This window comes from Pseudomonas sp. 6D_7.1_Bac1 (genome assembly GCF_025465945.1).
In the GTDB taxonomy this organism is placed as follows: domain Bacteria; phylum Pseudomonadota; class Gammaproteobacteria; order Pseudomonadales; family Pseudomonadaceae; genus Aquipseudomonas.
Genome location: NZ_JANLNW010000011.1, coordinates 57321 through 114991, shown reverse-complemented (window position 1 = coordinate 114991; position 57671 = coordinate 57321). Strand labels below are relative to the sequence as shown.

Sequence of the window (57671 nt, the reverse complement as noted above, 5' to 3'; positions counted from 1 at the left end):
TTCCGTTCCCGATTCCCGGCAATGGTGTGGAGGCGTTGTGGAACCACATCACCCGTTATCGCGGCACCTACGTGGTACGCCGGGCGTCGGAGGCGCCGATCCAGCGCAACGGCAGTTTTGCCCTGGTGACGTCACAGCAGGAAGGGCTGTTCAATTACTACCGCAAGGACGGCCAGTTCGCGGACCTGAAAAACATCCTTTTTTACTACCTGGCCTTCGTCAAAAGTCCTGCCCGTCTGGCCGGTGGCGCGGCCCTGGTGCACGAGACCCTGGACCAGATCAAGGATGCCCGCGAGGCCTGGATCTACGACGCCGGGCAGCGACGCGTGCGGCGTGCGCCGAACCTGGCGTACGACACGCCGATCGCTGCCGCCGATGGCCTGCGCACCGCCGATGACACCGACATGTTCAATGGTGCCCCGGATCGCTACGACTGGAAGTTGCTCGGCAAGAAGGAAATCTACATCCCTTACAACAACTACAAAGTCGCCAGCCCAGAGGTGAAGTACGCGGACCTGCTCAAGGTCGGGCATCTGAACCCGCAATACACCCGCTATGAACTGCACCGGGTATGGGTGGTAGAAGGCACCTTGAAACCCACGGCGCGGCACATCTACTCCAAGCGGGTACTGTTTCTCGACGAAGACAGTTGGGGGGCGGCGGTGGTCGATCAGTACGATAGCCATGGCGAGCTGTGGCGGGTATCGATGGCGTACCTGAAAAACTTCTACGACTTGCCGACCACCTGGAGCGCGCTCGATGTGTTCCACGATCTGCAGGCTCGCCGCTACTACGTGCAGAACCTCGACAACGAAGAAGCGCAAACCGTCGATTTCACCCAGCCGATTCCCGAGGACGCGTACTTCATGCCATCGGCCCTGCGCCTGCGTGGTACGCGTTGACTTTAGGTCGACCTGGTGAGATGGAGTTCAGCCTGACGGCAGGCCGTTACCGGCCTGCACAAAAAAAACCTGACACTCTCCGCAAATCAGGGCTCTTGGTTTCAATGGGTATGCTTCAAAGCACTTCTTTTGGAAAATACCGACTGGGCACCTCGCCCAGTACTCGACGGAAAACACTGGTAAAGGCACTTGGGCTGCTATAGCCCAGGTCAGTCGCCACCCGCGTAATTGCCTCCCCGTTACCCAAGCGCACCACGGCCGCCAACAGGCATGCCTGCTGGCGCCATTCGACAAAGCTGACACCGGTTTGCTGGCGAAACAGACGAGTGAATGTGCGGCGGCTCATCCCGACCTGCCGGGTCATATCATCAATTCCGGTTTCCAGCGACGGTTGCTCCAGCAGGTTGCGGCAGGCGTGCGCCAGCCTTGGCTCGCTCGGAAGAGGTGCATTGAGCGATAGGGGCGACATGTCGGCTATTTCGTGAAGCAGCAAGGTCATCAGATGGCCGTCCAGATGGTCCTTGGCATACAGCGCCGGAACGTCCATGGCCCGGATCAGCAACTGCCGAAGCAGTGCCGACACGCCGAAGACCTGGCAGTGCGCAGGCAGGTTGAGCCGAGCGGCGGCGCGGTTACGGATGTAGGTATTGAGCATGGTCACCGGTCCGCTCATGCTCATTTCATGGGGCATTCCCGCCGGTACCCAGATGGCCCTTTGTGGGGGCACGACCCAGTTACCCTGGCGAGTGAATACCGTGATGACACCGCAGGCGGCATAGGCGAACTGCCCACGTCGATGGGTATGCAGCGCAAAGCGCTGGCCATCCAGATAGTTATTGGCCGTGACTACTGCGTCGCGGGGTGTGTTTTCGTAGGGATCTATTTCAGTTTCGCGCATGGCCCGAATTTAATGATCTATGACCTGATAGTGCAAGCGAGCCATTGCCCCTATTGCGCATAGTGGGGCCGTGGTTGGGGCATACAGCCGCCGGCCCCGCTTTCTGGAAATAGAACCTCATGCAGAAAAAACACCTGACCCTGGCCGTGTTGGTAACGGCTGTCTGGGGTCTGAACTTTCCCATCACCAAACTGGGCCTGGCCGCTATTGATCCGCTGTTGCTAACGGCTCTTCGCTTTACGCTGGCGGCGTTGCCGTGGGTGTTTTTTGTCAGGCGTCCGCCAATCGCCGTGGGTTGGTTGGCCGCCTATGGATTGATTTTCGGGGTCGCGATGTGGGCGTTGATCAACCTGGGCATCGAACTGGGTGTGCCACCAGGGACTGCTGCCCTGTTAATCCAGTTCAGTGCGTTTTTTACTTTGGGTTGGGGGGTGTTGCTGTTTCGCGAGCATCTGAGCCTTGGACAGACTCTTGGCGTGGGGCTCGCAGCGCTGGGCTTGATCAGCATCATTTTCAACAGCCCGGGTCATGCGACGACAGTGGGTTATGGCTTGTTGCTGGTGAGCGCCTTTAGCTGGAGTGTCGGCAACGTCATCATCAAACAGTCAAAGGTCCGGGAGATGTTTGCCTTTGTGGTGTGGGCCAGCCTGTTTCCGCCGATTCCCTTATTGGTACTCACCTGGCTGGCGCACGGCAGCGCCCCGTTTACCTCCCTGGTAACGCACCTTGAATGGGTGTCGGTGTTCTCGCTGTTGTTTCAGGTCTACGCAGCGACGCACTTCTGTTATTGGGGCTGGAATCTATTACTGCGAGAGTACCCGGTTTCCAGGGTGGCACCGCTGTCTTTGCTGATTCCAGTATTTGGGGTCGCAGGTTCGATACTGATGCTTGGGCATAGGGTTGATTTTAATGAAGGGATTTCGATTGCGTTGATTCTGTCGGCACTTGTGGTGGGGTTGATGAAGGGGCGTGAGCGGGTGCGGATTGCATAGGCTGGTGAGTAGAGGCGGGGGGCGATGTTGAGGTCGGATTGCGGGGGAAGAAAAGTCTTTTACTCGAATCCCAGATGCAACAAAGCCCGCACTGGGCGGGCTTTGTTGATGCTTCGTTTGGTGGGCCGGGGTAATTTGAACCTATTGCCTAAGCTAATGATTTTAAATGAAATTATTGGTTTGTTTTTTCTTATGGAATACCATTTGGAATACCGTTCTTCCTAGCATTGCTCTGTCAGTACCGTCGCGGCTAAATTGGTTTGATTTTGACTCATGCTTTGAAAGTGGGATTAGAACCTGCGACCAGTTGGGTGGCCTGGATCTTCCCCCCTTGCCAGCGGCACCAACTCTCCGTGAATTGGTGCCGCTGGCAAGGGCTTAAACTCCCTAGGTGAGCGGTATTTCAGTGCGCTGTACGGACACTCCTTGTTGTAGTGCTCGAGCGCAATCTCCGGGTTGCGTAGCGCTGTTTCTCAGTCAGACTTAGATATACGCGTGATGTTGAGTGGGATGGCAGCGCGTCGTGAAGGTAAGCTCGCGGAGGGGGGGCGTTCAGTCGGAAAATAATCTCGCCCGAAGTGATAGCGAATGAGAAGCTTATCGTGATCAGGAAAACACTACTATCCCGATAAGCGGTGCGCGGCGATTCTGAATCAGCACATGTGATGGTGGGGGAAGTAATAAGCGAAGGATTGCAGTTTTTAATAGGGCTGAGAGATATCCAAGTAGAGTGTAGCGCTTTGCAAGTGTAAAAATATCAGAGCCCTGCAATATAGCGGGGCTTTTCTTGATATGTGAAATAGCTGTGGTGATAAATATTCAGAGCTCTTAATTCGGATGGCAGAAAGTGTTAAATTTCTGACGAGAATCTCTTTTTTTCCTTTATGTAGAGCTCTTTCTCCTCTTCCATCTGTAGCAATATTTCTAGAACCTCTGTGCGCTTCAAGTCATGTTTGTCTGCCAGCTTGTCAAGGCGTCTGATCGTCTTGTCTGAAAGGATAAAATTATACTGTTTTTTTCCTGTTTGCTTTTCTCTATACCTGTTTTGACTCCAGCGTTTCTTGACTGCTTCTATCGTTAGTATTTTTTCGGGTAGGCTAAAATAAGGGCCGTCAAAGAAAATAATTAAATCTTGAAGATTTTTTATAGGTGGGTTATTTACGAATAGCGGAGATTTTTTTTGAATTATTTCCCAGGCTAGAGATGTCTTTTTGAATTCATCTTGGTCGTCAAACCATTTGAATATTTTGTCTGATTGGGTGTGCAGGCCCCATGCGCGCTCTATTTCGGAAACGGTCGTTTCTTTTTGATACTTGTCTATGGCCCAGGTGTCAATCAATGCAATTGTGAAATCTCGCCCCATTAAATTTGGGGGTGAGTTTAAATGGGTGAGATTTCTTTTTTCAAGTATTCGTGGATTAAGCCACTTTTGCTGCCTTTCGTCGTTTGTTATCCAATTTGTTTTTTGATCTGGTATTAGCCACAAATCTTTTGAATGCTTGATGTCTGTTTTTAAATTTGGGGTTGTGTTAATTAAGTCGGCCATGCGGTCCTTCATTCCGTGGCTTTTATATTCTCCGATATTTGCTGTTGGGTAGTTATGCTGGATATAAAACCATAGCCAGTTTATTAGTCGGTTATCTACATAGGTTCCAGGAAGTGCTTTTGTGACTGGGTCGTTATGATTGACTGCCATAGAGGGCTCTCAAGTGCGTCGAGGTAAAACTACTATTCCTTTATTTTCTCTTTTTCTCTAGTAGAAATCTATGGGTAAAATAGATTTATTTAAGGGCTGTTCGTGTGGTTTTTTAGTGTATTTTTTGTTGATGGAAATGGCATAAAAGTCACGAAAATTCGGTCTCCATCGGCATCCTCACTGGCTCACTGGCTCACTGGCTCACTGGCTCACTGACGTGATGGCTGAGCATCTGATTCGCATCAAAGGTAGGCTCAGCGTATTCATGATTGCTTTTGCTGCCTTAATCGTAGGTATATGCGTCCGATCGTAGATGGTCAATGATTCCGATCCTGGTTCGGCGATATGGTCGTGTTTCTTTGGGCTGCAAGGTGTTTGTTTTTGTGGCGGGCTTGTTGTACTTGGTCGTTTTCGTAAAAAGATACGTGACTCCCGTATCTATTGAATAGATATGAGGAGTCTGTCATGAAAATAATTCGTCTGAAAGACGTAGTTGGTACTACTGGCCTTGGTCGCTCTACGATCTACAAGTACGTTGCGGAAGGATCTTTTCCAAAGCCGGTCTCCTTGGGGGATCGTTGTGTAGGTTGGCTAGAGGGTGAGGTTCAGGGTTGGATTTTAGATAGAGTTAAAGAACGTGATTTGCAAGGAGTCGGGCCTATTTGAATTTGTTGTTTTATGATGGGGTACTATTTAAAGCGATATGTTGGATTTTTAGTGGTAAGTAGAAACCTCGTGAGGGGAGATGCTTGTAATGATTTTTTGTCAGAGTTGAAGTTGTTGCTTGCGTGATTGTTTTATGTCGTATTTGTGGATGGTTTTTAAGTCGTTTTGTAAAAGTACTTCTCGGTATTGGTAGTATGCTTTTGTAGCTTTGAGTGCTTGTAGTTGTAACTGTTTATAGCTATACCTTTGTATAGATGTGTCTATATCTAGATATCACTGATTATGGATGGCTGGCCATAAAGCCAGCATGTCAGAGAGTTGTCTTGAGTGCTCAGTAGAAAATTACTCAATGTGTTTAGAGTATGAACTAAACCATGGAGTAATAACATGCTGCGTCATCCCGTCAATGCTAACCTATCTCTTCATTATGGAAATAGGTATGAAGCCTTCCCCATTCAGGAGGACAAAGGTCCTTTTGTCAGTCAATACTTGAGTCGTCTTTATCAGACGCTCAAGAGTGCCCTTGGTCAGTACTCGCGTGTGTTTGCATTTAGGATTGATCTACGGCTTCCTGCCGAGATTGAATTACCCGACAGCGCTTACACGAATGAAGTGATTGGTCGTTTCATTGAGTCGTTCAAAGCCAAAATTAAACATAACCGCCATAAAGCTCGACAGTTAAACGCGTATGTCCATGACAGCAATGTTCGATTCGTCTGGGCGCGTGAGCAGGGGCAGCATGGAAAGCCTCACCACCACTTGGTAATCCTGTTGAATTACGATGCCTTCAATGCACTGGGTAAGTTCGAGCCGGGTCGGGACAACATGTTCAATCGTCTGGTGGAGGCTTGGGCCAGTGCCTTGGGCTTGCCAGTAGAGGCGGTCAGCGGCTTGGTCGAGATCCCCAGTAACCCGTACTATCATCTGCATCGTGACGACTCGGTTGGACAGGCTGAGTTCTTTTATAGAGCTAGCTATCTCTGTAAGTCGGCAACCAAGGCTTTTGGGGATGGTCATCATGGCTTTGGGGCTAGCCGGATCTGATACTACTCGTTTGCCTTTACATGTAGTCACAGGCTAGCGACGGGTTTTCTCAATCGTCGCGAGCTGTCAGGATGGATGAGCAAGGTAGGTGCGGAATGGACTGGTTTGTCTGGCTTGGTGGAGCTGTGCAGCCTATGGATGACGGTCCTTAACATCGAGGAAGTCATGTTTATTGCTCATCAGGTGGCCGATCAGCCTGATCGGCTGAAGCATATCCTTGTAGGGCCGGAGGCTGAGCCAGGCAGCGACCGAAGACTTCCATAGATTCAAGTCCCCTGCCGCTTCGGCTTCAGGGGGACGTTGTGGCCTGGATCAGTCATGTAGCCAAGACTTCAATTCCTTCAAGCGCCCCGCCACAATCTGCTGCGTCTCCGGCTTGTGGGCGGCGTTATTTTTGAGTTGTGGCCTTATTTTGCTGGATGAATTGGCTTTTAAAATTTCTGTCCACCCATTTGTCCCCCCACTTAGGGGTTGAGTGAATTCTAGGCGTTGAGGCCCATTGACCGATACTAGCAAGTGCCATCGTGTGCAGTGGCTCAGTATTGGCGATGGTTACGTTTGCCGGCGTACTCGGCATCGGCGAAGGACATCTGTTTCATCGGGGCTCAACCGTTTGGTTCGTGTGAGGCGGGTACTTCACCAGAGATGGAAGTTTTTTTCAGCGTTTTCCTAGAGCCTGTAAGGGACGCTAGCCATATTGGCCGAGGAACACAGGCAGTGAGGCGTTTTTACGGCCCACAGATGATTATCCCGCGCTGCTAGGGCGGGGGGCGTGCAGGGCTTTCATTGCTGAAATGCCCCGATAGCGGAGTCGAAGGTGGTCAGTGGGGTGGTTGATTGGTAGGACCAATGTCTTGGGGGATGTTGAGGTCTCGACCTACCGGCGCTGAAACCTCAACGGCACTGAAGCTGGACTGAATACCCAGTCTTAAATTCAGAGCCGGAACAGCACGCTGGCGTTGACCCCGCCGAAACCGAAGCCATTGGACAGTGCATATTCCATGGGCAGGTGCTGGGCCCGGCCGCGAATCAGGTTAAGGCCTTCGGCGGCGGTATCCGGGGTTTCCAGATTGAGTGCTGAGGGTAATCTGAACTGAATGTATAAAATGTTGATTTGTAACGATATTATAAGTTTAAATTTTCATTTGGAATACCATTTTCCCTGGCATGGTCTCCCAAGCATGTGGCGATGCTGGACTGAACACACAGGACCTGTAGGAGCCCGGCTTGCCGGCGATGGCGTTTTTGAGGACGCTCTCGTCGGCAAGCCGCGAGGTCGCCGTTAGCCGGTAAAAATTCCATTTGTGGGACCTGCAAATGGGAAATTCATGCCTTTTAAGCAATTTGAGGCAAAAAGCACCATCTGTTTCTGGGACTATGTGGGTAATTTATATATGCACTAAAATTACTCCATGCGGGAACGTTATGCTGCCACTTAATTATTTATGTTGGTTGCCGGATCGTATTTCATTAGAATCATTGAGCACGCTTGAGCAATCGCATAATTTAAAGTCGGGTGCTTGCAAGGTACTGCGGCGCTATTATTCTTTACACTCAGTTGGTATGTCTTCCAGGACGCATGTTGAGATGCTGGTGGAGACTCTTTGCGCGCTGATTATTGCAAATCCTCATGTGAAAGAAGTCAAAGGATGCCTGGTGTATGCCAAAACACAAACACATAACACGTTCTTTGATAATCATTGGCTGGAGGACGTTGCCGAGGCGTGTGGGATAGGTCATTGGGAAGTACTTGCCGTCAGTTTGAACCATTGTGCGTCTGCCTTATCGGCCATTCATTTATTAAAGAACAGATTGATTAAAAACGGCGAGCCAATGCTTCTTCTTACGGGGGAGAAGGCTTTTCATAGCGATATTAATCGACTGGATAACGGCGTAATGGCCGAAGTGCCCGCGGCGGTGCTACTCAACGCGGGACCTGCGCAGTGGAGTTTGAAGCATACCGCCGTAAGGCACTTGTCCTCCTTTTATGATAATCACCGGCATGTGCCTGCAGTGCGCCGGCGCGAGTTATATTCGTCGCTGGAGCAGGACTATTATGATTTTTATCTATACGTGCTGGATAAATTCAACGTTTCAATTGAAAGCATCGATGCAATTGTTCCATGCAACCTGGATCTGCCGATGCTGAAAAGAGTGGCAGCCAAACTGAATTTCAAAGGCATTATGTTTACCGATCATATTGCCGAGTATGGGCATGCTTATTGTTCGGATGTTTTATTTAATTTATCTGTCTTGTTGAAAGATTTTACAGGGAAAAAAATTCTCTGCCTGACTATGGGCATGGGCATTACGCTTTCATGCGTCTTAATTGAAAAAAACGAAAGCAGCGAGGTTTTACATGTCACGTCTTCTATTGGCGGTTAATGAAGCTCTCAACGATATTATGTCTTCGGCCGTGTCGGTCAGTCTGGAAACGGATTTTAACGAAGACCTGGATTTGGATTCGGTGTTGTTTGTGCAGTTCTTATTGACACTGGAAGAAAAAGTACCCGGCTTAATGTTTGAGCCTGATCAAATCAATCAGGACGCATTCACCACGGTCGGTAAATTGATCAACTGGATTGAGCAGCACCTGCAGTCGGAGAGCTCATATGCCTGACGGTCCGTTTAACAGAGTTTATCAGCTGTTTGCGGGTAATGAGCCCGCAGAAGCCGTGCGGCTATGGCGTCTCGAATTGGCCAATCAGACCAGGCGCGCGTTTAGCCAAGGTTATCAACTCGTGCCGGACGAGCGAAAGGTGACGGCCTGCCACCCACCGCAGGTGGATAGAGTGCTTGCCTCTCTCGGCCTGGATCTTCAATACCTGGGAGGGGAGCGGACGATAGCAGCCGATGACACCCAACTCATTGCCTCTATCGCCGCCCGTTTGGGGCTGTTGATGCGCATGTTGGGCATGAGCTGGACGCATTTGTCCGCACGCAGGAGCTTTGGTATGAAAACCACCCGGCATCAGCTGATTAAAGCCGAGTTTGCGGATGTGAACAGTCAGTGCAGCCTGCTGGTGTCGCAATGGGAAATGCGCACCGCGGCGGGGGATTTTCAAGATGCTGAAGAAGACCATTGGCAGATCACCCTGCTGACTAACAGAGCGGAAAAATTGATGGGCGGTCATGGCTATCTGCTTGGCGCGACGCACACGCTTTCTTATCTCTCAATGATGTTTTATAGCCTGTATGGCAAAACGACGTGTCATTACGCCATGCCACGGCGCGATAGCCTGGGGGAGGTCGTATGAACACATCACCAGGCATGGTTCTGTCGCAACGCCAAGGGGTGGGCCGGGATATTTCGGATCTACTGAAGCTTGCCTGGCCAATGATTGTTGTTGCCATCGCGGTCTCGTTTTCACAAAACATTCAGACAGCTATTTTGGGCCATGGCGCGGAGACAACGTCGATTTATTGGCTGTCGATGATCCAGCCGTTCAGCTTTTTATTTCTGGCGATTCTCGAATGCCTGGCCATCAGTAATCAGGTGTTCAGCGCCAGGTCTTTGAATCTTTGGTCAAAACAGAAAGTGCTGACGGCGACGTCAGTTTTATCCGTGCTGGGTATCCTGATTGTGGCCTTACTCAGTGGGACGATTGCGCTATCTTCGCCTTGGCTGGAGAAGCTACTTCCTATATCAGGGGGTAACTTTTATCAGACAGCACTTCCCCTCTACTTCCTTTCCATGTTGCCGTTCATTCAACTGGAGATGTGTAACAGCGCCCTGCGAGGGCAGGGCAAGAGCGCGTTGAGCATGCTTCTTGTGATTGCTTATATCGTCCTGAACGCCGGTATTTGCTACACCAGCTACAAGGTCTACGGTTTGGGCTTCTATTCCATTGTCGTGGCAAATGCCTTGGCGTCCGGCCTATTGATCCCGGTCGCGATGTGGCTGGTATGGCGTGTTGGTCGCCAGGAGCAGGACGACCGACCTGAAGCGTTTATTCCTCGATTAAAAGGTCTGCTTCAGCAGGTTGGGTTGCCGATTTTTGCGTCTTTTATCGTTGTTTTTTTCAGTTCGCTGCTGGTGTTTCCACTGATTGGCTCGTTGGGTGAACAGTATGTCGCCGCGTTCCTGATCATTACCAAGATTAGAATGTTTATTGTTATTCCCGCCGTGGCGTGTGGCTCTGCACTGGCGATATTGATAAATCAACGTTTGGCGATCAGTAGCGGTGAGGGACTGAAACGACTCCTGCATCGTGGGCTGATATTTATTGGTGTGCTTTATCTTTTGCTCACCGTCGGGGTCTATTTTAGTGAAAAAACGCTGATAGGCATTCTTTCAGGTGATGGGGCGATCAGGGAAGCCAGTAGCCAGATGATGCTGATTTTATTACCTACGTTCTTCCTCACAGCGTTTGTGGCGTCTTTACAAGCGTTACTTGAGCAACTTGATCAGGCTCGTCGTGTATTAATTTTGACGATGGTTATAGAGTTGCTCATGGTGATCGTTTTATTGGCCGGTTGGGATCGTTTCTCAAACTTGAATGCGATTATGAGTCTAATCATTATGTTCAGTACGATTTACTTTTTGGCATTTGTCAACGAGTACTGGCGGCTCGCGAATAAAATTGGGAATGAGAATGTTCTATAGCGTTATCTATCCTCTATTGTTGATATTCTCGCTGATCCACCAAAATTACCTTCGGGTGTTGGTGGTGATGCGGCTTCGCCCTTCATTGTTAATGAAGGCCAGAGTCAGGCCAATGACTCACTATACCCGCGCGTGTCGTTTAATAAGGATGTTCGACCTTTATTCATTGGACATGATGTCTTCCTATCTTTCAGCGCTGTATGCATTACACCTGTTTGAAAAAACCCGGCCTTTGCCCTATAAGCCCGCAGAGATGATGCTGCTCAGCCAGTGCCGGCAGGAAAATTTCACCTGGCGGCACGCTTTCGTGAAGATGTTTATTTACCCTCAATTAGAGCTGCAAACAGAGAAAGTATTGCTGTTGCATGGCTGGGATGGGCGAAGCATCATGCTCAGACACCTTGCTCAGCGTTTGCAGTCAAAAGGATACACCGTCTTTGCACCTGATTTACCGGCACATGGAGTGTCCCCGGGTAAGGGAGTGTCTTTTTACGATCTCTCCAGAGTAGTAATCGATATCGAGCGACAATACGGTCCTTTTTCAGTCGTTATCGGCCACTCGTCCGGTGGGTTGGTAAGCTGCATGGCCGCATTACAAGGGCTATTTTTTAAGAGAATGATCTTGATCAGTAGTCCTTGTAGCTTTGGCGAAGTGCTGGATAAGTATGTTGCCAATAATAAACTACCCAAGCGTATTGCAGCGTCGATGAAAAAGCTCTATCAGTTACGTTATGGCGTTCATCCTGATAAAATCGGCCCCGAATTAATCGCAAAAATAACACAGCCTGTACTGATATTGCATGATAAAGGAGACGTGAGTATCGATTTGGAAGAGGCCATGGTGCTTAACCATGTTCTGGGCAAAAGCAAACTGATCGTAACCGAGGGCAAGGGGCACAGTGGTGCATTACGCGATGCTACTGTGTTTAACCGTATTTCTACTTTTCTGGACAATACAGCGCAGGAAAATTATTTCGCTATTGTTGATCCCGTATTGCGCTTGCGCGCAACCATTAATATAAACGTTAAGTTTTTAAAGCGTTAGTTTTACGTCCCCTGATTGCTGATGGCAATTGAGATAGCTGAGTACAACCTCTGCGCTTTCCCGCCTTCACCTCAAGCACTCGCCACCCTTTCCAGCCGAGTTTGAGTATCGCCTTAACTGTTGCTTCGGCCTTTGCCCGATAATAGGGTACTTCAGCTGCACAGCGATGCGGACTTTTCGTGCCTTATCGATTGTACGAGTGACCTGAGGTTCGTGCATAATCAGATGGTTTTTATTGATTATAATGAGTTGATGTTGTTGATAAGCATGTTGCGTGAGAAGCCATTTCTTTGCATGCCAAAGATAGAATCATACTCAGAGGATTCTTTCTTCGTTTCCGGCCTGGTCGACTTCATTACGTATTGTTTGAATTTTAACGGTGTTTCATTATAGGTTTTACTGAAGCTTCGAGAGAAATGCGGCAGGGAGGAAAAACCGCATGCGTAGCTGATATCGGTTAATGACCATTCCGGGGCCAGATGAATAAATTCCTTTGCCAGTGCCAGTCGGACTCTCCACATCCACTTGATCGGCGTCACGTTGTAAAACAGGTTGAACATTCGACAAATATCGAACCGGGTTTTACCACAGATTTTCTCCAGGTCTTCCAAGGTAATCTCCTCTGAAATATTCTCTACGATGTAGTTGATTATTTTGACAATGCACAGAGCTTTTTCTGTATGTGCATGTTTGCCATAGATCTCAAAATGACGTTTATACAGGTCGTCCATTATTTTTTGTGTAAAGAGGGTCTTTTCAGCATTCGAGATTTTAAGTTCCCACATACAGACTCCGTTCTGCAGCGCTCAATGGCGAAGATTTTTATTATTGGGATAGGCTTTCGACTCGCTAATGAGTACGCAATTGCTATGCCAGATTTGTAGCTGTTTCAAGTAGTTGTTTGTTAAGTGTTTTTTAAGCATTTCTCGATTTAGGGAAAATGAAATCCCATTTTCGAAAAGTTTTTACGCAGCGTTTTATTTTATGTCCCAGTATTGGGATTGCTGATTTCCGTACGGTTTACCCATAGAAATCAGCTAATAAGAAGTGCACGTTTTGCTGTCGTTCCGAAAATGAGACGCCCAGTCACTGTTATAAGCCGCTCAGGTATTGGTTCTATTATTACTTCTTAAATATCAGTGAGTTATATATTTTTTTTGCTTTGGCATGAAATGTGCTTTGGGTTATGCAGGTTGTTAACAATGGTATTATTATGGATATTTCGATCCCGCGGCCGGGAAATAAACTTGTACTGAAAAAGCACAGTAAGGCCATTGCTGGTGGCGTCTTTTTGCTAGCGCTGTTGCTAATTATCTATAACTATCGGTTCTCGCCTTACCAGGTGGCTCGTAGCAGCGTGACGGTTGCCGAGGTCAAGTATGGTGACTTCTCCGTTGAGGTGCGTGGAAATGGGGTGCTTTTACCGTGGGATATCAATTGGGTGGCGGCGAATGTTGACGCTCGGGTGGAGGAGGTCATTTATAAGGCCGGAATGAAGGTCAGTAAGGGACAATTACTGGTTGTTATGAGTAATCCGACGCTCGAACAGCGGCATCAGGAGAACCAGCTGGAACTTAACGCACGCCGGGCAGAAACCGAGGCAAAAAATGCCGAACTGCAAAATAAAATCCTCAATCAAGAGGCGTTAATGCTGGACGCGAAGAGTCGATTACTTGGATCTACACTGCGCCTTGCTGCCCAGAAAAAATACCTTGAGGCCGTGCCAAGGCTGGAATATGAAAGCACGCGCATTCTGACTGAACAGTATACTCAGCAGGTCGGTTTTGAAGAGCGACGGTTAAGGACGCTTAAGCTCAGCGTCGAGGCGGATATAAAGGCGAACTTTATGCGCCTTAACAAAATGGAGTCACTGGTTGCGCTGAGTCAGCAGGAGGTTGATTCGCTCAAGGTTAAATCGCCGATAGATGGCATTTTGCAGGATGTGAAAGTCCAGGTCGGACAGCGGGTAACGGTAGGCAGTGATATTGCTCGCCTTGCCAAAGAGAAAGAGCTGTATGCCGAACTCAAAGTGCCGGAATTGCAGTCGCGCGATCTCGCGGTCGGGCAGGCAGTCACGATCAACACGGGCCGGAGCCGGTTTACGGGTGTGTTATCGAGGGTTGATCCCGCGGTTACCAACGGTACGGTCAAGGTGGATGTGACGTTCAATCAGCCGCTGCCACAGGAGGCACGTCCTGATCTGAGTGTCGATGGATTGATCGCGGTGACGAAAATCAATAATTCGCTGTATGTCGAGCGCCCGCCATTCGCGCAGAATAACTTGCCCTCTATGCTCTACCGGCTGGATGAAAAAGATCGTTCAGCGACCAAAATGAAAGTGGATTTTGGGCAGGGTTCCGCTGACTACATTCAGATCACCAGCGGGCTTAAAGCTGGCGACAAAATAATTCTCAGTGACAGCACCGCCTGGCAGGGTGCCGATCAGATTGAAATCGCCAAGTGATGCAACCCGCGCCGGCTAACGGACCAATGCCCTGGAGACAATAATGATGGAACCTTTGGTAGAACTGACTGATGTAAATAAAATTTTCCTGACTGATGAAATCGAAACCCATGCGCTCAGCAAGATCACGCTCACCATTTCAAAAGGCGAGTACGTGGCAATATCGGGGCCCTCAGGCTGTGGGAAATCTACTCTGCTCTCAGTCCTGGGGCTGCTGGATACTGCTTCAAGCGGCACTTATCAGTTGGCGGGGCACAATGTCGAAAATATTTCCAAGAAACAGCGTGCGCAGGTGCGTAATCGAGACATCGGCTTCATCTTTCAGTCGTTCAACCTCATCAGTGATCTAACGATTGAGGAAAATGTCGCGCTGCCATTGACCTACCGCAGTGATATTTCCAAATCTGAACAGCAACTGCGGGTAGCCGAGGCCTTGGCCAAGGTCAATATGTCCCACCGTAGCCGTCACTATCCTTCACAACTCTCCGGCGGGCAGCAGCAGCGCGTCGCGGTGGCTCGGGCTATCGTGGGTAATCCATCAATCATTCTTGCGGACGAACCCACCGGTAACCTGGATTCGCACAACGCAGAAGCGGTATTGAATATCCTCGATAAGTTGCATCAGGAAGGTACCACGATCTGCATCGTGACCCACGATCCGCGCTCGGCTGAGCGTGCACAGCGCAGTATTGTTCTGTCTGACGGGAAGGTCGTCGGAGATGGGGAACTGGCGCCGCAACTGACCCTGGTGAAGGAAGCATAAGATGCTTTTTGACATTCGTTATGCCTTGCGGTTACTTCTAAAAAGCCCCGGCTTTACTTTTGTTACCGTGCTGATTATGTCCTGTGGACTGGCGCTGACCCTTTATATGTTTTCGGTGATCAATACCATTATGTTCACTCCGCTCCCTTATCCGGACGGCAAAAGCATGGTGTTGGTCAATCCGACCGTGAATGGTGTCAGCCTGAGTGATTCCGGGCTGAACTTCATGGACTACAGCGACATCAAGGCGCTCACCACCCAGCTTGACGATATGGGGTATTTCTACGCAGAGCGCGCGGATATCAGTGATGGCAGCAAGGCCGTTTCCTATATGGCCATCAGAAATACTCCGGATATGTTCTCATATGCAGCTATTCAGCCATTTCGGGGTCGTGTGCTGAATCACGAAGACGTTCAGTCGGGGGCTGAGCCTGTCGCGGTGATCAGCTACGCAATGTGGCAAAACTACTTTGCTTCCGATGCGCAACTTATTGGCCGCGATATCACGATCAACGGCATACATACGCGCATCGTCGGCATCATGCCGCAAAATTTTGCCTTCCCCTTCTTCCATGACCTCTGGCTGCCTTCACAGCTTGAACTTTCGCAGTACCTGGTGCGTAAAGGCGCTCCGGAAGTGTCGGTCTATGCGCGTTTGAAGCCCGGCGTGACCCTTGAGGATGCCAACCGCGACCTGAATAGAGTGATGCAGTCACTAGCCTTGGAGCACCCGGAAAGTAATAAAGGGCTTTCAGCTCAGGTATTAACTTTCCAGGAAAACTTTATGGGTGAAGAGACCTTGCCGATCTTTATCGTCATGCTGTTCGCCGTCAGTTTTGTACTGCTACTGGCTTGCTGTAATGTCGGAAATTTATTGTTGGCAAGAACGACTGAGCGTTCCAAAGAGATAGCGATCCGGGTGGCGCTGGGTTCTCCCGCAGGCCGCTTAGTACTGCAAATGATGTTGGAAAGTTTATTTATCTGTTTTATGTCCGGTGTAGTGGCGGTCCTGCTGGCTGCATGGGGTCTGGAGATAACCAATACGATACTGCCTGGTTTCGTACCGAATAAGATCCCTTTCTGGTGGCAGCTGTCACTCGATAATATGATGATCCTCAATGCCCTTATCTTGGTGATCATCACTGCTGTGCTCACCAGCGCATTACCGGCCTGGAAAATAGTCCATGGCAATTTCAATGATGTTCTGCGTGATGGCACCCGTGGCGCGCAGAGCCGTGGCGCAGGTCGGGTTTCGCGGATTCTGGTTATCTTTGAAGTGGGGCTCTCCTGCTCCATCCTGTGTATCAGTGCGCTGTTCGCGTTATTGGTCTATCAAGCGACCCGAACTGATTACGGTGTTGACACCAGTAAGTATCTGACCGCGCAAATCCACCTTAACGTTAATAATTACCCTGATGATGCAAGCCGTATCCTGTTTTACCAGCGCCTGCAAGACGCCGCCAGTGCGATTTCCGGGGTTGAAAGCGCAGCATTAACCACCAGTGCCGTCGGGCAGTTCACCGTGCCGCGCCAGGTGGATGTCGACTCGTCGACCAACAATAGCAATGAGCGTTGGTCTTATCCGATGGTCAATGATGTGCAGGTCATGCCGGGTAGCCTGTCTGCGATGGGTATTACGCCCAAAGCGGGCAGGGAATTCGCCCACAATGATACTCAGGACTCACAACAGGTGGTCGTAGTCAGCCAGTCCTTTGCTGAACAGTTCTGGCCTGGAGAACGTGATGTGATTGGCAAGCGCCTGCATTTTCGCGATACCGATGACCAACGCTGGTATAACGTAGTGGGTGTGGTGCCCAGCGTGATTCATGGGCGACCTTTCAGCGCATTCCGCCACCGCACCACGGTGTACCGTTCTCTGGAGCAGCAACCCGCTTCCTCATTAATGCTGGTGCTGCGAGCCAAGCATCCTGAAACGGTCGGGCCTGCGCTTATCAGCGCGGTCCGTCAGGTTGACAGCGATCTTTCTGTCAATCAGATCCAGACATTGAATCAACGCTTGGCCCGCAATACCGCCGGTTTGCATTTTATTGCCAATCTTTTCATGTTATTCGGTCTGGTGGCGATGATACTGGCTGCGACGGGTATCTATGCGGTGATGTGCAACTTGATTAATCAGCGTACCCAGGAAATTGGCTTACGCATGGCCATGGGTGCTACTGAGAACAATTTGTTACGTATGCTGATGATCCAGGGCGGTAAGCAATTACTGACCGGCCTTATCATTGGCTTGCCTCTGGCATTCTTTGTTGCTCCCAAATTGACGCGCGTTCTGGGTAACGGAAACACGCCCTTTGTGCTCCTGTTCTGGATGGTGGCAGTGATGATTTCGCTGGTTGTGGCGCTGGCGGTCTGGCTTCCTTCCCGACGGGTAACCAACATGTCGCCCGCTGACGCGATTCGTTATGAATAAACGATCGCCGTGCTCCCTGGGCACGGTGGTACAAGCTGGATGCTTAAAATGAACGATAAAAAACATCTCCTTGTTATAGACGATGACGCGGGAATCCTGACCAGCCTCGATATCTTATTGCGCATGCAAGGGTACGACGTGACCTTGGAAACACAAGCCAATCGCCTGCTTGCACATTTGTCCGCCAAGCCTATTGATCTGGTATTGATGGACATGAACTTTCAGAAAGACACCACGTCAGGCATGGAAGGGTTGCAGTTGCTGGCCGAGCTGAAGAAGTTCGATGATTGCTTGCCTGCTGTCGCGATGACGGGGTGGGGAAGCGTAGACATTGTCGTCAACGCCATGCGTGCGGGAGCTGCCGATTTTATTCAAAAGCCCTGGGATAATGAGCGTTTGCTGAGCATCGTTCAGCAGCAAATTACCCTGAGTCAGGCGCACCGCTCAGGCAATTGCCTGCGCGAAGAGAACAAACTGCTTAAACTGGCGCTCGAAGATGATATGGACAGCGAATGGGTTGTCCGCTCACCGGCGATGAAACGGCTGATCAGCCTGGTGGAAAAGGTCGCGGTGACCGATACCAGCATGCTGATCCTGGGCGAAAATGGCACCGGTAAAAGCCTGCTTGCGCGTTATATTCACCAGATTTCCTCGCGCTCCGAGCACAGTATTGTCGAAGTGAATATGGGGTGCATTAACGAGCAATTGTTTGAAAGTGAGATGTTTGGCCATGTAAAAGGGGCCTTTACCGATGCGCGGGAGAACCGTATCGGCCGATTTGAATTGGCAGATAAAGGGACGCTGTTCCTCGATGAAATCGGTAACTTGCCTCTGACACAGCAAGTGAAGCTATTACGGGTGCTGGAAGAGCGGCAGTTTGAGCGCGTCGGATCTTCGCGCACCCAGACCACTCAATGCCGGATCATCGCCGCCACCAATTCGGACTTGGAAAAGGCCGTGGTAGAGGGGCGATTCCGTCAGGATCTGTTGTACCGAATGAACCTGATTCAAATCCAGTTGCCGCCTCTGCGCGAACGGCTGGAAGATATTGAGCCGCTGACTGAGCGCTTCCTGAAACGTTTTGCGCGTAAGTACAACAAACCCCGGCCGATATTATTGCCTCAGGCACGCCAGGGGCTGCTTGATTATTCATGGCCTGGGAATATCCGAGAGCTTAGCCATCTGTTAGAACGCGCCGTGTTGCTGTGTCGCGCCAATGTGATTGATCTGGACGACCTCTGCTTGCCGTTTTCGGTGTCATCCCAGAGCGCAGTGTGTCCGGTCACTGACTTGTCGTCGGGATTGACGGACGCGTGCACTCTGGCCGAAGCCGAAGAAACCTTACTGTTACAGCGCCTGCGTCAATATGACGGCAATGCGGTCAAGGCTGCGGAATCGCTGGGGCTGAGCCGCAGTGCTTTTTATCGCAGGCTTGAAAAACTAAAAATTTGCCATGAGTAAATTTTTCCATTCATTTGAAATACGTCACCTGCTGCTGTGCAGTCTGTCGCCGGTAGGCGGAATTATTGCTTACCTGCTGCTTTGGCTTTTTCCGCAACAGTCCATTTACCTTAAATTCTTCACCCTGTTTATTCTGTGTGTGACGATGGTTTATTTTTGCTATCACTTTTTTCAGCAATTGATTTACAAAATAAACGTCATATCCAACTTGCTGGAAGCGGTGGAACAGGAAGATTTCAGCCTGCGTGGGGTGACCAATGGAGCGGGGGCCTTTGAGGGGGTCATTGAGCAAATCAATGATATTTCCAGTCAATTGTCGCGCCACCGCCAACAGCAGCGGGAGATGGATTTTCTGCTGCAAAAAGTGATCTCCAATATCACGGTTGCCATCTTTGCCCTGGACGGCAGCCATCGTCTGATCTGGTGTAACAGCGCAGCTTCCCGCATGTTGGGCACATCGCTGGAAAAGTTGATTGGCGATACGGCCAGTACCTGGCAGTTAGATAATCTTTTGCAGAATGCCAACACTGAGCATCCCGTCGTGTCCGATCATGAAGGGCGACCGGGTCGGTACAAAGTGACCAGTGACACCTACATGGTGGATGGTGTTCAGAACGTGCTGTTGTTTGTCAGTGACGTTGACGACATGTTGCGTCAGGAAGAGCAAAAAGCCTGGCAAGATTTATTGCGTGTGATAAGCCACGAAATCAACAACTCCCTCAGCCCCATCGCGTCCATCAGCCAAATGTTGCAACAGCATTACCGCCATCATTCTGAAAACCTGCCTGCCGGTTTTACCGAGGGCATCGATCTGATTAACCGGCGGGCACGCGAGCTTATCGCCTTTATCAGCAGTTATCGGCAACTGAGCAAACTGGCCCCGGCGCTGAAGGAACGGGTGGATTTGACTGCCCTGGTTGCCGAGCTGCCGCTGCTGTTCTCTCACCGTGTGATTACCCTGAGCGGGCCGCGTCCGCTGATGGCCAGTCTCGACCGGGTACAGATCCATCAGTTGTTGATCAATTTGATCAAAAATGCCGATGAGTCGATGGGCAGCAGCACTGACAGTATCGATATCGAGTGGGCTGAGGAGAAGGGGCGCTTACTGATCACCATCCTTGATCGGGGAGTAGGGCTGACTAATCCGAAAAATCTGTTCGTGCCTTTCTATACCACCAAACCCAATGGCACCGGCATCGGCCTTATTTTGTGCAGACAAATTGCTGAAAGCCACGGCGGCTACTTGTCCCTGGAAAATCGCCATGAGCAGACCGGTTGCAAAGTCACCATTAATTTACCGCTGCAATCCCCTGCCTGAGTTGATCGAAGGCCGGGGGGTTTGCCTCCTGCAGCACTTTAATGATGCGGTGCCGGGAATGACGGTTCGCCAACGGGCGCAACGTTGGTTGCATCAGGTGCTGGCGGCCTACTTGGCAATCCCGGTCGATCAATTGCATATCGCCAGAACCTATACCGGTAAACCTTGGCTCCCGGAGCACTCCTGGCTGCGCTTTAACTTGACCCACAGCGCTCATTCGGCCGCCATTGCCCTGTGTCGCGGATATGATGTCGGGGTTGATCTGGAAAAAGTCAGCGGAAAAGTTGCGGTAAAAAAAACCATCGCACAACGCTTTTTCCATCCAGATGAGCGACGCTGGCTGGCGCTTGACGAAGCCAACTATCTTCTTCGCTTTACGCAGGTCTGGAGTATGAAGGAAGCTTGGCTAAAGGCTCGTGGGACGGGGCTGACCCAATCGCTTGGCAGCTTTTGTGTCATCCCGCAGGCTGGCGTCAGCGGGGTGGCGCAGGTCGTGGTTGACCCCCCCGTCAGTAGTGGGCAGATTCATTATTGCCAGGTGCAAGGGGAGGGGGTTTTTTGTCTGGCTTACGGTGCGATCCTTGACTCGCAGTACCCATCAGTTCAATGGCAGCTCGGTTGCCATCAAACTGATGGTTGACCTGTTTACGAACAATCAGAGGTTGAAACTTCGCTGCCGAAAGAGCCCGTGGCGCCGGTATCGACTTGAGCGGATGGGCTGACAGACATCCGTGCTCCGGCAGATAGGCTGCCGTTGATCCGTGGAATATGGCACAGGGATGATTCCGCTCCCATGCTCATGCGGACATTCGCCACATCCGCTGTGAAGGCCAGCGGCTTTTTGTTAAAGCTGCCACCCATTGCCAGATCAAGAACCAGCTCACCCGTCTTACCCTCGATCTGGATGTCTGCGCCCATGCTGCCCGCAACCGCCAGTTTGGACTGATCAACGGCACACGCAGGTGCCACAATTTGTACCCCTGCTTTGCCTGTCAGCCCCGTCAGTGGCTCGCTGGTATACAGCGTGATATCCAGGGTATGGGAGACGAAGCGATCATTTGCCGCCGCGTCATTCACGAGCAATAACGCCTTATCGTTTGTCGTCACCTGAAGCTTATTCAGCGTATCCGCAGCGCCAGAGACCACCATTGAAGACGTTGCGGCGCATTTGATGGACAGGTTGATTCCCTGTCGGACTTCAACGCTGGTAAAGGCGGTCAGCGGAAACGTTTTTTCTGCGGCCAGCGCAGAGTAACTGGTCGTGCTGGCCAGCAGCGCAAGCATCAGCGTCATGTTATTCATGTTGTTCATATAACTTCCTTATTTCACAGTAATGTCGCCAGTGTGCGGAGTGTTGTTTCAACACTCTCCTGAGGCATGCCAAAGTCCACCAGCCCCGCCACTTCGTCGATGCCTTCACGTTTGAGCTGTTTCAGTTGCTCCAGGCACTCTGCGGCAGAGCCAAACAATCCGTAGTGGTTGAGGTATTTTTCTACTCCCCATTTAAGGGTGTAGGCCTGCTTTTTGTCAGTTTTCTCCTGTTCAAGCGCCGAAGGTTGACTGAGATTGTCAGACAGCTGCATAAAAGCGCGCAGGTAGCCAGTCAGGGCCGGTCGTAGACGTGGCAACAGCGATTCCCGATCTTCTCCGGCTTGGGTATGCATCATCAGGGTGATCTTTCCGCCCGCCGGATCCAGCCCGACGTTGTGGCGTGCAAGGCGATAGCTGGCGCAGTTTTCCCGCAGTTGTTCACGGGTTTGTGAAATCAGATGCGTCAGGACATTTAGACCCCGTTTTCCGGCCTCGCTGAATAACAAGGGATTGCTCCCCGTCGTGATCCATACCGGAATGGCGGCTTGATAGGGGGGAGGCCAGGTTTGCAACGTGAACGGTTCCGAATGTCCCGGTAGGGATAGTTCGTGGCGGGTAACGGATTCGCCGCGCCATAGCGCCTGAATCTGCTCCAACGAGGAGAAGAGCACCTCATGACGCTGACGGTAATGCTCCGCCTTGAGTACGAAATCATTACGTTGCCAGCCCGCGGAAAACGCTACGCCAACCCGGCCGTGAGAGAGGTTATCCACCAGCGCCCACTCTTCAGCGACACGCAGCGGATCATGCAGGGGCAGCACCACGCTGCCTGCGCGGATCGCGATACGTTGTGTAGTGGCGGCCAGCGCGGCGCTCACTACGGAGGGATTAGGAAACATCCCACCGAAGGTATGGAAGTGTCTTTCAGGTGTCCAGATAGCATGAAAGTTGAGCTCATCCGCCAGCCTGGCGGTGGTCAGCAGTTGTTCATACTTTTCTGCAAAACTTTCCCGGGCCACGTCCGAAAAGCAAAACACGCTGAGTTGCGGGATAGCATCTCCCGCCGAGTTAGGCGATATATTCATGCTGAGTGACCCTGCCTAGCGATTCGATGGTGAAACAGATAGGGCCTCTGGGCATGACATTCAGCCCACAAATCGGCGTGAGTGCGGCGGGGACGGTCGATGGCGCAAGGGAAAAATGACAATGACTGCACAGTGTTTCAATGGCCGTGGTGAGTTGGTCCAGTGCGAGCGCCATTCCTACGCAATTGCGTTTACCCACGCTAAAGGGGACAAAGTACTCCCGTGCAATCTTTCTACCCTCAAGAAAGCGCTCTGGTCTGAAGCTTAGGGGCTCGGGCCAGTAAGACGCATTGCGATGGACTAACCAGGGTGAAAACAGCACTTTGGTCCCTGCCGGAATCACGGCACCGTCGATCTCAAGCGGGCCCTCGGTTCCACGTTCGAAAAAGGCCGTAACCGGGGTAATACGCAGCGATTCCTTGACGATGGCGCAGGCTATGTCGCGCTTTGCATGCCGGGATTCTTCACGGACCCAGTCCTGGTAATGGGGGTGCTGTGACAAATGGATCAGACACCACAGCAGCGCAATCCCGGTGTTATCCACGCTTGCTGCCAGATTACCCAGCAACATACTGATCGCCCGCTCCCGTTCCTGCGGATGGGCATTGATATCCAGCGCCTGGCAAAAGCGTTGCAACATGTTGATGTTCCCAGCGCCACCGCCACCGCCAGTAATCAATGGCCCGATCATTGACTCAAGTTCCTCACGGAACGCGGCCAGGGACGGGTGTTGGCATAACGCGGCATAATCCTCAGTCGGCGCAGCGACAATCAGTTCCAGGTAGATTTTGCGGAAGTGGCTAATCAGGGTATTAAGCTGTGGAGGGCTAAGCGTGGGGCCGACGAATCCTTGCGCAACGCACATCAGGGCCCACTGCAGGCAGACTTCCTGCATTGAATCTTGCTTTGGGTCCTGGAGAGCGGCCACCAGCCACTGAGCGGAGAGTTGGGTCCCCTTTTTTAACAGCGTTGATTTGGGATTGACCATCGGCGCGGTCAACCTTCTGGCCAGGCGCCACTCTTCACCTTCCCTCGCTGTGATCAGCGATTGGCCCAACAGTATCCGCCTGACTGAGGCTGTATGTTCGAGTTCTTTGGGAAAGCTGCTTTCGTTCTCAAGAAAAAAACGGATATGTCGAGCGCCCGCCAGCAGCAGCATCGCATCATCTTCTTCGCCGATCCAGACCTTATCCCCGTGTTGGCGACAGGCATTTTCGGCAATTTTCAGGAGGCCTAGCTGCGCATACCTGGCTGCGGACGGCTTGACGAACGGAATATCATTGGGGTTACTGTGCATGGGCTGGCTCCAGTAAGGCATCTGAAGTAATTGCGGCGCAACCTACCCAGCCGCCCAGGCCCACCGAAAGCAGCAGGGCAGGGCGGCCGGTATCCTGAGGGGCATAGCTATCGAGCAGTAACAGAGGATCCGCGCAATAACAGTGCCCGCAATGGCTTATCAGGTCCGTGGCGACAGGTTGGAGGTGGTTGTCAGGATGGCGCAGCCAGGTTTGCCAGCTGAGGCGGTTGATGTTGTGAGGTAATAGCCAGGCACGCTTTCGCAGATCATCAGGGTAGGACGCCAAGGCCTGCGCTACCAGGTTGTCGTGGGACTGATAGAAGCGTTTGATGTCGGCGCGGCTGCCGTCCAGACCTTGCCAGAATCCGGGATGATAAAAGCATTGGATTCCCGACACCCTTCGCTGGCCGCCACCTGGCTTGAGCAGGGCGGCGACGAAGGCGTCGCCAATCAATGTACAGCCAGGGACATAGCGCTCGGCCAGATCAAAGTCGGCCAGCGTGTCGCCCGCCAGCAGCGCCACGCAGCGATGCTTGCCGCTTGCCAGCAACCGTTCGGCCAGACGCATTCCCCAGAATAAGGTGGCGCAGTTTTGTTGGTTGAGGGTAAGAAGTGGCGCATCCGCAGCGATAAAGTTTAACTGTTGTCGCAAAGACGGAAGATTGACACTTTGCCGCAAGGATTGAGCGGGTAAGCCCTGGATTAATATGACCGCATCAATCTTTTCGCCTTCAGTCAGGCTTTCACCCAATTGTTGCAGCAGGGTGTGAAAACATCCTTCGGCGCTTTCTTCACTCGCCAGTGTTGACGCCTCTCGAAGGCCGAAAAGTTGGCGAAATGTACGCGCTTCTGCCGGACTACCGCCGCGATGAGCAATGATCTGTTCGAGGGACAATCTGGCGGGTGGGATATAAGTTGCCAGAGACGCAATGTTCATCGTGGGCCTTCCGCTGCTGCGAGCCCGCACAGGCTGATCCCGTTATCATTTTCGCTGATCAGCAGGTAGTCACGTTCCGGTTTCCAGAGGGTGCGTAAGGCAACGAAAGGGGCTGCGCACAGCAAATGGGGGTTGACGGCAAACGAGTGAGCGCCGACATGCGCTTTCTCCAGTAGCCGGGCAGGGCCAATCAGGGTTAGACGCTCTTTGGCCAACCCCAGGTGCTCAACAGCGTGCGATAACCACTCATTGGACCACTGCGCCAGAGGCGCTCGTCTGAACCCCCGGTAGCGCAATCCGCGTTGCTGCTTATTCACCAGGCACACGCAGGCATTATTTTCCGGTTGCAGACCCGCCATCAGCGGCGAGAAGTACATCAGGTTTTTCTGCTCGGCAATCAGTAAAAGGCCGTCCTCGTCTTTACCTGCCAGGCAGTCATTGAGACCGTCCAACGCGAACAGACCTGCATCCGGCCCGCGGTCGCTGATGGCCAATGCCAGGCAGGCGGACAGCCCCATTTGATGGATGGCGGCATTCACGACCGAACTGCCCATGTGCAGGTCTGGCGTCCAATGCGCCATCAGCACCGTTTTCACCCGCTGAGGTTCGATGACCGCGGCTAACTGGGGCAACAGCAGGCCTACCATATCGCTGAAGGCGGCGCGCTCCTGACTGGTGATCCACGCCTGCACTTGCTCGTCCTGCGGGTTGAGCGTCTCACCGTTGGCCAGGAAGAAATGCTGCACATAAGACCGCCAGTGCGGGATATCGGCTTCCCACTCAGGCAGGGGCGCTTCGGTATGATGAAACGACTGGAATACGATATCGGCAGGATCAAGGCAGAGTGTCACAGGCTTATCCCTTTGGGTACGGGCGGGCGGAAGCTATTGAGCAGGTGGATATTGCTGGTGCCCTCCATGTACTCAAACGCAAAGCTGTCGCGATAGCGCTTGCGCAGTAATCGATCGTCCAGCCAGTCGTCGCGGTTCAGCCAATGTGGCAGATGGCACGCTGTTTCCTCGACCAGGCGGGTGGCATTGCGCTTGAGCTGACTGGTGAGGGCATGCTGATGCTGGCCGTTGCTGTAGCCCTCTGCCAGGGTGAGCATCTGCTGATAGATGGCAAGATATTTTCGCCACTGCCGGGCGACCCAGAGTCGCACCGCGGCCGGTAAGGGGCGTGTGTCCAGTGCCGTCAGCAGGCCAAATGTCGTGCCCAGTGCCATGGCCGCCACCATTGGCCGATGACGTTCGAATACCATGCTCAGGGAGTTGAGCCCCTGCAGTAATTCGCGGCGCTCATGCCCCAGAATATCTTCTTCCTTTACGCAAAGATCTTTAAACGTCAGGCGAGTTAATCCGGCGCCGGCCAAACCGACGGTGTCCAGCGAATCACGTTGCAAGGTCCCCTTGGCCTCATCAGGGAAGACCATCACCAGTCGCTGGCTTTGCTGATAACGCGCAAATACGATGCCTACGCTCGCCAGCATGGCTCCCCCAATCAGCAGTTTGGTGCCATTGAGCCGCCAGCCCTGTTCACTGTGCGTGAGCTCACTGGTGATAGCGCCAGCATCTGAACCTATCTCGGGTTCCGTGACGGCAAAGAATGTCCAGGCAGGGCGTTCAGCAAAGCAGGCAAAAAAACGTGCCTGCTGCTGTTCATTGCCCTGGGTCAGAATGGCGCGAGTACTGAGGGACGCACCCGGCAACAGCATCATGGCGCTGGCGTCCGTGCGGCTCAGGTACTCGATAATTTGCAGGTGCCGGGCATAGCTGACATTGGAAAATGCCGGTGTTTCCCAGGGATTGAACCGTGAGGGTATGCCGATACAGGCAATGCTCATCAACTCTGGGTGATCAAGACAGGCAGTCGCCTTATGTGGGTTATTTTCCGCGAGCTGTCCGGCAGCGAGAAGTCGCTCTGACAACGCGTAAAGTTGCGGATAGTAGCGGGTGATATCGCTCATAAGTGGTTGCGTTCGCGTAGAGGAATAACTAAGCGTTAACTTAATTCGGCCTCAAATCCGGGTATTGCTTCAGGTTGCAAAAGACGGGGATTTCATTGCCCGCGGGTAACTCAAGTAACAATGAGGAAAAGGTGGCACCCATTCCGACGCTGACTAACATCACGTTATCGCCGGGAGAAAGCTGTTGCCCACGGATGAGGGCGGCTAGGTTGAGGTAAGGATCCGCACCGAAGCAATGGCCGTAGCGGGGAACATTTTCCAGAAAAATCTTTGTGCGAGGGATAGCGAGTTCGTCGGCCAGTTTCTGCCAGGAGGAGAGATTGACATTATGCGGCGCTATCCAGTCCAGGGAATCCAGGGAGCAGTCGAAATGGTGCAGGGCGCTGCGCATGGCGTCGCTGATGAAAGCGAAATAGGCAGTGGCGAATGTTGACTCGCTGCTGGACTCATGACCCTTTTGTCGACTGAATTCGCCGGCCTGCTCGCTGTAGCGGGCGTTGACTTTACCGCTATCACCCGAGCGGCTGAGCAGCACGGCACAAGCGGCTTCGCCCATGATCGTGGTGTCATCAATCAGCTCTACCTTTGGATGGAAGGCTTTCTCGCCGACCAGCAGCAGGGCATATTCCCCTTCCTTGAGACGGCTGCATGCATATTCCACGGCAGACAACGAAGTCGCGCAGTGCCCCATCGTCAGGCTGCAGTAATGGGTGTCATCAGCGAACCCGGACTCGTCGAGCAGGGCTCTGCCTGTCTGGTGGAAAGGGCGGATGGAAGGCAGAGTATGCGCATGCACCACGTGCCGGATGCGGGCGATAAGGTCAGGATGAGCGGCGACAAATTGCTCCAGGAGCGGGCGCATCAGGTCGTCCAGCGAGCCGGGTTGGCGCGGGAAGCTCGCCAGCCCATAGAACCGTGAAAACATTCTGACATCAAGCGGTGTTAGCCCCAGGGAGGGGGCGACCTCGGCCAGTGACTTACGCTGTTCGGGAATGTATACGGTAATGGATTCAATATGCCCCAACATGGTTATGCCCTTTTTCATGGTCAGCGTTTATCGCACAGAGAAACCTGCCCAGCGCCTGTTGGGTGCGCTGATGCGAGAGGATGCCCAGGTGACCTGTGTCTTCAATCACATCCAGCTGGCTATCCGGCAATTGAGCATGGATTTGCTTGGCATCCGCACAGTTGATTCTCTGGTCCTGTTTTCCATGCAGGATGAGCACGCGCGCCGCACCGAATGTATAAGGGTGTGCGGCTTGCAGGGCGGCGGGCATGGGATAGCGGCTTTGGTAATAAGTACTGAGCAGTGGCAGGTAATGTCCGGCGACCTGATGGTGCAACAGGGAATGCTGCAACAGGCTGAACAATGAGGCCGGGGCTGAAAGCAAAGCCACCCGGTCGAGGGTAAAACCCAACCAGTGGGCCATCGCCGTGATGATCCCGGCTGCCGAATGAGCAACCACGGTATCAAACGGGCCGTATTTGGCCTGCATCGCCAGCAATAACGAGCACTGTCCGGGAAAATCGCAACTGGCAGGCGCGTGGGGATCATGGCCCAGCAGAAAGGGCATGTAGACCCGATATCCTCGGGCATGCAGTAACGTTTGCGCCACAGACAGCATCATCGGATGGCCACCCCAGCCGTGTAACAACAGAGCGCTTTTGGCCTTTGGATCGTGGTTTTCCTTTATCAGCACCCGGCTGCGGTAGGGGCCGCAGGTGACAACGTCGGTCGTCATGGTGGCCAGCTGTCGCGACTCGGCCGGACGCATCGGCAACACGGAAGGCTTTGCCAGGCGCTCAATCAGTGAAGCAAGCTGGGTATCCATTGCTCCCCCGATGGTTGTGCAGAAAAAATCAAATAGTGCAGCGTTGCTAGTTGAGGCGTGGGATCACAACTCAGGCGCTGCAGCGGGTCATACAGATAAAGCAGGCGTTGCCCGGGTTGAAGCAGCGTGCTTGCCAGCGAACCGGCCTGTTCTGGATCAAATTGTGCGTTGCACACGCCCCAGGTTTCGGTGAACCCAGGGCAGTGGGATAACAGGCTTTGCAGTAAAGGGGTGGCACCGCGCGCGGCCGGGTAAGGGGTGTCGTAAACCAGTTGTGTCGGATAAGGGCCACTGGCGACGCTACGACAAAGTTCCACAACGGCTCTGGCATGCAGGCGCTCGACACAATCGATTTGCGGCCAGTGGTGATACCAGCGGGCTTGGGCCAGTTGCTGCTGCGTGGCAATAAAATGCCGGCTGTCAGGAATAATGGTTTCACAGGTACTGACGATATTCAGTTGACCCTGCACCAGAGGGGCGGTGGTCATCGGCATTCCTGGCTGGCTTGTCGCGGTGAAAAACTCTGGCTCAGTCGGTGGATCTGTCGTGTTCCTTCGGTGTATTCAAAGGCTTTTACATCGCGAAATGCCTGCCATAATGCCGTCGGCATAGGCCATATGTCTGCCGGGAAAGCATGGATAAGCTGGCTGATAATCTCCTCGGCGAGGATCACGCAAGCGGTTTTCACCATGCCGGGACTTCTTCCTGGGGCCTTTTTCTCATCAATTTTCTGACAGACCGTCAAGGCCTCGCGGTAAGCCGCATGCCAGCGCCGGTTTAGTTGCAATAGCTGTTGTGACTGCGCCGGGGTGGGCATGACGCAGGCTTGCCACTCATGCAGTGCACGCCGCGCCGCACCCAGCGCCAGCGCACCAACACAGGGGCGCAGTGCATCGAATGTTGCGATCGCCGACTGCGCAAAACGTTGGGTAGGTTTTAAGTGCTGACCCAGCAAATCCCCTGTCGGGACAAACATGTTGTCGAACTGCATCTGCGCCAGGTTTATGCCATCAAGCCCGGTTAAGGCCAGGCTGTGGCGGGTGATGGCTGGGTTTTGCGGAGCAAACAAAAAAGCGTTAATTCCCAATGGCCCCGGCGCGGTACGCGCAAATAGCACACCGGTTTCGGCGATCATTCCGTTACCGATAAACATCTTGCGCCCTGAAATAAGGAACCCACCGTCAACCTGCGTCGCGGTGGTCTGCATGGCACTGGCATCGCTTCCCTGTGCAGGTTCGGTCATCGCAAAGCATGACCAGCACAATGCCTGTCGAAAATGGCCGAAAAAGGCATCCTGCTGTTGTTCGTTACCCAGTCCGGCAACGACATACGCTGCCATGCTCGGTCCGGGCGCACAGAACATCAGCGCCGGGGAGACGAAACCCACCTGCTCATAGAGTTCATAGCGCGCGGCCAGGCTGACCGCCGGAAGGCTTGACGACGCCTGATATCGCTGCGGCAAGCCGAGATGATTCAGCGTCGGGGCGAGCGACCACTGGCTCATGACCTGCCGCGTATCGCCGAGGTTGCGTAATTGGTCGGCAATCTGCTGGGCGTCTGCGCCCAACGGGCAGGATTGCCTGGCGAAAGCGTCATCGTAAAATTGACTCATAGCGGGCCCGTCATGATTTCGATAACCCCTGCATCAGGGTGATAGAGGTGGCTGGCGCGGTGGCTGCTATTAAAGGCGTTAAATGGGCGCGTCAACACGATCCAGCCCGCTGTCTTCATTATTTTGAATTGCTCGTCAAAATTATTTACTTCGAAGCAGATATGGTAGGGAAGCGACGACTTGCCGGATTTAACCAGTAACTCACGCAATGGCAGATTATTTTCCAGGGGTTCGACCAACTCTATTTGGCTGTCCCCGTCAGCCGTCGCCAGCAGGGTGATAAAAACTTTTTGTGCGGCAATGTATTCTTTATATCTGACGATAACCGGGAAAAACGGTTTAACGGCGACGGCAGTTGCATCACTGTCGGAAACCACATAACCGATATGATTAAAACGCATCGCGACGCCCTTTATCGTTGAAGAAACGTTTATGTCCGCCGTCTATCCGGCGCCAGTTCAAAGAATGGTGGGTATTTTCTCAGTAATGACTGGAGGTTTTTTATATGTGCTTGCAGGCGGACATCAGGTTAAGGCTGACAGCGCTCTGTGCTGGCGCACCAGCTGCTGACGATCAATCTTTCCATGCAGCGTCATGGGGAAATCCTGACAAAAAAACAGGGATTTCGGGATCATGTAGGCGGGTAACTGTTCTGCGAGGAAATGGCGTAATGCTTCACGGTGGGTAGCGTTGTCATCGCGTAACTGAATAAAAAGCTGCAGGTCGATGATTTTGCCCTCTTCTTTTATCGGCACCACGCAACATTGAGTGACCTCCACAGAGCGACAAACACTGCTTTCAATTTCGGCCAGCTCAATACGGTTACCGTGCAATTTCAGTTGGCTGTCATCCCTGCCGTAAATAAACAGGGATTGATCTTCATCCAGAAATCCCCGATCACCGGTGGCGTAATAGCGTCCGAATTCATCCTGGCTGAATGCGTCGTTACGTGGGTGGTCTTCAGGCAGGTAACCCAGTGATACTTGTGGGCCGTACAAGCGCACTTCACCCATTTCTCCAGGTGGCAGGCTGCGGCCATCGGCATCCACAATCCTGATCCGGTTCAACCCGCAGATTCCGCCAAGGGACAGCAGGCCTGCGTTATGCTGGGGCGGCTGGCCAAGAGAGTACGTATGGGTCATACAGGTGGTCTCGGTCGGGCCATAACCGTGCATCACCTCCAGACCAGGGAATCGAGCCTGCAACTGGGTAACCAATCCCAGCGAGGCGCGCTCACCGGCAATAAAGAACCTCGTCAGTTCCGGAAACTGCTGCGGGCTGAACAAGGGATCCTTCAACATCAAATCAACAAAGCTGGGAGTAGAAAACCAACTGGTGACAGGGCATTCCGGTTGGGACGACATCAGGCGGATATTTTGGCGGGGCAACACATTGTGGCGATGATCCAGCATCAGTAAGGCTCTCCCCTGGCACAGCACCGGGAAGAGATCCAGTATTCCCATGTCGAAGGAAAAGCAGGCATGGTTCACATGGCATCCTTGTGCGACATCGTCGTTGACCAGCGGGCTGTACCACGCCGAGAACGCAGCGAAGTTCTCATAGCTGACTTTGACGCCCTTCGGTTCACCGGTACTACCCGAGGTGGGGAGAATATAAAAGACCGGCTGGGTCAATTCAGGTTTGAGTGGCAGTGACGCCGGGTCGCCATTTTCCAGGGTCGACATGACCCAGTGTGGCCAACGATCCAGACCTTCCAGCTTCTGTGTCGTCGCCGTGAGGATCAGCTCGGTTCGGGTCATGCTGGCAATCTTTTCAATCCGCGAAACGGGGTTGGCTTGATCGACAAAGGTAAAGCAACATCCCTGGCTGATACACGCCAGCATGGCGGCAACGGCATCCAGTTGCTTATGGCCGTGAACCAGCACGTTACGGCCTGCCCACGGCGCGAGCGCCTGGGCAATGGCGGCGGTGCGCATGCCCAGCTCGGCAAAGCTGTAAGTGCCTTGCTGGTTGATCAACGCTGTGGCGCTATGCTGATATTTCAGCCGCTCAAACAGCGGTTTGATTTGCGATAAAAACATATTTTTCTCCGTTGTCCAAAGCCAGTTGCCGGGCAGCTGAACGATCCAGTTTGCCGTTATGATTCAGTACGGTATGAGGTGTGCTGTACCAGTAACGTGGAATGGCCCACGGCGGGAAATGGGCTTGCATGGCGTTGCCAAGCTGTGACAACTCGCAGGTTGCATTGAGGATCACGCAGGCCTGGATCGCCTCTGCGTTGCCCTTGCGCCAATACGGCTCCACCACCACATCAGCGACCAGGTTGCGGTCGCGCAGGAAGTGTTCTATTTCGTGCAGGTCAATGCGGTGTCCCTGTATCTTGACCTCGCCATCTTCCCGCCCCAGGAAGTAGTACCAGGTGCCATCAAACAGGCCGATATCACCGGTGGCGTAAGTGGCTTGCCCATCCTGCCGGCTGAAACTGGCCTGACGCGCAGGCGCTGCATTGAGGTAGCCAGGGCCGACACACTCACCACTGATCAACAGTTGCCCTCGGCCCGAGGCGTCCACGGGCTGGGCGAGGTGCAGTACCGCGCCGGGCCTGGCGCAGCCAATCGGCAGGGGCAGTGGCGAAGCCACCATGTCCGGGGTGATCACCACTTGTGAAGCCGCCACCGTACATTCGGTGGGGCCGTAGGTATTGATCACTTCACTGCCTGGAAAGCGTGCCCATAACTGGGTGACGATCTCTTTGGGCAGCGTTTCACCGCAGAAGATAAAACGCCGCAACTGCGTCAGTGTCCGGGCATCGAAGGTCGGGTCCAGCAGGTAGAGACGCATCATCGACGGCGTGGATACCCAGCAGGTCAGTGCCATTTGCGCATGTTGGGCAATCATCTTGCGGGTGTTGATCAACTCTCGATGATCGAGCACGGACAGTGGTTGCAGAAACTGCCAGGCCAGCCAGATTTCAAACAGGCAGACATCGAAGCAGTAGCGCACATTTCCCGTGATGGCCCCGTCCAGCGCAAAGTCGCTGCGTATCCAGGCCACGAAATCGACCAGGTTAGACAGGCTGATTTGAATGCCCTTGGGCTCCCCGGTGGTGCCCGAGGAAAACATGATGTAGGCCAGCGGGGTTCCGGTCGCGTTGGCGAACCGCCGGCGGGTGCCGTCGAGTAAATGGCGCAGCGCCGCGTCATCATGGCGCTGCCAGGGCAAGGCGGCGAGGGCAATCACCCTGGCATTTGCGGCGAACAGTGGCAGGGTATCCGTGTTCAGGATCAGGCTTGCCCCGACCGCATGGGCAATACGTTCCAGCCGCTCGGGAGCGTTATCCGACTCAACCGGCACAATCGGACAACCGCACAGAATGCAGGCCCACCAGGTCGCCAGAAAATCGAAAGACTTATGGCCGTAAACCAATACCGGCGCCAGGGGGCTCTCGCCTCGAGGCTGCTGGCGGACTATTTCAATGGCGATATCCTGCGCACGCTGACTGAGCGCCGCATAGCTGTACGTCAGTGAATGGTGGCGCCAGGCGGTATGGGGTTGATCCTCAAAGCGCATAAACACCGATATGAGCTCAGACCAGGCGTCCATTCATGCCGCCCGGCTGGCGAGCTGAAGTTCAATGAAGTTCGACAAACTGCCCACGGTTTCGAAGTGCTGGAATTCCAGCGTGGCAGGGTCGAGCACCAGATCCTCGATGCGCTCTTCAAGGTACATGATCAGTTCGATATACAAACCGCTTTCAAATCCCAAGTCGCGCTCCAGATGGGTCTGGGCACTCAGTTCCGAGAGGTTTGAACTTTCCAGGACCAGTCCGATGGCTTCAATGATGGTTGGCGTATGCATGGTGACTCCCTGTTTGATGTGTACACGCGACGTTGAGGTTGTTTTGCTGGCGCGGCAGGAGGGCGGATAACTGGCCGCGGTCAACTTTCCCATTATTGTTTTTGGGTAAAGCTTCACTGAAGTAATAGCGGTGAGGCCGTTTATAGGCTTCGAGATGGGTCTGGCAAAATGCCTTGAGCTGTACGGTGTCCAGGGGGGCTGTGCACTCGATACATGCCACGATTTCGTCGCCGTAGATGGGATGGGCGACGCCAATCACCGCGACCTGCAGCACCCCCGGCATACGTTTGAGTACGCCCTCGACTTCCCGCGGGGCGACTTTTTCGCCATTGGTTTTCAGAATGTCATCTTTGCGCGACAGGAAATAAAGCAAGCCCTGCTCATCCAGCCGGCACACGTCGCCGGTGTAGAGGACCGATTCGCCGGGCAACGGGCCTGGCCGCAGCTTTTTCGCGGTCTGCTCCGGGTTTCGCCAGTAGCCGCGCATCACGGTTGCCCCACGGATCACCAGTTCGCCGGTGGCATTGCTGCGGTGCGCCACGCCGTCTTCATCCACTACCCAGAGTTCGGTATTCGGGATGGCGTAGCCCACGCTGTCTTTATGCCGGGACAACAATGCAGGGGGAAGCCAGGTGCAGCGATGGCACTCGGTCAGCCCATACATGGAAAAAATCTCAGCTTGGGGGAAGAGTGAGAGCAGCAGGTCTATATCGCTGGGGTGCAGGGCCGCCGCGGTGTTGGTGATTTTGCGCAGGGAGGAGAAGTCATAGCGTTTGGCCAATGGTGCAATGATCGCCAGCAGCGTGGGAACAATCGGCAGGACGGTGGCTTTGTGCTTGACCAGCTGTTTAAGGGCAAAGAGCGGACGGCTGAAATCCTTTTCGATAATCAGCGTTGCGCCCACCTTGGCCGTCATGATCGCTTGATACAGCCCGTAGTCGAAGCTCATGGGGATCGTGCAGAAAATCCGGTCGCTGGCCGCCAATTGCAAATAGGTGGCGACAGAGTCCGCCGCGCTCAGCATATTGCGCTGGGTCAACATCACCCCTTTGGGGGCGCCCGTAGAACCCGAGGTGTAGATCAGGCAGGCCAGGTCAATATCCAGCGCACCTCGAACAGGCAACGGTATGGCCGGTGCGAGTGCCGCTATTTGTTGCAGGGACAGCAGTGGCGAACCGCTCTCTTGCGCGCCGGGCGCTTGATCAAACAGCACCTGCAGGTCAGGGTTGCCGGGTGCCGCTGCCAGCGCAGTGGCCTGCCCGGCCTGGGCGATCAACAGGTGTGACGCTGCGTTGTCGAGTAACCAGCCGACCCGTGCCAGCGGTGTATCCGGATTCACCGGAACAAACACGGCCTGCAAATATTGCACGGCCCAGAAGCAGACGACGAAATCCACCCCATTGGGCAGCCATACCAATACCCTGTCGCCGCGTTCAACCTGCTGCTGACGCAAGTAGGCGGCGGTATTGAGCACACGTTGATGGAGTGCGGCCCAAGTCACTGCATGCTCACCCTCGATCAGCGCCGTTTTCTCAGGGAACTGGTGTGCAGCCAGCACCAGCCATTGGGTCAAATGGGTTGTGCTCATGTCTCATCCTCATTATTCAATTCAAGAACGATGGCTGCAAAAGTGCCGGCGATGCCGGACGCCAGGGCCAGAATGGGGTGAACGGCGATAGAGTTATCGCGGTGCGCCAGCAGGCTTTTCAGGTTGAGGAACGCATCGCTGCAAAAGCAATGTCCCAGTTGGTAGAGATGACGACGGTAGATGATGTCCCGGGCAAAACCTGCGCCGTCGGCAATCCTGTCGAAGGTGGGCGGGCTGATGTGGTACGGGATCAGCGTACGCAGCTCTTGAGGGCGCCGTCCTGCGTGCTGCAGCGCGGTGTGCACGGTCTCAAGCATGGTGGGGATAAAGGCGTGATCGTAAGCGTTTTCACTTTCGCGATCCGTCGCGCGCATACGTGTGCCGTAGGCGGGCAGTTGCTGGACATGCACGGCACTCAGGCGCAAGGCGCTGGGCGAGGGATTTGCGCTGAGCAGGGTCGCGCAAAATGCTTCGCCGAAATAGCCATTTTGATCGACGTATTGCACGGTGTCGTGGAAGCATTTTTCCCCGGTGATCAATAGTGCACAGACGTTATCCTGACTGGCGTGAGCCGCAGATATTTTAGCTTTAAGAAATTTCAGCCCGACCAGCGCTGATGCACACGACGCTTGCGTGACAGAGAAAAACTCAACCTCCGAGCGACCCAAAAACATACGCAGGTCGCTGGCCAGAGCGGGGGCAAGGTCAAAAGGGCTGGGACAATTCAGTGAGTGGGCCCAGGCCACATAGCCAATTTGTTCAAACAGTACCGGGTCACACTCAGCCTTGAACTGTTGCAACAGCCGCATGATCAGATCAGGCAACGCATCCAGCTCAAACAGGCTGGCCGACTCCATCCGATGAAAGCGGCCAAAGATTTTATTGTTGCGTTCACCCCAGTCATATTTTTCCGCCAGGGCAGACAGTGGGGTGAGGTTCGCAGCGACCAGGCTGGTTATCGTGTGGATATACATTTTAGGCCTCCGCCACGAAGCCCGCGCAGACTAGATACTTACCCTCCGGCAGCACCAATAAAATACGGTTGCTGTCCGTCGCAAGTTCTTTTAACCGGACCCAGGGGGCTGAAGAGAGTAACGCCTCATCCCAGCTCTCGATGCGGTTAGTTGCCAGCTGCGCATGCTGCCGCAACTGTCCGGCAAAACACGGGGTGGTCAGAATCACCAGCGGCAGTAATTCTTCCTCGGAAGTGAACATATCCAACGTGGCGAGCAAGGCATCCAGTGCCTGGCGGGTGGCCGGGAAAGGGACTTTTCGATAGTGTTTAAACGCAATACTTCCGGATTGGCCTGCGGTATGTTCGCCTCGCAAGCTGCGCAACATTACGACACAGGCGCTGGCCGTAGGGCTGAAACTGGCCAGGCAGGGGCTGCTATACAGGATGGCATCCTGGTCGGCGATCATCAGTAAGGCCTTTTTCTCATGGCTGCCTCGGTCCATGTCGTCGAGATAATCCTCAATGACTTGTAGCGCTAGAAAAGTACTGCTCAGACCATGATCGCTGATGGCAATACCAAAGGCGTCGTGGGAACCCGTCTCATAAATAATGGCATTGGTCACCGAACATCCGATCTCTACGTCCGGCGTCCAGTGGGTCAGCACCACCAGATCCAGGTCATTGAGTAAAATCTGGTTTCCCAGCTCCCCGACCAATTGTTTCAGCATCGTCCTAAACGTCTGGTTTTGTGCGGCGTACCAGCGGAAGGCATGATGGTCCTGGGCCTGACCCGTATGGCCATGTGAATGGAAAAAGGCGTTGACGAAGTCCTTCACTTTTTCTATTTGCCCGTCGTCTACGGCGGGCGCATCGTTATTCCTTTCAAACTGACGCCACAGGATATGAGATGCCGCAAACTCCAGGGACATAGGGATTCCTTCAGGAGTTGGCCAAAGGCAAACGCTGGCACACCTGGGGGGCCAGCATTGTGTCTACGCTATCTGCCGTGCGGATCAGAAAGGCCTGGTCATTTTCGACAAGCACTTCTGCCGGGTGACCGAAACTTAAAAAGCCCACCGGTGATGCACTGGCACCATAGGCACCGGAGTGCCCGATACCGATCAGATCCCCCGAACGAAGCTCGGCGAGCATGATGTTTTCGCCCAGTAAGTCAGTGGGCGTACACAGGGGGCCGGTCACTTGATAACGATGCTGGTCGTTATGCCGAGATGGGCCAAGGCGCGCCATCGGGAAATTTCGACGGATCAATGAGTTGATGCCAGCAGCACTGCCGTGGCAGTTGGCACCACCATCACACACCGCAAACCACTCATCGCGGGAAGGCTTAAGGTAGTTAACCCTCGTGACAAAAATGCCCGCCCTCGCGATCAGGAAGCGGCCTAGCTCAATAACGATTTTGCAGCGTGGAAAACACTGACGGTAGTCGTTCACGACAGGCAGCAGTGCCTCTCCCAGAGCGGCCAGATCGAGTGCTTTTTCTTTGTCAAAATAGCGCACCCCAAAGCCACCACCCACATCAACAAAGTCGAGGTTTATTTCATATGTATGCTGAAGCGTGGCGGCCAGTGTCAGGATATTTTGCGTATTGTTGGCAAGCGCCTGCCAGTCAAGAATCCGGGTGCCGAGATAAATATGGATCCCTGCCAGACGCAGCTGCGGAAGCTGCCTGAGACCGGCAAAAGCCTGCGGCAGTAGCTGTTCATCAATACCAAATTGCCGGGGTTTGCCGCTCATCACCAACTTGGCTTTTTCGCCGCTGAAGTCGGGGTTGATACGCAGGGCAATGTTCTGGGTTACCCCCAGGCCGGCGGCAATATCATTGAGTAAAACCATTTCTTCGATTGATTCGACCACCACGGCTTTAATGCCGGCAAGGCAACACTGCGTTAACTCATTTATATGTTTGCCTGGCCCGACGAAAATAATATCGCCCGGCGCCACACCCTGACGTAATGCAATTTCCAACTCCACCAGGGAACATACTTCGCAGCCCGTTCCTGCCTGGTGCAATAGAGCAACCAGCGCTTTGTTCGGGTTGGCCTTGAGGGAGTAGAAATAATCTATCCCCTGGGGAAGCGTGCGTTTAAGCTCGGCAAAATCTGTTTTTATCTGTGTGGCACTGTACGCATAAAAAGGCGTGGGCACTTTATCGGCCAGTAGCTGATAGGGGATGTCTTCAATTTTGTCGGTGTGGATATATTGACTATCAGGAGCAAAAGCTGACATGGCTGAATTTTCCGTTTAATAACGATTCGATTCGATTGATATCTTTAAAGTTGTCGAACAGATCGTCATCGAGAATATCGAAGAAACTCTCGGAATTACCTGCGGTGTTGTCGACCCATTCACCAATTTCTGAGATAAGGCCGACTAGATGTATGGAGTCCAATAGTCCCTGCGGACCGTAGATTTCCGCGCCGTGGTTTATGGCCTGTAACTTATCTTGGTCAACGCCTATGTTTTCCAGCGATGAGAGAATGAATGCCCGTGCCGTTTTTGGTGAAAAGCTCATGAATTTGACAGCCCTTTAAACGTCGTAAGAGTGATCATATCCTTGGCGGACACTGAGATTTGCTTGAGATTGCAACGGAAATTCTCCCTGAATTCATAGAGTAATCTATGGTCACCCCCATTTTTGCAATACTGATTAACGGGCGATGTGATTGGCTTGCTTAAATCTATCCGGCGTCTATTTGGGGCATGCCCCAGCGCCACGATGAGAGTCGCGCCTGGTAATCCTTAAAAGTGCATCGGCTTCGAAAGCCGATATTCTATACAGGCTCTTTACCAGGCCGGTTGGCCGTTTACGTCATCCATTATTCAGCTATCGCAAAACCTGGAGGGTGGTTCGTGGTACAGCAACAACAGCAGGGTTAGGCAGCGGCGCGTGGGTGTCGGAGCGGTACAGCACCTTGTGTTCCGGGAGCGAGTGAGTGGTGCCCAAGGGGGCGATAACGTCGGCTTTGAAATGAACCGGGCTTTCCTGGATCGGCTAGTCTGGCAACCACGTATAAGTTCTTGGGGCGGTTTTATGTTGTAACGGCGGCGGATGATAAAAATTATACCAATACTGTGAATTTGAGTGGTGACAGCCGGGGTTATGGAGGCATAGTAGCCTATGATAAAACCGGTGATGGGTATCTGGGTTTTGCGTTGGGCTCCCGCGCCAACACCTCTCTTACCTTTGTGACCAATACGGCTGGGACACTAGCTTGGATGAACGGTACCGCCACGACGGGTACCGGGCGGCCGACGGGCACTGGCACGGTGAATAACTACGCGGAAGTATCTGCGGTTGACCTGAAAAACAACGGCATGGTGGACATCATTGAACACACCAATGCCAGTGGTAACTTTGCCCTGATAACCTTTATGAATGACCAGTCAACCACGAACTCCTTTGTGTTGAGGAGCCTGTCGGGGGTATTTATCACGCCTGTCCTCGCTACTGGGACCGCTGTGGCCATGACTTGGGCCGATTTTAATAACGATGGCTTTATGGATTTGTACCTGAACAAAGGACGGGACGTGATCAATGCCTCTGACAGTAACGCGAGTCGTATTTACTGGAATGATGGTCATGGTGGTTTTGCCACTGCCGCTGGAACCACTGGCGGGACGGCGACGTATTTTACCGATAATTTGAACGGCTCTGGGTCTCTGGCTATCGACTGGAATCACGATGGCAAGATGGACGTGATTGAAGTGTCTGCGTATGGTATAAGCGGCAATATCGCGCTGTATACGAATCAAGAGGGTAGGGTGTTTAGCCTAGGAGCGAATCTCTCAACACTCGTACGAAGTGAATTTCTTGGCGTCACCCCTTGGGACTTTAATTGGGGTGGTGCAGTTGATTTGATGGTAAATGCTGACGCTGCTATTCACTTGCCTTATATAATAAATAACAATCCGGTCACCGACGGAACCAGTTTGCATTTACAAATTTTCGATCCTGATGGCTTGAATGTCTATTGCGCAAGTACCGTTCAGTTGTATAACTTTTCGGGGGTGTTGGTCTCTTCTAAAATAATAAACCCACAAGGTGGTTTAACCACTAATAACTCTTCTGCTTTAGTGTACTTCTATGGCCTCAGTGCTTTGGAAACCTATACCGCAGTGTTGCTAAACAGTGTGAGCACTGTGAACGGCGTGAGCGGTACGTCCAGTGATGTGGGCGGACAGGCGACTTTCGGTGGCAACACCATTGAGAACGTCAACGCCACCTGGACTGGGTTAACCGCCACTTTGGCGACCCACAACTATGTATTGTCCGCCGAAGCCGGTAGTCACAGCGCTAATGGCAACTTCATTGGCACCGGCTATAACGACACCTTCTTTGCGACGGCAGGAGCTGACACCTATAACGGTGGTGGCGGCTGGCTGAATCATTTCGGGACACCGGCGTGGGTGATTGGCGGGGGCGAAAACATTCTGGACTTTACCCTGGCCGGCACCACGTCGATCACCGTGAATCTGAATACCACCACCGTGCAGAACACCGGTTTTGATACGGTGACCTTGACCAATATCGAAGGATTGATTGGGGGCGCGGGTAACGACAACTTGACAGCCAACAGCACCGCGAATGTGAACTCGTTTCTTGATGGGCGCGGAGGGAATGATACCTACACCATCAGCAGCACGGGTGGGCATGCGATGTTGAGCTTCACCAACCTCACCAACCTCAACAACAGTGACGCGAGCGGCGACAACGGCAGTGATACGGCGATTGGGTTCACGATGGGGAATACTACGAGCGTAGCCTCTGCCAGTGTCATTGACCTGAGCGCGTTACTGCATGGCTACACAGGCACCGCCTATGTGTATCACGATACGACGACCAACAAGAATGTGTTGGATAAAGCGTCAGAGGGGCTGATGAATTATTTGAGTGTCACGAATGATTGCACCAACACCCATATCAGCATAGATCGCGACGGTACGGGCGGGACGTTTACGCCGACAGTTGTGCTGACGCTTAATAACGTGGTGACGGATTTGGAGACCTTGATGGTTAATCATCAGCTGATTGTCTAAGACGGTAGGGGGGAGCGGTGTACCAGGCGTCGCTCCATCCGTTGTACAAACACTGCGTTGGGTGGTTAAACCCAGCTTATAAAAATATCAAATTTAGTGGTAGGAGTTCTATATGCGCAGGGATTCGGATGTGTCTTCGGTGTACTCAAGAAAAACTAAAGATGTTCTTATTATAAGCCAAGCGCACAGTTTAGTCCCTAAATTAGCTATTTTGTTGATGGCCATGCAGCCAGCTTTCGCATGGTCCGCTCACGAGGAGACCTTACAAACGCTCAATGTAAGCGATACTTCGTTTTTGACCCCGGAAGCCGCAATAATTTTGGCGTACGCACGTAGTCCTGCGCTTAGTAAGGCTTTTTCGCAAATCAAGAAAGGTGAGGCGCAGAAGGATGAGGCGAAAAGCGCTTATTACCCACAGGTTAGTCTGTCAAATAGTTACAGTCAACGTGGTGAATATGTATATGGGCCGCAGTTAAAACAGCTTATCTATGATTTTGGGAAAACTACGGGATCTATAAAGAATCAGACCTATCTCACAGAGTCTTATCGTAATGACTTGATGAGTGCAGTTACTGGGGTGACGGGCGATACGTTGTTGGCGTATTCTAGCGTTAAGCGTTATCAAGATATTGTCCAAATCACTAAAAAGATGATCGCCTCTTTAGAAAATGTTAAGGGGATTGCAGAGTTGAGATTGAATGCGGGCCTGAGCTCGTCGTCTGATGCTTTACAGGCGGCAAGCCGCGTAGCTGCCTTAAATACAACTCTAGAGCAATACCGTAATCAGTTAGACAATGCAAAAGTCAATCTTGCGCAATTGACTGGCAAGAACGTGGATTCTTTAGCGGATCTTCCCGTTGCGCTTTTACAGGAACTCCCGCAAAAACAAAACATGATTGATTATGGATCAATTCCCTCTGTGCGATCAGCCATTGCACAAGAAAAAGCTGCAGATGCTGTACTCGGTGCGACTAAGGCGCAACACATGCCTACCTTTAGCTTTAATGCTTCTCGTCTTCATCAATATCAGCGTGATTTTAATAACTCAATTCCAATCTGGGAAAATCAGGTCGGCGTGTCAGTTGACTTGCCGATTTACCAGGGGGGTGCTATCTCCGCTCGTATACTACAGGCGTATGAGGCGTTGGACTCCTCAAAAGCGAGTGTTAATCAAGCGTGGTTGGATGCAGAGCAAAAAACCGCAACCGCTTTGAGTAATTGGCACGGAGCAGACTCTCGCGTTCGCACCAGTGTTTATCAGGTGGATATTGCAAATCATACCCGAGATGTATACCAGAATGAATATAAGCTGGGTTATCGGAGCTTGAATGATTTACTCAGCGTGGAACAGGACGTTTTTCAGGCATTAAGCAGTAGCTCTTCGGCTAAGTTTGATCGATATGATGCGGCTATTAACTATGCGGTGGTACAGAATACGCTGCTTCAGCTGCTTGGAGTAGACAGCCCTTCCGAACAGGCCTTGCCTGATCTTTAAATGAATGTGCGGGCCTGGCTATTCTATGGAAGTTAGCCGGTTACTAAATAAGCACGACCGTGACCATAACTAAGTGTCTAAGGAAGGTCTAAAGTACCCACCGATTTTTCATGCCCTCGCTACTTGAGGTTCAAAAAATCATGAGTCGGTCGAAAAACAGACCTTTCCTGTCTTTAACTCTTGGCTCGTTCCTCTAATCGGTATGCGATCCATGAACCACACCTACCGCTAGACTACCGCCTCGTTTACCGTGGCATCTTTGGCGAGCAGTTCCATGGCAATAGTGCTTCGTAATCCGCTACCGACTGCACATGTGGCAGCCTCTCCAGTACGTGGCGCAGCCACGTATAGGGCTCCTGGCCGTTGGCTTTGGCGGTCTCGACCAGACTGTAAAGTTGAGCGCTGGCCGTCGCGCCTTTGGGCGTGTCGCTGAACAGCCAAGCCTTGCGCCCGATCACAAACGGCTTTATCGCTCTTTCGGCGGCGTTGTTGTCGATCGGTAAAAACCCAGCCTCCACGTAGCGCTCCAGCAGGGTCTTAAGCTCGCCCTGGTTGTACATGCCCAAGCGATGGAAGTTGCCCCAACTGGGGATTCCAAACAGGTTGTAGATAACTACAGTGGCATCACGCTCGCTGGCCAGGCGCTTGTCGCCGGTCAACTTCTCGGCAGCCTCTTCGGCGTCGTCTCGATCATCGTAGGTGTTGAGGAGCTTCATGTGAACCCTATGAAAGTGTTTGGGGAGATTGTACTCGACTGTTGATTCAGTCATCCCTGGTTCTGCGTGCAAAAACTCATTTTGGGCTTTGGTCAGGGATTTCATGAGTGTGACGTGTACGGAACCGTATGTACGGTGAGAGGACGGCGGGTGTTAAACCCCGCCTCGTACTCGATTCTGGCATTCGGACAAGTCGGCTGCTGCGGATACAATCGTTTCCGCAACTGACCTCGAAGAGCGCATCGGCGAGTCTGTCTGACGACCGCGCCAAGGCGATCGTCATGTTGGCAATACGCTTTTAGGTCTGTCCCAAGAGGTCGACGCGTCACTCAGTACTCGCGCCGTACGTGAACACCTTGAAGCGCTCGATGACGAGGCGATGAGATTCCGTGAAGACCAAAAAAAGCCTCAGATGACTATCCCCTTGCTGGGGTGGATCTCTGAGGCGTTTCGATTTGGCGTATTTTAGTTCGGTAGTTTGCCTTCTGTGCACCACTGGTCCCATTCGCCAAGTTGGTCGCTGGTGATCATGGCATCCTCGCCATTTTCGTTATGGAACGCATCAATCCATTTGGTGGCGCAGGAATTATCCTCGGTGGAAACCATAGTGGATTCTTTTGCTATGGGGGCTTCGTCTGGATACCACGCTTCCCGTTTGTAGTTACCAGAGCTGATGAGCTTGCCAGCCTCGTCCCACTCTTGGGATGGACCATCTCTTATGCCGTCTACCATGGTGACGAACTTCATAGGCTTTCCGTTTTCATGCCATGTCTTGACTAGTCCTGTTCTCATACCATTCAAAAATGGAACTTCGGCAGTGAGCACACCCTCGGGTGTCCATAGTTTCATAGGACTCACATAGGAACCGTCTTTGGCCGTGACGTGATAAGTCATTTTCCCTGTGTTTTCGTCCCAAGAGATTTGATCTCCGTCGGCCTTTCCATTGGTGTAGCGGTACTCACCGACCAACTTGCCTGTGTTAGGACCGTAAATCTCAGTCTTGCCGTCCCTTAGATTGTTCTTGAAGCCTGCTTTGGCCAATACGGTAGCTCCATCTAGAGCGTAAACTGTTACCTCACCGTCAAGGTTGCCTGCCTCATATTGAGCTGTGTAGCGTTTGAGGGATGTATTGGGTTTGTAACAGATTGTTTGGCCTGACAGGTAACCGTCTTTAACCTCTGAGTTACACACAAGACGTCGCCCATAGCCGAGGTTTTCGGCTGCCTTGAGTTTCTTCATGGCCTCATTGTAACTAACAAGCAAGTCATTAAAGCTGTTAGCCATAGGGATAGTGCTTTCAGGCATATTCGTCACAAGCCCAGTGAACGGCTTATTTTCTTTACCTTCATATATTTTTCCATTCGAAATTTGGGTATTTCTGAAGTCTAGCTCACTAGAGCCACAGCCTGTGAGGGATAGTAAGCTTGCAGAGATGGCAAGTAGAGAAAGGTATTTCATTGTGTTGAGTCCTAGAGCATTGTTGTCGGGGTTTCCGGTCCGCTTCTTGCGATTAACGAGATTAAGCAGGGGAAGTGGATCTTTGGGAACGCTGCGTATTACGCTTGTAGCACGTTCTATGGAGTCGTTATGGTTAGCAGATAACTCTGCGATTGTGTAAGAAGGGGCGGTCGCTAATCTCTCGGCGGTTAGTTTTTAGCGTGTGGCCCCTCCTTGATTCTCTGATAAAGTCTTGTCTAGTCTGGTTACTTCGGTTTGGATGTCGGAATCCCAGTTGCTAAAGTTTTTAAATAGGTCAGATGAGCGATGGTAAGAGCCTTTTCTTCTTTGCGGTATGGCGATAAAGTTATTTGTTACGATGCTTTCAATGTTCTCTTTAAAAAGCTGTTCTATCTCTTGTATTAGTCTTTTGTATGTCTGGGAGAATGTTTGTTCGTTCGCGCGGAAGTTTACGTATTTTTGGTAGATGATAGGTCCAGTATCTATGCCTTCATCTATCAGATGAATAGACACTCCGCTTGGAGTGGAATCATAAAAAGACCAAAAATTAGGATGGGCGCCACGATTCCATGGTAGATATGAAATGTGTAAATTTACGATAAGTGCTTGAGAACTTTCTATGACGTCTTTCTGAAGAATGTGCCTGTATCCGTAACTGATAACTAGATCGTAGTCAGATGTAGATTTTATTTTCTCTTCAGTATGCCAGACCTCACAGTTAAGCTTAACAAGCTCATCGATCAGTTTGGTTCGTTCTTCCGAGTATCCTAGAAACAACACCTTCGACTTGCGGTTCGATACAGGCTTTATAAGCCTCGGGATTATTGCTTCTTGCGTTGACTCTTTTTTCGCTTGCTCGTTGCTCATAACGCTTACCTCAACGTCCTTAAATGGATCAGGGAGACAATCTGTTGTTCATCGATACCTTTACGCTCGCCTTGTTCTTCGTAGAGCCATTGCTCACTGCCTTTCATCTCTGACATGAAAAATCCTTTTTTGCTGTGGACATAAATGGGTTGAAATCATCCTTAAAGGTTGATTCTCAACTTTTGGTGTTCTTCATGTCAATGGGGCGATGCCCAACCATCCAGGTTGAGATGGGAGGGCGATATGGCAGAAATCGATCAGAAGCAATTGGCAGGCAGCGTTGGCCGCGCCATATCCAAACAGCGGGTGCGTTGTGGCCTGACCCAGGAGGTGGTCGCGGAGCGGTTGGGGGTGGGTAATGAGGCGGTTTCACGTATCGAGCGGGGGATCGTGATTCCCAATATCGCCCGTCTCTTGGAATTTGCCGAAATATTCGGCTGTGAGGCGGCAGAGCTGTTGAGCGAAGTCAGTCCTCTGGCAGACGATCAGGCTGGTCGGATCAGTCGTTTACTGGAATCTCTGGATCAGTCGGACCGGCAACTGGTGGTCGAGTTGGTCGAGCGTTTAGTCACCCGCCTAAGACGTTAGTCACTGTTCGGCGGTCGTGTCGAAAGAGGGCATGAGTAGTATCCAGAACATCAAGCACGTCAGCGCTGCCGTGACGAATAGAAGCGGAAAGCGAAACAGTAGGGTGACCGTTAGCACGAAAGCGCCGGAGCCGGCCAGTATGGCGATAAAGGCATACACGAAAAAAATAAATCGAAGTAATGACATGGTCGTCTCGCACCTATTGATTTTGTACTGAAAGAGCAGGTCAGAAGATTTGGCTCCATCATTTATTGAGCCCGGTTCTCCACTGGTGATGGGGGGCAGGGGGGCATTTATGCAGTGTTCTACCTCCCAGGATCCGCTTCTCCTTGAAGTTTCCATAGAGCATAAAAAACGTCTAACCAGCGAGCACTGACTAGACGTTTTCTGTGGCTGGCTCACGCAACGAATTGCAGGGCTGTATCCAGCGCTTTTTGTTTGATTACCGCGCCTTGGCCAAACCAGGCCGAATCCATTCGATACTCAGAACTCCTCGCCCGTCGTTCATGATCGACGTACTCCGTCACGGCGTTCAGTAACCCCCAAGCAGTGCCGCGAGCGGACTCCAGGGTGGCCCCTCGGCCTTGACCTTCATACAGACTTTGAACCTTACGCAGGGCTCGTTCGTTCGGGAGTACTTCCGGGAGGGTGGCGTGGGGCTGGGTGTCGCACAGCACGTTCATAAAAAAGCCCGTAGCCTCCTGGTACTGGACCTTGCGTTCGGCCAGGTGTCGCATCCGGTACATGAATTCGTCCCATTGCGAGACCGCGATCCCCAGCTGCTTTTTGACTAGTTGCGGATTAAAGCGCGTGCTGTGTGGCACCTTGATGGCGTGAGTGGTGCCATCCAAGGCGATGCTCAAGGTGTTGTTGCAGACCACGCGAACGGTGGTGGGGGTGGCTGTGGTGGCTAGTGTGCCGTCACAGGAGGTGGCCAGCAGTAAATAGCCATTGATTTGATCGTTGCCCTTCAAGGCGGTCGATTGGCCGGTTCGGGCTAATGCCCAGAATTTGCGCCCTCCTTTCAGCACGCCAGCGGTTTCCAGCTCGTAACCCGAGACTTCGCTCAGGTCCCGGTAAAACTCCAGGACGTCACGTGGCTGCACGACCTGATAGCGATTGGAGACCACCGATAACGGAGCTTTGGTGTCAGAGCGAAAGAGCACCTTCTGCTCTGGAAACGAGTGAATGGTGCCGAGGTTACCGATGTTATCGGCCTTGAAGTGAACTGGGCTTTCTTGGATCTGCCAGTTCATCCCAGCTTCGCGTTGCCAAATCTCCAGCGGTTGTTTGGGGGAGAGCTGGTTGCCTAGGCCATGCCAGGGAGTTGTGCCAACGTAAGCCATTTGTTCAATGAGATGTGCCATGAGCGTGATTCCTTTGGGTATAGGTCGGCATAAATGCTGCGCAGAACGCAGCACTGATCGGGGGTAATTGAGGAGGAGGGGGCGCTGATTAAGCGGGCAGGTTGAAACGATGCCCACATGTCTGGCAGAGGTTGTTGGCGAGCACATGGCGGTCCAACTTTTCACCGAGTTGACCGCCAAGCTCGCAGCCACCTGCGCCGCCGATCAGCCCGCCAAGGATTGCGCCGGAAACGGTGCCGAGGGTGATGCCAAGCGGACCGGCAATGACGCCGACAGTTGCGCCAATTCGACTGCTGGCGAGTGCGGAATACGCTCCACGGGTAGCGCCACCGAGCGAGCCAATAAGGGCACCAATCGTCGTGGCTGTTCTGAGGGAAGCGATTTTGGGGGAGTTACAGCGAGGACACTGCAATGACATGGCTGGGGTTTCCATGGTGGATGATCATCGCAGTGATATAGGCTTGAAATGCATTTCAATGTTGAGTTTGGATCGAGGCAAGATGAAAAGCCGACTACAAGGAGCCAGCATCACGGACGCTTCTACGGTGGAACCAGTCTTCGGCGGTAAAATCGCGGCCAGCGAGGGAGTTCTGTGATAATCAGTTAGCAGTTGGTGGCCCCGGAGAAGACACACGGAAATTTTCTGAGCAGCAGATCTAAGATCTTATCGACAAGGCCGAATGTTGTGGTGACATCCTAAATCATAAGCGTCTTAGGCTCCCCCTAACAATCAGTATTCGCTACCAATTAATGTATCTAGCTTGTTCGCTTATGCATTTAATAAACACATTAAGGAAAGCAGTCGTGCCCAATAGCTCACTACCTTGGTCGTTGGAAAACTGGAAGCGCGCAGCGCATGATGATTGGTTTATGATGGAGGAGTATCAGTTTTTTGCGCCAAACGCAATATTGTCTTATAAGAATAATATTGTTGTCGGGCCTTATACATTTTTCTTCAACAACATGGCAAAACGGGAAAGCGCCCAAGTACTTATCACTGCGAGGGTGAAATTATATATAAATAATACTTCAAAAAGTGAAAAACAAGAAACCCTACATTTTGAAACCAGTGTAGGGGATGAAATCTCTGGCCTTATATCTATAGGCTTGGGCATCAAGAATTTTTGCACAGGGATGAGTAGACGGTTTCATTCGCCTGGATCGATAGTTGGCGATCTCTATGGTGAACCATGCTTTTCAGAGGCTTTCGTACCACCTCGCCTGGCTGTTCCAGAACATTTTCCTATTTTGCCCGATATTACAGGCTCCGTGTATCCTGATAAAGAATTATGCGACTTGGAAAATCTGGCCATGGCATCGCCTGAACGTTACAGAGCGTTTATAAGGGCTTCATGCTTGTATAAAGATGCGCTTGAGATGGTCGAGCATGATCCTAATTTAAGCTGGATTTTGATGGTTTCAGCACTCGAAACAGCAGCGGCAACAGAAGATGAATCTGAGGTGCTGCCCACACAACAGCTTAAAGACGGATTTCCAAATTTGTTTGATGTGCTGCAGGATAGTACTGATAGTGCAATTACAGAACGTGCGGCTCTTATTGTTGCTCCCACACTTAAGGCAACTGCAAGATTCATCGACTTCTGCCTTCGCAACCTCCCCGCCGAGCCAAGCAGCAGGCCGAAGAACGAAGCGGTTCGTATTTGCTGGGAGCCGGAAAGCATTAGAAAATGCTTATCGACAATTTATAATTACCGCTCCAAGTATCTCCACGCTGGCCAGCGCTTCCCATCATTAATGTCAAAACCTCCGTTTAAGTACGAAGAAAGGCCATGCATTGAAAGAGAGAAAGATTATTTGAATCGCGAGTGGAAAAGAAAAGAGGTTCCGATAAATCTGCACACCTTTAATTATATTGCAAGGCATGTGCTTCTCAATTGGTGCCGCAGCTTTCAAACGGCATGATTTGAAACGCCTAGTCCGACTTCCAGATGCTCTGCGCGAGGATGCTACTGACCGTGCTTGGCCGATTGCCTCACGCTGCGACCGGTAGCTATGGGGCGACACCGGCCTGCCGCCTCAGGCGGCAGGCAGTCGGTAGGCCTCGGAATCTTAGGGGTGGTCCTTTATCGCATCGATCTCATTTGGCGTTCTGCCCTCCAAAGTCGGTACGTTGTCCAGCTTTCGAATGAGGCCGTCCAGCTTCTCTAAATCGCCCTCTACAATCGGACTGATATCGATGAGAACCGGCTGGTGCTGATGTAACCTGGAAGTGGTTTTGAGCGAGGCAGCGGGGGTCTGCTAGAGTGGCCGGCCGCTCGATCGACTCAAGGAAGAAGTACCCACTTATGCATATCAAGTCCATTGGTTTCAAATCCATTCGCCGGCTCAATGCCAATATTCAGGACCAGCATGTCAACTATGACAAGGCTGTCGAGCATATGAGAGGTCTGGAGCTGGCAACGGTCAACCTTCTGATCGGCGAAAATGGCACTGGTAAATCCACTGTCATCGACATGATCCGGGCCTTGCGCTGGCCGGATGTATTGCCCAGTCTCGCGCGGGACAACCCGGAGTATGGCTGCACCCCGGAGTTCTGTATCGAGCTCAAGGATGGTCGCGCTTACCTGTATCGGTTCACTCCTTCCCCTCTGGACGAAACGTTTCAGAAAGTCATTTGCAAAATGGGTTACAGGCCTGCTGGTGGCGAGTTCGAGAAAATCGCTCAAAAATTGCTGGACCGATTTACCGAGCATCCGGCTGACGGAAAAATTCCTCCAGCCGAAGGCGTTCAAATCGAATATCTGAATTGTGGCGGCCCATCCCTGAACGTGGACGCCCAAGCGCTGGAACACCTCAACGCTCACGCCGAACTGCTCACCGGAATGATCGACTGGAAGCACTATGCCGAGCCCACTCGCGTACCACTGGACGGCAATGTCATCAACGCCAGAGAGGACGGCGTGGCTTCTACCTGGCTGAGCAACCAGGATGACCTGGGGCAATCGCGAATGGATATGCCCAACAATGTCAAAGCCAGCTGGTATCCGTCCGGTTGGAAAGCCTGTGCAGCAATACTCCACTGGCTCAGTAACGTGCAGGATGACAGCATCTGCCTGCTCGAAGAGCCTGAAGTGCACATGCACCCCAAACTGCAGCGGCGCATGTTCGAGCGAGTCTTGCAGATCGCCAAGAAGAAGACCCTTCAATTGGTGATCAGTACCCATTCGGCGGCCCTGATCAACGCCGCAGTCAGCAGCGACATCAAGATCTTCCAGGCGCAGGGCCAGAAGATTGCTGAGGCCAATATTGCAGAGGTACTTGACCGTCTGGGCTACCAGGCCGCAGACCTGTTGCAGGCTAACTGCGTGATCTGGGTCGAGGGCCCCTCGGACCGGATGTACCTCAACAGTTGGTTGCGGGCAAAAAACTCCAGCCTGAAGGAAGGCCTGCATTACTCGATCATGTTCTATGGGGGGCGGTTGTTCAGCCATCTTACTGCCAGCGAGACGGCGCTGGACGACCTGATTTCACTGCGCCGCTTGAACCGCAACTCTGCCATTGTGTTCGACAGCGACAAAGCCGGGCCGGATGCGGTGCTGACTGACACCAAGCGGCGTCTGCAGGCAGAGTTCACTGCAGGCAACGGCTTGGCCTGGGTAACCGAAGGCCGCGAAATTGAAAACTACCTGGATGAAGCCGCGCTCAGAGTGAGCTTGAAACAGGTTCACCCCTCGATGGTGCGCTCGGTCGGCAGCGGGATGTGGGCAAACCTGTTGAAGTATGAAGTGGACGCCGAACTCTCCAAGGCAAAAAAGCCAGACCCGGAGCGCACCGGCAACAAGGTAGACGTAGCCAGCCACTATCTGAAGCACAATCGGGTAAACCTCAAGGTCCTGGACCTGGAGCAGCGGCTTGACGAGTTGTGCGCCTTCATCAACGCCTGCAACACTTGAGGCTCAGCGGGCCAGCAGCCGGCAGCTATTTCCGAGTGCTGGAATCGAGCTGGGGGGCGGTCCGCTGCCGAGAGAACTGCGCTGCCCCCCATCTGTTGTCGTATTGCTCCGTGACTGGCCCTTTCTGGCGTTTTTGAGGCGTCCACAATTTGGCATCAGGGCGCAAACGGTTTCCTTTGATCAATGCACATAGCGGCAGTGGCGCATAGGTAATCGGACCTATGCGCATTTGGGGTTGATTGGAAGCGTCGACGACGATGTAGAGCGTGCCCGTGTTCGCTGTCGTAGTCGACTGACGCTTGAGGCGAGTGCAGTCGGTCATCACTACGGCCTGTGCTGCTCAAGCCGGGTGCAAGCGGTGGTTAATATGAATGCACGTCTCTGGTCAAGTCGATGCGATTATCCGGCGCTCCAGATTAGTTGAGATGTAGATCAACGCATCGATACTATTTTCAGGCCCCTTGTTCCCTGAATAGCTGAGACCGACAAGCTGCCGGTAGCGGCTTGCTGGATGTGTTCACTCCACCAGATCATCATGGGGCGCCTTCTCTCAATGTAATCCGCACGATTGTAGGCACTGCGCACCTCATCTTTGTCTACATGCGCAAGTGCGACCTCGATCAACTCGGGGTCCCATCCCTGTTCGTTCAGGATGGTGCTGGCCATGGAGCGCATGCCATGGCTCACCAATCGACCTTCAAAGCCCATACGTTTCAGGGCCATGTTTGCAGTCTGGCTGTTGCAATGAGTTCGTGGATCTCTATCAGCAGGGAACACATACTCTCTGTGGCCGCTGTAGGGTTTTATTGTCTCAAGCAGAGCAAGTGCGTGTTCAGTCAGCGGTATGACGTGAGCACGTCGCTTCTTCATGCGCTCTGCTGGGATCGTCCAGGTTTTCTTGTCGAGGTCGATGTCAGCCCAGGATGTCGTGGCGGCTTCCGCAGGGCGGGTCATGGTATGGAGCTGCCATTCAATCAGGCAACGTGTTGTTCTTTTTATGCTCGCATTGGCGATGGCTACCATAAGCTCTGGCAGCTCTTCGGGGCGTAGGGCGGCCATGTTTTGCTTTTTCGGCTTTTTGAAAACAGCCCGGATGCCGCTGAGAGGGTTGGCAAAGATCATTCCCGAGTTCACGCCGTAGGTCATGATCTCGTTGAGCCGTTGGGTCAGTCGCTTCACTGTCTCCAGGCTGCCTTTGGTTTCAAGAGGGCGCAGCAGTTCGATGACCGTCGGGGCATTGATCTGCGAGATAGGTGTTGTTCCTAGCGTTGGAAATACATGCAGTATGAGCGAACGCCAGATGTCCTCGGCATAAGCCTGAGTGACGGAATCTTTTTTCAGTTCAAACCAAGCGGACGCCACGTTCTCGAATGTGTGCTCAGTTGCTTGCCTTTTTGTTTGCTCCAGCGCGCTACGATGTTCTTTCGGGTCGATGCCCTGCGCGAGAAGCTCTCTGGCTTCGACCGTTTTCTTCCTGGCTTGCGCGAGCGAAAGTTCTGGGTAGGTGCCAAGGCCCATGTTGATACGGTTCTTGGTAACCGGCTGCCGATAGTTGAAGTTCCATAGCGTAGAGCCATTGATTCTCACTCGCAGCTGTAGGCCATCCCCATCACTGAGGACGTAGTCCTTGTCTTTCGGTTTTACAGCTTTGAGCTGGCGATCAGAGAGGCGGGTGGCTTGGGCGCACATGAGGTATTCCATGACATCATTCGGTATTCCAAAAATTACCACTGAAGGGCTTGGAATACCATGTGGAATACCAGGTGATGTGGATTCTGTCGGATGTCCGCGGACCCTAATAGACGCTAAAGTCTTGTATTTACTGGATTTTAGGCACAAAAAAGACGTCCGTGGACGTCTTTAGATGATTATTTGGTGGAGCCGGGGGGATTTGAACCCCCGTCCGCCAGTACTCCGCTGTCGGTACTACATGCGTAGCCGTGTCTATTAAGTTAACCCTCAGCGACCCGACGGGCAGGGTGCTTTGGGCGAGTTGTGTAAGTTTTAGCCGCTTCGTCCACAACGTACTGCACGGCGATTCTGTTCTATATGACAATCACTTTGGGTTTACAGACATCCCCTGATGATTGCTGGACCCGAAGGTACCAGGAGGGAAGGGCTAAGGCTGCTTACGCAGCGAGAGCGTATTCCCCGTAGGTTTCGTCATTGGCAACTATAGGAAGTTGCAACAGTGGATTTACGAGTTCTGTTACCAACTCGGCATGCACCTAAAGTTTCGCAACCGGCGTCGAATCCTAAACGGCCCCGAGCTCACTGCTCTGTGAATCAATTTGAGCAGCAAGCGTGTGTAGTGTACGCCAATGCGTGTGGCGAGTCGACCTTCTGTCCGCGCTTGCGTGTCAGGGCCGGGTTACGGGCTGTTCTTGTGGCTTTGAACGGACTGCAGCGCCTGCTGCGTCAAGGCTACGCATTCCCTGTCGTTTTTCGCGGCATACGCAGATTTGGCTTGCTGGAGTTTGCTCGTGGCGTCGCTTTGGGTGGCGGCATCCAGTTTGGTCGCGTTGGACAGTTCGCTGGTGAGTGTTTGAAGGTTCCTCGCGCACAGATCGCTCTCGTTTGAGGCAACAGCGTGGGAGGTTGTCAGTGTTGCGCAGATAAGCAGTCCGACCAGGGCGGATCGCTTCATGGGGTCTCTCCTTGAACAACGTCGGGAACCAAGGGGGCTTGGGCTTAACAGATAGACTGTAGCGGCGCACGAGGGTTCTGGCGAAGGGGTGAGAAATAGAGAAGTTTTTCGTCGGCAGGGGCGTACAGCAAAGGGGCAGAGTGCCCCTTGCTGGATGGCTTCGATTTCAGACCGTCCTGGCCTGGGTCACCCGGTCCACTAGGTAAACCAATCCGTGGTAGTCGATCCCGCCATGCTGGCTCAGGCCGATTTCACAGGTGCGGCTGGTGGAGATGCCTTCGCTGCAATGCTGCACGGCGTCTTTCAACGTGCGCAGTGAGTGAGCGTTCAGTTCAGGTGTGGTGAAACCCTTGTCGCCGGCAAACCCGCAGCAGTGAATGCCTTCGGGGATCACCACGGTTTTACTGCAACGCCGCGCCAGATCGATCAACGCCTGGCTCTCGCCGAGGTGCTGAGTGCTGCAGGTGACGTGCACGGCAATCGGTTCTTCCTGCGGCGTGAAGTCCAGTCGGTCCATCAAATGGGTACGAATGAAGCGCACCGGGTCGTACAGGTCCAGGCGCACATCGCCGAGGTCTTGCATCAGGCGCAAGGTGCAAGGGCTAGTGTCGCAATAGATCGGGTCGAGCCCGCCACGGCTGGCGTGCAGCAATGCGCCGATCAGTTCCTGGCGTTTGTGTTCGGCTTGTTCGGCATAGCCTTTGGAGGCGAACGGCTGGCCGCAGCAGAGGTTGTCCTGATTGTCCGGAAAGACTACTTGGTAACCGGCCTTTTCCAGCAGGCCACGAGTTTTGTCGTAGAGCGACGTTTGTTCGCTGTCCCCGGCCGCCGGGCCCATGACCCGCGACACACACGCCGCCAGATAAACCACTCGCGGGCGCTCGTCGGTCACCGTCGGGCTGAAGCGAATCGCTCGCTCAGGCTGTGGCATGGCGTTGGTCCACTGCGGGATTTGCCCTTTGGACAGCTTGCTCAGCGCAGCAGAAATCTTCGTCAGCCGAGGTGCACCCAACAGCATTCGTGCACCGTTGGCCACGTGCAGCGTGAAGCGTGCACCTTGCAGTGCAGTGGCGAAATTGCCTTCGAGCCAGTTGGCGGTTTTCGTTCGGGTTGCGGTGCGGCTACGGAGTTTTTTCACCAGCTCGCCGGTGTTGATTCCGACCGGGCAGCGTTGTGCGCACAGTCCGGTGGCGGCGCAGGTGTCGAGGCCTTGATATTGATAAGCCTCTTCCAGCTCTGAGGTGTCGATGCCCGCGCGTTTTTTTGACTGGATGTCACGCCAGATCACGATGCGTTGGCGTGGGCTCAAGGTCAGGCCTTTCGACGGGCAGACCGGTTCGCAGAAGCCACACTCGATGCACTTATCCACAATGTCGTCGGCGGCCGGCAATGGTTTCAGGTGCTTGAGGTGGATCTGCGGATCCTCGCTGAGCACCACGTCCGGGTTGAGGATGCCGTTCGGGTCGAGCAGGCGTTTGAGCTGCCACATCAGTTGATAGGCATCGCTGCCCCATTCCAGTTCGACGAAGGGCGCCATGTTGCGTCCGGTACCGTGTTCGGCTTTCAGCGAACCGCCAAACTCGACAGCGACCAGTTGCGCCACGTCGTCCATGAACGCCTGATAGCGTGCGACTTCCTTCGCACTGTTGAAGCCTTGGGTGAAGACGAAGTGCAGATTGCCTTCCAGTGCGTGGCCGAAAAGGATCGCTTCGTCGTAGTGGTGTTTGTCGAACAGTTCGATCAAACGGTTCACGCCGATCGCCAGTTGCTCCACCGGGAAGGTCACGTCTTCGATGATCACCGTGGTGCCGGTTTTGCGCACCGCGCCGACGGCGGGGAAGGTGTCTTTGCGGATCGCCCACAGCTTGGCGTTTTCCGCTGGGTCCTCAGTGAAGTCGACTTGTTTCTCCACCGGGAACGCGACCAGCGAACTCATGATTTGCGCCAGTTGTTCGTGCAGCAATAACGGCGACGCGGCGCGAGATTCGATCAACAACGCACAGGCGTTGGTCGATAGCTGCTGGACGAAGGCTGGCATCCCGGGTTTGTCCTGCACCGAACGCAGGCTGCGGCGGTCGAGCAGTTCCACGGCCGAGACCGGCTGGCTTTTCAGCACCGTGACGGCGTTGCAGCAGGTTTCGACATCCGGGAAGACGATCAGCGCCGAGGCTTTGTTCGGATGGTCGATCACCGTGTCGTAGGTCACCGCACTGATGAAGCCGAGGGTGCCTTCGGAGCCCACCAGCAAATGGCTCAAGATATCCACAGGCTCGTCGAAATCCACCAGGGCATTGAGTGACAGACCCGTGGTGTTTTTCAGACGGTATTTGTGGCGAATCTTTGCGGCCAGTTCGGTATTGGCGCGGGTCTCGCGGCCGAGCGTCGCCAGACGCTCCAGCAGTTCCGTGTGACTGTTGCGAAATGCCGCGACACTGGCGGCGTCCTCAGTGTCGAGGCGACTGCCATCGGCCAGTACCAGCCGAATTCCGGCCAGTGTGTGATAGGTATTCTGTGCGGTGCCGCAGCACATGCCACTGGCATTGTTGGCGACGATACCGCCGATTTTGCAGGCGTTGATTGACGCCGGATCGGGACCGATCTTGCGCCCGAACTGTGCCAGCCAGGCGTTCGCCTGTGCGCCGATCACGCCCGGTTGTAGACGGATTTGTGTGCCCTGACCACGGATCTCGCGACCGTTCCAGCTATCGCCGAGGACGATCAGCACCGAGTTGCTGATGGCCTGACCGGAAAGGCTGGTACCGGCGGCGCGGAAGGTCACCGGGACCTGATCACGTTGCGCCAGTTTGAGTAGCGCAACCACCTCGTCTTCAGACTCGACGCGGATCACCAGTTTCGGGATCAGCCGATAGAAA

The 57671-nt window shown here is 52.9% G+C and carries 49 protein-coding genes, 1 other RNA gene and 2 pseudogenes (2 of these 52 cut by a window edge); 20 read left to right on the top strand and 32 right to left on the bottom strand.

Features of this window, described 5'->3' with window-relative positions; all coding sequences use genetic code 11:
• Positions 1 to 902, top strand: partial view of a DUF1329 domain-containing protein gene (locus tag NTD87_RS03915; RefSeq protein WP_262112022.1) — the 3' portion only. The gene continues 472 nt to the left of window position 1, outside the view; 902 of the gene's 1374 nt are visible here — the last part of the coding sequence; the start codon falls outside the window, past its left edge; the stop codon is at positions 900 to 902.
• Positions 903 to 1017: 115 nt separating this feature from the next.
• Here NTD87_RS03915 and NTD87_RS03910 read toward each other — a convergent pair whose 3' ends face one another.
• Positions 1018 to 1800: an AraC family transcriptional regulator gene (locus NTD87_RS03910; RefSeq protein ID WP_262112020.1), complete on the bottom strand. Its 783-nt coding sequence runs from the start codon at positions 1798 to 1800 to the stop codon at positions 1018 to 1020.
• A 119-nt stretch (positions 1801 to 1919) separates the two neighbouring features.
• On the opposite strand from NTD87_RS03910, the gene NTD87_RS03905 reads away from it, so the two are divergent.
• Positions 1920 to 2792 carry an EamA family transporter gene (locus NTD87_RS03905; RefSeq protein WP_262112019.1) on the top strand — a complete coding sequence of 291 codons (873 nt, stop codon included), beginning with the start codon at positions 1920 to 1922 and terminating at the stop codon, positions 2790 to 2792.
• Positions 2793 to 3642: 850 nt separating this feature from the next.
• Here NTD87_RS03905 and NTD87_RS03900 read toward each other — a convergent pair.
• Positions 3643 to 4488 carry a hypothetical protein gene (locus tag NTD87_RS03900; protein WP_262112017.1) on the bottom strand — a complete coding sequence of 282 codons (846 nt, stop codon included), beginning with the start codon at positions 4486 to 4488 and terminating at the stop codon, positions 3643 to 3645.
• A 465-nt stretch (positions 4489 to 4953) separates the two neighbouring features.
• On the opposite strand from NTD87_RS03900, the gene NTD87_RS03895 reads away from it, so the two are divergent.
• Positions 4954 to 5154, top strand: a complete 201-nt coding sequence (locus NTD87_RS03895) for a helix-turn-helix transcriptional regulator (protein WP_262112016.1) — start codon at positions 4954 to 4956, stop codon at positions 5152 to 5154.
• 387 nt (positions 5155 to 5541) lie between these two features.
• Entirely contained in the window at positions 5542 to 6198 is a 657-nt protein-coding gene (locus NTD87_RS03890) for an inovirus Gp2 family protein (protein WP_262112015.1), read from the top strand.
• A 934-nt stretch (positions 6199 to 7132) separates the two neighbouring features.
• On the opposite strand, the pseudogene NTD87_RS03885 reads toward NTD87_RS03890, so the two are convergent.
• Positions 7133 to 7282: pseudogene (locus tag NTD87_RS03885) on the bottom strand (beta-ketoacyl-ACP synthase II); the annotation flags it as partial.
• Between the two features lie 341 nt (positions 7283 to 7623).
• Here NTD87_RS03885 and NTD87_RS03880 point away from each other — a divergent pair.
• Genes NTD87_RS03880 through NTD87_RS03860 form a run of 5 tightly spaced genes read left to right on the top strand, consistent with a single transcriptional unit; the run spans position 7624 to position 11849 of the window.
• On the top strand, positions 7624 to 8583 hold the full coding sequence (locus tag NTD87_RS03880; RefSeq protein WP_262112014.1) for a 3-oxoacyl-[acyl-carrier-protein] synthase III C-terminal domain-containing protein: 960 nt from the start codon (positions 7624 to 7626) through the stop codon (positions 8581 to 8583).
• Complete coding sequence (locus NTD87_RS03875; RefSeq protein ID WP_262112013.1) at positions 8558 to 8818, top strand: acyl carrier protein; 261 nt, start codon at positions 8558 to 8560, stop codon at positions 8816 to 8818. The genes NTD87_RS03880 and NTD87_RS03875 overlap by 26 nt, the downstream gene beginning before the upstream one ends.
• Positions 8811 to 9455 (top strand): hypothetical protein, encoded by a 645-nt coding sequence (locus NTD87_RS03870; RefSeq protein WP_262112012.1) that lies wholly within the window; start codon positions 8811 to 8813, stop codon positions 9453 to 9455. The genes NTD87_RS03875 and NTD87_RS03870 overlap by 8 nt, the downstream gene beginning before the upstream one ends.
• Positions 9452 to 10804, top strand: coding sequence for an MATE family efflux transporter (locus NTD87_RS03865; RefSeq protein ID WP_262112010.1), 1353 nt, complete (start codon positions 9452 to 9454; stop codon positions 10802 to 10804). The genes NTD87_RS03870 and NTD87_RS03865 overlap by 4 nt, the downstream gene beginning before the upstream one ends.
• Positions 10794 to 11849, top strand: coding sequence for an alpha/beta fold hydrolase (locus NTD87_RS03860; RefSeq protein WP_262112008.1), 1056 nt, complete (start codon positions 10794 to 10796; stop codon positions 11847 to 11849). Before NTD87_RS03865 ends, NTD87_RS03860 begins: the two co-directional genes overlap by 11 nt.
• Before the next feature lie 239 nt (positions 11850 to 12088).
• Here the strand turns inward: NTD87_RS03860 and NTD87_RS03855 are convergent, their stop codons facing one another.
• Positions 12089 to 12634, bottom strand: coding sequence for a helix-turn-helix transcriptional regulator (locus NTD87_RS03855; RefSeq protein WP_262112007.1), 546 nt, complete (start codon positions 12632 to 12634; stop codon positions 12089 to 12091).
• A gap of 401 nt (positions 12635 to 13035) precedes the next feature.
• Between NTD87_RS03855 and NTD87_RS03850 the strand changes: the two genes are divergently transcribed.
• From NTD87_RS03850 to NTD87_RS03825, 6 genes are read left to right on the top strand one after another with little or no spacing between them, the layout of a single operon-like run.
• Positions 13036 to 14313, top strand: a complete 1278-nt coding sequence (locus tag NTD87_RS03850) for an efflux RND transporter periplasmic adaptor subunit (RefSeq protein ID WP_262112005.1) — start codon at positions 13036 to 13038, stop codon at positions 14311 to 14313.
• Positions 14314 to 14356: 43 nt separating this feature from the next.
• Positions 14357 to 15076 (top strand): ABC transporter ATP-binding protein, encoded by a 720-nt coding sequence (locus NTD87_RS03845; protein ID WP_262112003.1) that lies wholly within the window; start codon positions 14357 to 14359, stop codon positions 15074 to 15076.
• Position 15077: 1 nt separating this feature from the next.
• Entirely contained in the window at positions 15078 to 17507 is a 2430-nt protein-coding gene (locus tag NTD87_RS03840; protein WP_262112001.1) for an ADOP family duplicated permease, read from the top strand.
• 48 nt (positions 17508 to 17555) lie between these two features.
• The gene (locus NTD87_RS03835) at positions 17556 to 18968 is read left to right on the top strand and encodes a sigma-54-dependent transcriptional regulator (RefSeq protein ID WP_262111999.1); all 1413 of its coding nucleotides are present in this window, start codon (positions 17556 to 17558) and stop codon (positions 18966 to 18968) included.
• A complete protein-coding gene (locus NTD87_RS03830) occupies positions 18961 to 20286 on the top strand; it encodes a sensor histidine kinase (protein WP_262111998.1) in 1326 nt (441 codons plus the stop codon). Before NTD87_RS03835 ends, NTD87_RS03830 begins: the two co-directional genes overlap by 8 nt.
• Entirely contained in the window at positions 20231 to 20926 is a 696-nt protein-coding gene (locus NTD87_RS03825) for a 4'-phosphopantetheinyl transferase family protein (protein WP_262111996.1), read from the top strand. The genes NTD87_RS03830 and NTD87_RS03825 overlap by 56 nt, the downstream gene beginning before the upstream one ends.
• 5 nt (positions 20927 to 20931) lie before the next feature.
• Here the strand turns inward: NTD87_RS03825 and NTD87_RS03820 are convergent, their stop codons facing one another.
• From NTD87_RS03820 to NTD87_RS03730, 19 genes are all read right to left on the bottom strand, one after another.
• Entirely contained in the window at positions 20932 to 21597 is a 666-nt protein-coding gene (locus NTD87_RS03820) for a DUF2807 domain-containing protein (RefSeq protein ID WP_262111994.1), read from the bottom strand.
• Positions 21598 to 21611: 14 nt separating this feature from the next.
• Positions 21612 to 22682, bottom strand: a complete 1071-nt coding sequence (locus NTD87_RS03815; protein ID WP_262111993.1) for a MupA/Atu3671 family FMN-dependent luciferase-like monooxygenase — start codon at positions 22680 to 22682, stop codon at positions 21612 to 21614.
• Positions 22666 to 23979, bottom strand: coding sequence for a cytochrome P450 (locus NTD87_RS03810; RefSeq protein ID WP_262111991.1), 1314 nt, complete (start codon positions 23977 to 23979; stop codon positions 22666 to 22668). Before NTD87_RS03810 ends, NTD87_RS03815 begins: the two co-directional genes overlap by 17 nt.
• Entirely contained in the window at positions 23969 to 24916 is a 948-nt protein-coding gene (locus NTD87_RS03805; RefSeq protein ID WP_262111990.1) for a 3-oxoacyl-ACP synthase, read from the bottom strand. Before NTD87_RS03805 ends, NTD87_RS03810 begins: the two co-directional genes overlap by 11 nt.
• Positions 24913 to 25767: a hypothetical protein gene (locus NTD87_RS03800; RefSeq protein ID WP_262111989.1), complete on the bottom strand. Its 855-nt coding sequence runs from the start codon at positions 25765 to 25767 to the stop codon at positions 24913 to 24915. The genes NTD87_RS03805 and NTD87_RS03800 overlap by 4 nt, the downstream gene beginning before the upstream one ends.
• Complete coding sequence (locus NTD87_RS03795; protein ID WP_262111987.1) at positions 25764 to 26882, bottom strand: acyl-CoA dehydrogenase family protein; 1119 nt, start codon at positions 26880 to 26882, stop codon at positions 25764 to 25766. The genes NTD87_RS03800 and NTD87_RS03795 overlap by 4 nt, the downstream gene beginning before the upstream one ends.
• Positions 26883 to 26922: 40 nt before the next feature.
• On the bottom strand, positions 26923 to 27909 hold the full coding sequence (locus tag NTD87_RS03790; protein ID WP_262111986.1) for a 3-oxoacyl-[acyl-carrier-protein] synthase III C-terminal domain-containing protein: 987 nt from the start codon (positions 27907 to 27909) through the stop codon (positions 26923 to 26925).
• On the bottom strand, positions 27893 to 28714 hold the full coding sequence (locus NTD87_RS03785) for an alpha/beta fold hydrolase (RefSeq protein ID WP_262111984.1): 822 nt from the start codon (positions 28712 to 28714) through the stop codon (positions 27893 to 27895). Before NTD87_RS03785 ends, NTD87_RS03790 begins: the two co-directional genes overlap by 17 nt.
• Positions 28690 to 29208 (bottom strand): hypothetical protein, encoded by a 519-nt coding sequence (locus tag NTD87_RS03780; RefSeq protein ID WP_262111982.1) that lies wholly within the window; start codon positions 29206 to 29208, stop codon positions 28690 to 28692. The genes NTD87_RS03785 and NTD87_RS03780 overlap by 25 nt, the downstream gene beginning before the upstream one ends.
• Positions 29199 to 30326 (bottom strand): acyl-CoA dehydrogenase family protein, encoded by a 1128-nt coding sequence (locus tag NTD87_RS03775; protein ID WP_262111980.1) that lies wholly within the window; start codon positions 30324 to 30326, stop codon positions 29199 to 29201. Before NTD87_RS03775 ends, NTD87_RS03780 begins: the two co-directional genes overlap by 10 nt.
• Positions 30323 to 30727 (bottom strand): VOC family protein, encoded by a 405-nt coding sequence (locus NTD87_RS03770; protein ID WP_262111979.1) that lies wholly within the window; start codon positions 30725 to 30727, stop codon positions 30323 to 30325. The genes NTD87_RS03775 and NTD87_RS03770 overlap by 4 nt, the downstream gene beginning before the upstream one ends.
• Positions 30728 to 30850: 123 nt before the next feature.
• Positions 30851 to 32368, bottom strand: a complete 1518-nt coding sequence (locus NTD87_RS03765) for an AMP-binding protein (RefSeq protein WP_262111978.1) — start codon at positions 32366 to 32368, stop codon at positions 30851 to 30853.
• Positions 32337 to 33890 carry an AMP-binding protein gene (locus tag NTD87_RS03760; protein WP_262111977.1) on the bottom strand — a complete coding sequence of 518 codons (1554 nt, stop codon included), beginning with the start codon at positions 33888 to 33890 and terminating at the stop codon, positions 32337 to 32339. The genes NTD87_RS03765 and NTD87_RS03760 overlap by 32 nt, the downstream gene beginning before the upstream one ends.
• On the bottom strand, positions 33891 to 34145 hold the full coding sequence (locus tag NTD87_RS03755) for a phosphopantetheine-binding protein (protein ID WP_262111975.1): 255 nt from the start codon (positions 34143 to 34145) through the stop codon (positions 33891 to 33893).
• A complete protein-coding gene (locus tag NTD87_RS03750; RefSeq protein ID WP_262111973.1) occupies positions 34123 to 35733 on the bottom strand; it encodes a class I adenylate-forming enzyme family protein in 1611 nt (536 codons plus the stop codon). The genes NTD87_RS03755 and NTD87_RS03750 overlap by 23 nt, the downstream gene beginning before the upstream one ends.
• Positions 35730 to 36707, bottom strand: coding sequence for a 3-oxoacyl-ACP synthase (locus NTD87_RS03745; protein ID WP_262111972.1), 978 nt, complete (start codon positions 36705 to 36707; stop codon positions 35730 to 35732). The genes NTD87_RS03750 and NTD87_RS03745 overlap by 4 nt, the downstream gene beginning before the upstream one ends.
• Before the next feature lies 1 nt (position 36708).
• A complete protein-coding gene (locus tag NTD87_RS03740; RefSeq protein WP_262111970.1) occupies positions 36709 to 37617 on the bottom strand; it encodes a hypothetical protein in 909 nt (302 codons plus the stop codon).
• A 10-nt stretch (positions 37618 to 37627) separates the two neighbouring features.
• A complete protein-coding gene (locus NTD87_RS03735) occupies positions 37628 to 38935 on the bottom strand; it encodes a type III PLP-dependent enzyme (RefSeq protein WP_262111969.1) in 1308 nt (435 codons plus the stop codon).
• Positions 38916 to 39221: a hypothetical protein gene (locus NTD87_RS03730; protein WP_262111967.1), complete on the bottom strand. Its 306-nt coding sequence runs from the start codon at positions 39219 to 39221 to the stop codon at positions 38916 to 38918. The genes NTD87_RS03735 and NTD87_RS03730 overlap by 20 nt, the downstream gene beginning before the upstream one ends.
• A 506-nt stretch (positions 39222 to 39727) precedes the next feature.
• On the opposite strand from NTD87_RS03730, the gene NTD87_RS03725 reads away from it, so the two are divergent.
• Both NTD87_RS03725 and NTD87_RS03720 read left to right on the top strand, forming a co-directional pair.
• A complete protein-coding gene (locus NTD87_RS03725) occupies positions 39728 to 41746 on the top strand; it encodes an FG-GAP repeat domain-containing protein (protein WP_262111965.1) in 2019 nt (672 codons plus the stop codon).
• A 112-nt stretch (positions 41747 to 41858) separates the two neighbouring features.
• A complete protein-coding gene (locus NTD87_RS03720) occupies positions 41859 to 43241 on the top strand; it encodes a TolC family outer membrane protein (RefSeq protein ID WP_262111964.1) in 1383 nt (460 codons plus the stop codon).
• Positions 43242 to 43486: 245 nt separating this feature from the next.
• Here the strand turns inward: NTD87_RS03720 and NTD87_RS03715 are convergent.
• The 3 genes and pseudogenes from NTD87_RS03715 to NTD87_RS03705 form a co-directional block, all read right to left on the bottom strand.
• Positions 43487 to 43771 (bottom strand): annotated as a pseudogene (locus tag NTD87_RS03715) (transposase domain-containing protein); the annotation flags it as partial.
• Between the two features lie 651 nt (positions 43772 to 44422).
• Positions 44423 to 45415 (bottom strand): toxin-antitoxin system YwqK family antitoxin, encoded by a 993-nt coding sequence (locus tag NTD87_RS03710; protein ID WP_262111963.1) that lies wholly within the window; start codon positions 45413 to 45415, stop codon positions 44423 to 44425.
• A 195-nt stretch (positions 45416 to 45610) separates the two neighbouring features.
• Positions 45611 to 46282, bottom strand: a complete 672-nt coding sequence (locus NTD87_RS03705) for a formyltransferase family protein (protein ID WP_262111962.1) — start codon at positions 46280 to 46282, stop codon at positions 45611 to 45613.
• Between the two features lie 243 nt (positions 46283 to 46525).
• On the opposite strand from NTD87_RS03705, the gene NTD87_RS03700 reads away from it, so the two are divergent.
• The gene (locus NTD87_RS03700) at positions 46526 to 46870 is read left to right on the top strand and encodes a helix-turn-helix domain-containing protein (RefSeq protein ID WP_262111960.1); all 345 of its coding nucleotides are present in this window, start codon (positions 46526 to 46528) and stop codon (positions 46868 to 46870) included.
• Between the two features lie 398 nt (positions 46871 to 47268).
• On the opposite strand, the gene NTD87_RS03695 is transcribed toward NTD87_RS03700, so the two are convergent.
• On the bottom strand, positions 47269 to 48237 hold the full coding sequence (locus NTD87_RS03695; RefSeq protein ID WP_262111958.1) for a DUF932 domain-containing protein: 969 nt from the start codon (positions 48235 to 48237) through the stop codon (positions 47269 to 47271).
• Between the two features lie 88 nt (positions 48238 to 48325).
• Positions 48326 to 48655 carry a hypothetical protein gene (locus tag NTD87_RS03690; RefSeq protein ID WP_262112067.1) on the bottom strand — a complete coding sequence of 110 codons (330 nt, stop codon included), beginning with the start codon at positions 48653 to 48655 and terminating at the stop codon, positions 48326 to 48328.
• Between the two features lie 386 nt (positions 48656 to 49041).
• Between NTD87_RS03690 and NTD87_RS03685 the strand changes: the two genes are divergently transcribed.
• Positions 49042 to 50160: a hypothetical protein gene (locus tag NTD87_RS03685; protein ID WP_262111956.1), complete on the top strand. Its 1119-nt coding sequence runs from the start codon at positions 49042 to 49044 to the stop codon at positions 50158 to 50160.
• A gap of 383 nt (positions 50161 to 50543) precedes the next feature.
• Positions 50544 to 52151, top strand: coding sequence for an ATP-dependent nuclease (locus tag NTD87_RS03680; protein ID WP_262111955.1), 1608 nt, complete (start codon positions 50544 to 50546; stop codon positions 52149 to 52151).
• 432 nt (positions 52152 to 52583) lie between these two features.
• Here NTD87_RS03680 and NTD87_RS03675 read toward each other — a convergent pair whose 3' ends face one another.
• The 4 genes from NTD87_RS03675 to NTD87_RS03660 all read right to left on the bottom strand — a co-directional run.
• Positions 52584 to 53840, bottom strand: coding sequence for an integrase domain-containing protein (locus NTD87_RS03675; protein WP_262112066.1), 1257 nt, complete (start codon positions 53838 to 53840; stop codon positions 52584 to 52586).
• 184 nt (positions 53841 to 54024) lie between these two features.
• Positions 54025 to 54418, bottom strand: a transfer-messenger RNA (tmRNA) gene (gene ssrA, locus NTD87_RS03670).
• A gap of 104 nt (positions 54419 to 54522) precedes the next feature.
• A complete protein-coding gene (locus NTD87_RS03665; protein ID WP_262111954.1) occupies positions 54523 to 54798 on the bottom strand; it encodes a hypothetical protein in 276 nt (91 codons plus the stop codon).
• 166 nt (positions 54799 to 54964) lie between these two features.
• A protein-coding gene (locus NTD87_RS03660; protein ID WP_262111953.1) for an FAD-binding and (Fe-S)-binding domain-containing protein crosses the window boundary here: on the bottom strand, positions 54965 to 57671 show its 3' portion. The gene runs 104 nt beyond the window's last position; the window shows 2707 of its 2811 coding nt (coding positions 105-2811); the start codon falls outside the window, past its right edge; it ends in the stop codon at positions 54965 to 54967.

Bases quoted from the DNA above. Each gene is read 5' to 3' on its own strand.
- NTD87_RS03845 (WP_262112003.1), top strand. From the start codon at position 14,357: ATGATGGAACCTTTGGTAGAACTGACTGATGTAAATAAAATTTTCCTG.
- NTD87_RS03790 (WP_262111986.1), bottom strand. From the start codon at position 27,909: ATGTTGGGGCATATTGAATCCATTACCGTATACATTCCCGAACAGCGT.
- NTD87_RS03890 (WP_262112015.1), top strand. From the start codon at position 5,542: ATGCTGCGTCATCCCGTCAATGCTAACCTATCTCTTCATTATGGAAAT.
- NTD87_RS03675 (WP_262112066.1), bottom strand. From the start codon at position 53,840: ATGTGCGCCCAAGCCACCCGCCTCTCTGATCGCCAGCTCAAAGCTGTA.
- NTD87_RS03695 (WP_262111958.1), bottom strand. From the start codon at position 48,237: ATGGCACATCTCATTGAACAAATGGCTTACGTTGGCACAACTCCCTGG.
- NTD87_RS03860 (WP_262112008.1), top strand. From the start codon at position 10,794: ATGTTCTATAGCGTTATCTATCCTCTATTGTTGATATTCTCGCTGATC.
- NTD87_RS03720 (WP_262111964.1), top strand. From the start codon at position 41,859: ATGCGCAGGGATTCGGATGTGTCTTCGGTGTACTCAAGAAAAACTAAA.
- NTD87_RS03850 (WP_262112005.1), top strand. From the start codon at position 13,036: ATGCAGGTTGTTAACAATGGTATTATTATGGATATTTCGATCCCGCGG.
- NTD87_RS03870 (WP_262112012.1), top strand. From the start codon at position 8,811: ATGCCTGACGGTCCGTTTAACAGAGTTTATCAGCTGTTTGCGGGTAAT.
- NTD87_RS03760 (WP_262111977.1), bottom strand. From the start codon at position 33,890: ATGGACGCCTGGTCTGAGCTCATATCGGTGTTTATGCGCTTTGAGGAT.
- NTD87_RS03900 (WP_262112017.1), bottom strand. From the start codon at position 4,488: ATGGCAGTCAATCATAACGACCCAGTCACAAAAGCACTTCCTGGAACC.
- NTD87_RS03775 (WP_262111980.1), bottom strand. From the start codon at position 30,326: ATGAGTCAATTTTACGATGACGCTTTCGCCAGGCAATCCTGCCCGTTG.
- NTD87_RS03810 (WP_262111991.1), bottom strand. From the start codon at position 23,979: ATGCACAGTAACCCCAATGATATTCCGTTCGTCAAGCCGTCCGCAGCC.
- NTD87_RS03750 (WP_262111973.1), bottom strand. From the start codon at position 35,733: ATGAGCACAACCCATTTGACCCAATGGCTGGTGCTGGCTGCACACCAG.
- NTD87_RS03730 (WP_262111967.1), bottom strand. From the start codon at position 39,221: ATGAGCTTTTCACCAAAAACGGCACGGGCATTCATTCTCTCATCGCTG.
- NTD87_RS03700 (WP_262111960.1), top strand. From the start codon at position 46,526: ATGGCAGAAATCGATCAGAAGCAATTGGCAGGCAGCGTTGGCCGCGCC.
- NTD87_RS03880 (WP_262112014.1), top strand. From the start codon at position 7,624: ATGCTGCCACTTAATTATTTATGTTGGTTGCCGGATCGTATTTCATTA.
- NTD87_RS03765 (WP_262111978.1), bottom strand. From the start codon at position 32,368: ATGTTTTTATCGCAAATCAAACCGCTGTTTGAGCGGCTGAAATATCAG.
- NTD87_RS03855 (WP_262112007.1), bottom strand. From the start codon at position 12,634: ATGTGGGAACTTAAAATCTCGAATGCTGAAAAGACCCTCTTTACACAA.
- NTD87_RS03740 (WP_262111970.1), bottom strand. From the start codon at position 37,617: ATGTCCCTGGAGTTTGCGGCATCTCATATCCTGTGGCGTCAGTTTGAA.
- NTD87_RS03825 (WP_262111996.1), top strand. From the start codon at position 20,231: ATGAGCAGACCGGTTGCAAAGTCACCATTAATTTACCGCTGCAATCCC.
- NTD87_RS03690 (WP_262112067.1), bottom strand. From the start codon at position 48,655: ATGTCATTGCAGTGTCCTCGCTGTAACTCCCCCAAAATCGCTTCCCTC.
- NTD87_RS03705 (WP_262111962.1), bottom strand. From the start codon at position 46,282: ATGAGCAACGAGCAAGCGAAAAAAGAGTCAACGCAAGAAGCAATAATC.
- NTD87_RS03905 (WP_262112019.1), top strand. From the start codon at position 1,920: ATGCAGAAAAAACACCTGACCCTGGCCGTGTTGGTAACGGCTGTCTGG.
- NTD87_RS03785 (WP_262111984.1), bottom strand. From the start codon at position 28,714: ATGGATACCCAGCTTGCTTCACTGATTGAGCGCCTGGCAAAGCCTTCC.
- NTD87_RS03805 (WP_262111990.1), bottom strand. From the start codon at position 24,916: ATGAACATTGCGTCTCTGGCAACTTATATCCCACCCGCCAGATTGTCC.
- NTD87_RS03795 (WP_262111987.1), bottom strand. From the start codon at position 26,882: ATGAGCGATATCACCCGCTACTATCCGCAACTTTACGCGTTGTCAGAG.
- NTD87_RS03665 (WP_262111954.1), bottom strand. From the start codon at position 54,798: ATGAAGCGATCCGCCCTGGTCGGACTGCTTATCTGCGCAACACTGACA.
- NTD87_RS03910 (WP_262112020.1), bottom strand. From the start codon at position 1,800: ATGCGCGAAACTGAAATAGATCCCTACGAAAACACACCCCGCGACGCA.
- NTD87_RS03680 (WP_262111955.1), top strand. From the start codon at position 50,544: ATGCATATCAAGTCCATTGGTTTCAAATCCATTCGCCGGCTCAATGCC.
- NTD87_RS03830 (WP_262111998.1), top strand. From the start codon at position 18,961: ATGAGTAAATTTTTCCATTCATTTGAAATACGTCACCTGCTGCTGTGC.
- NTD87_RS03735 (WP_262111969.1), bottom strand. From the start codon at position 38,935: ATGTCAGCTTTTGCTCCTGATAGTCAATATATCCACACCGACAAAATT.
- NTD87_RS03865 (WP_262112010.1), top strand. From the start codon at position 9,452: ATGAACACATCACCAGGCATGGTTCTGTCGCAACGCCAAGGGGTGGGC.
- NTD87_RS03835 (WP_262111999.1), top strand. From the start codon at position 17,556: ATGAACGATAAAAAACATCTCCTTGTTATAGACGATGACGCGGGAATC.
- NTD87_RS03710 (WP_262111963.1), bottom strand. From the start codon at position 45,415: ATGAAATACCTTTCTCTACTTGCCATCTCTGCAAGCTTACTATCCCTC.
- NTD87_RS03745 (WP_262111972.1), bottom strand. From the start codon at position 36,707: ATGTATATCCACACGATAACCAGCCTGGTCGCTGCGAACCTCACCCCA.
- NTD87_RS03770 (WP_262111979.1), bottom strand. From the start codon at position 30,727: ATGCGTTTTAATCATATCGGTTATGTGGTTTCCGACAGTGATGCAACT.
- NTD87_RS03895 (WP_262112016.1), top strand. From the start codon at position 4,954: ATGAAAATAATTCGTCTGAAAGACGTAGTTGGTACTACTGGCCTTGGT.
- NTD87_RS03755 (WP_262111975.1), bottom strand. From the start codon at position 34,145: ATGCATACGCCAACCATCATTGAAGCCATCGGACTGGTCCTGGAAAGT.
- NTD87_RS03820 (WP_262111994.1), bottom strand. From the start codon at position 21,597: ATGAACAACATGAATAACATGACGCTGATGCTTGCGCTGCTGGCCAGC.
- NTD87_RS03840 (WP_262112001.1), top strand. From the start codon at position 15,078: ATGCTTTTTGACATTCGTTATGCCTTGCGGTTACTTCTAAAAAGCCCC.
- NTD87_RS03875 (WP_262112013.1), top strand. From the start codon at position 8,558: ATGTCACGTCTTCTATTGGCGGTTAATGAAGCTCTCAACGATATTATG.
- NTD87_RS03780 (WP_262111982.1), bottom strand. From the start codon at position 29,208: ATGCCGATGACCACCGCCCCTCTGGTGCAGGGTCAACTGAATATCGTC.
- NTD87_RS03815 (WP_262111993.1), bottom strand. From the start codon at position 22,682: ATGAATATATCGCCTAACTCGGCGGGAGATGCTATCCCGCAACTCAGC.